44 protein-coding genes are annotated in these 48,734 nt (G+C 68.6%); 24 read left to right on the top strand and 20 right to left on the bottom strand.

All coding sequences use genetic code 11. From position 1 onward, the window contains the following. The 3 genes from AC07OQ_RS21660 to AC07OQ_RS21650 all read right to left on the bottom strand — a co-directional run. Nucleotides 1-664, bottom strand: a 664-nt coding sequence (locus AC07OQ_RS21660; RefSeq protein ID WP_495055209.1) for a hypothetical protein, incomplete at its 3' end; no start/stop codon positions are given. Nucleotides 665-784: 120 nt separating this feature from the next. Continuing rightward, nucleotides 785-1,792, bottom strand: coding sequence for an HpcH/HpaI aldolase/citrate lyase family protein (locus tag AC07OQ_RS21655; RefSeq protein WP_495055208.1), 1,008 nt, complete (start codon nucleotides 1,790-1,792; stop codon nucleotides 785-787). A 74-nt stretch (nucleotides 1,793-1,866) separates the two neighbouring features. After that, a complete protein-coding gene (locus tag AC07OQ_RS21650; protein WP_495055207.1) occupies nucleotides 1,867-2,856 on the bottom strand; it encodes a malate dehydrogenase in 990 nt (329 codons plus the stop codon). A 263-nt stretch (nucleotides 2,857-3,119) separates the two neighbouring features. On the opposite strand from AC07OQ_RS21650, the gene AC07OQ_RS21645 reads away from it, so the two are divergent. The 11 genes from AC07OQ_RS21645 to AC07OQ_RS21595 all read left to right on the top strand — a co-directional run bounded on the left by AC07OQ_RS21645 (nucleotide 3,120) and on the right by AC07OQ_RS21595 (nucleotide 13,572). Beyond that, entirely contained in the window at nucleotides 3,120-3,881 is a 762-nt protein-coding gene (locus AC07OQ_RS21645; protein WP_495055206.1) for a GntR family transcriptional regulator, read from the top strand. A gap of 106 nt (nucleotides 3,882-3,987) precedes the next feature. Further along, a complete protein-coding gene (gene sdhC / locus AC07OQ_RS21640) occupies nucleotides 3,988-4,431 on the top strand; it encodes a succinate dehydrogenase, cytochrome b556 subunit (RefSeq protein ID WP_495055205.1) in 444 nt (147 codons plus the stop codon). Nucleotides 4,432-4,459: 28 nt separating this feature from the next. Continuing rightward, a complete protein-coding gene (sdhD, locus tag AC07OQ_RS21635) occupies nucleotides 4,460-4,819 on the top strand; it encodes a succinate dehydrogenase, hydrophobic membrane anchor protein (protein WP_495055204.1) in 360 nt (119 codons plus the stop codon). 2 nt (nucleotides 4,820-4,821) lie between these two features. Further along, complete coding sequence (gene sdhA, locus AC07OQ_RS21630) at nucleotides 4,822-6,597, top strand: succinate dehydrogenase flavoprotein subunit (protein ID WP_495055203.1); 1,776 nt, start codon at nucleotides 4,822-4,824, stop codon at nucleotides 6,595-6,597. A gap of 21 nt (nucleotides 6,598-6,618) precedes the next feature. After that, nucleotides 6,619-7,320, top strand: a complete 702-nt coding sequence (locus tag AC07OQ_RS21625) for a succinate dehydrogenase iron-sulfur subunit (RefSeq protein ID WP_495055202.1) — start codon at nucleotides 6,619-6,621, stop codon at nucleotides 7,318-7,320. A gap of 24 nt (nucleotides 7,321-7,344) precedes the next feature. Further along, nucleotides 7,345-7,623: an FAD assembly factor SdhE gene (locus tag AC07OQ_RS21620; RefSeq protein ID WP_495055201.1), complete on the top strand. Its 279-nt coding sequence runs from the start codon at nucleotides 7,345-7,347 to the stop codon at nucleotides 7,621-7,623. A 33-nt stretch (nucleotides 7,624-7,656) separates the two neighbouring features. Beyond that, nucleotides 7,657-8,967, top strand: coding sequence for a citrate synthase (gene gltA / locus AC07OQ_RS21615; RefSeq protein WP_495055200.1), 1,311 nt, complete (start codon nucleotides 7,657-7,659; stop codon nucleotides 8,965-8,967). A gap of 291 nt (nucleotides 8,968-9,258) precedes the next feature. Further along, nucleotides 9,259-10,263: a LacI family DNA-binding transcriptional regulator gene (locus AC07OQ_RS21610; RefSeq protein ID WP_495055199.1), complete on the top strand. Its 1,005-nt coding sequence runs from the start codon at nucleotides 9,259-9,261 to the stop codon at nucleotides 10,261-10,263. Nucleotides 10,264-10,277: 14 nt separating this feature from the next. After that, nucleotides 10,278-11,264 (top strand): ribokinase, encoded by a 987-nt coding sequence (gene rbsK / locus AC07OQ_RS21605; protein ID WP_495055198.1) that lies wholly within the window; start codon nucleotides 10,278-10,280, stop codon nucleotides 11,262-11,264. Continuing rightward, the gene (locus tag AC07OQ_RS21600) at nucleotides 11,261-12,253 is read left to right on the top strand and encodes a nucleoside hydrolase (protein ID WP_495055197.1); all 993 of its coding nucleotides are present in this window, start codon (nucleotides 11,261-11,263) and stop codon (nucleotides 12,251-12,253) included. The genes rbsK and AC07OQ_RS21600 overlap by 4 nt, the downstream gene beginning before the upstream one ends. Beyond that, nucleotides 12,250-13,572 carry a TRZ/ATZ family hydrolase gene (locus AC07OQ_RS21595; RefSeq protein WP_495055196.1) on the top strand — a complete coding sequence of 441 codons (1,323 nt, stop codon included), beginning with the start codon at nucleotides 12,250-12,252 and terminating at the stop codon, nucleotides 13,570-13,572. The genes AC07OQ_RS21600 and AC07OQ_RS21595 overlap by 4 nt, the downstream gene beginning before the upstream one ends. Nucleotides 13,573-13,658: 86 nt before the next feature. On the opposite strand, the gene AC07OQ_RS21590 is transcribed toward AC07OQ_RS21595, so the two are convergent. Then, nucleotides 13,659-14,276, bottom strand: coding sequence for a class I SAM-dependent methyltransferase (locus AC07OQ_RS21590; protein ID WP_495055195.1), 618 nt, complete (start codon nucleotides 14,274-14,276; stop codon nucleotides 13,659-13,661). 142 nt (nucleotides 14,277-14,418) lie between these two features. Between AC07OQ_RS21590 and purL the strand changes: the two genes are divergently transcribed. Beyond that, a complete protein-coding gene (gene purL, locus AC07OQ_RS21585) occupies nucleotides 14,419-18,438 on the top strand; it encodes a phosphoribosylformylglycinamidine synthase (RefSeq protein WP_495055194.1) in 4,020 nt (1,339 codons plus the stop codon). Nucleotides 18,439-18,580: 142 nt separating this feature from the next. On the opposite strand, the gene AC07OQ_RS21580 is transcribed toward purL, so the two are convergent. The 3 genes from AC07OQ_RS21580 to AC07OQ_RS21570 form a co-directional block, all read right to left on the bottom strand. Further along, a complete protein-coding gene (locus AC07OQ_RS21580; RefSeq protein WP_495055193.1) occupies nucleotides 18,581-18,877 on the bottom strand; it encodes a hypothetical protein in 297 nt (98 codons plus the stop codon). Nucleotides 18,878-19,019: 142 nt separating this feature from the next. Beyond that, entirely contained in the window at nucleotides 19,020-20,273 is a 1,254-nt protein-coding gene (locus tag AC07OQ_RS21575) for an MFS transporter (RefSeq protein WP_495055192.1), read from the bottom strand. A gap of 183 nt (nucleotides 20,274-20,456) precedes the next feature. Then, nucleotides 20,457-21,302 carry a phytanoyl-CoA dioxygenase family protein gene (locus AC07OQ_RS21570; RefSeq protein ID WP_495055191.1) on the bottom strand — a complete coding sequence of 282 codons (846 nt, stop codon included), beginning with the start codon at nucleotides 21,300-21,302 and terminating at the stop codon, nucleotides 20,457-20,459. A 96-nt stretch (nucleotides 21,303-21,398) separates the two neighbouring features. Here AC07OQ_RS21570 and AC07OQ_RS21565 point away from each other — a divergent pair, with 96 nt between their 5' ends. Further along, nucleotides 21,399-22,196, top strand: a complete 798-nt coding sequence (locus tag AC07OQ_RS21565; RefSeq protein WP_495055190.1) for an AraC family transcriptional regulator — start codon at nucleotides 21,399-21,401, stop codon at nucleotides 22,194-22,196. 67 nt (nucleotides 22,197-22,263) lie between these two features. Here AC07OQ_RS21565 and AC07OQ_RS21560 read toward each other — a convergent pair whose 3' ends face one another. From AC07OQ_RS21560 to AC07OQ_RS21550, 3 genes are all read right to left on the bottom strand, one after another. Continuing rightward, nucleotides 22,264-23,250 (bottom strand): LLM class flavin-dependent oxidoreductase, encoded by a 987-nt coding sequence (locus tag AC07OQ_RS21560; RefSeq protein ID WP_495055210.1) that lies wholly within the window; start codon nucleotides 23,248-23,250, stop codon nucleotides 22,264-22,266. Nucleotides 23,251-23,308: 58 nt separating this feature from the next. Beyond that, nucleotides 23,309-24,643, bottom strand: coding sequence for a hypothetical protein (locus AC07OQ_RS21555; protein WP_495055189.1), 1,335 nt, complete (start codon nucleotides 24,641-24,643; stop codon nucleotides 23,309-23,311). A gap of 166 nt (nucleotides 24,644-24,809) precedes the next feature. Further along, nucleotides 24,810-25,802 (bottom strand): S1C family serine protease, encoded by a 993-nt coding sequence (locus tag AC07OQ_RS21550; protein WP_495055188.1) that lies wholly within the window; start codon nucleotides 25,800-25,802, stop codon nucleotides 24,810-24,812. 125 nt (nucleotides 25,803-25,927) lie between these two features. Here AC07OQ_RS21550 and AC07OQ_RS21545 point away from each other — a divergent pair, with 125 nt between their 5' ends. Continuing rightward, nucleotides 25,928-26,650: a heparan-alpha-glucosaminide N-acetyltransferase gene (locus AC07OQ_RS21545; protein WP_495055187.1), complete on the top strand. Its 723-nt coding sequence runs from the start codon at nucleotides 25,928-25,930 to the stop codon at nucleotides 26,648-26,650. Then, a complete protein-coding gene (gene rlmB, locus AC07OQ_RS21540) occupies nucleotides 26,647-27,381 on the top strand; it encodes a 23S rRNA (guanosine(2251)-2'-O)-methyltransferase RlmB (protein ID WP_495055186.1) in 735 nt (244 codons plus the stop codon). The genes AC07OQ_RS21545 and rlmB overlap by 4 nt, the downstream gene beginning before the upstream one ends. A gap of 14 nt (nucleotides 27,382-27,395) precedes the next feature. Here the strand turns inward: rlmB and AC07OQ_RS21535 are convergent, their stop codons facing one another. Next, complete coding sequence (locus AC07OQ_RS21535; protein ID WP_495055185.1) at nucleotides 27,396-28,817, bottom strand: GGDEF domain-containing protein; 1,422 nt, start codon at nucleotides 28,815-28,817, stop codon at nucleotides 27,396-27,398. 149 nt (nucleotides 28,818-28,966) lie between these two features. Here AC07OQ_RS21535 and upp point away from each other — a divergent pair, with 149 nt between their 5' ends. Next, a complete protein-coding gene (gene upp, locus AC07OQ_RS21530; protein ID WP_495055184.1) occupies nucleotides 28,967-29,596 on the top strand; it encodes a uracil phosphoribosyltransferase in 630 nt (209 codons plus the stop codon). 205 nt (nucleotides 29,597-29,801) lie between these two features. Here the strand turns inward: upp and AC07OQ_RS21525 are convergent, their stop codons facing one another. From AC07OQ_RS21525 to AC07OQ_RS21515, 3 genes are read right to left on the bottom strand one after another with little or no spacing between them, the layout of a single operon-like run. Then, complete coding sequence (locus AC07OQ_RS21525; RefSeq protein ID WP_495055183.1) at nucleotides 29,802-30,350, bottom strand: chromate transporter; 549 nt, start codon at nucleotides 30,348-30,350, stop codon at nucleotides 29,802-29,804. Continuing rightward, nucleotides 30,347-30,940, bottom strand: a complete 594-nt coding sequence (locus AC07OQ_RS21520) for a chromate transporter (RefSeq protein ID WP_495055182.1) — start codon at nucleotides 30,938-30,940, stop codon at nucleotides 30,347-30,349. The genes AC07OQ_RS21525 and AC07OQ_RS21520 overlap by 4 nt, the downstream gene beginning before the upstream one ends. Continuing rightward, nucleotides 30,937-31,944, bottom strand: coding sequence for a D-2-hydroxyacid dehydrogenase family protein (locus AC07OQ_RS21515; protein ID WP_495055181.1), 1,008 nt, complete (start codon nucleotides 31,942-31,944; stop codon nucleotides 30,937-30,939). The genes AC07OQ_RS21520 and AC07OQ_RS21515 overlap by 4 nt, the downstream gene beginning before the upstream one ends. Before the next feature lie 115 nt (nucleotides 31,945-32,059). On the opposite strand from AC07OQ_RS21515, the gene AC07OQ_RS21510 reads away from it, so the two are divergent. Further along, a complete protein-coding gene (locus AC07OQ_RS21510) occupies nucleotides 32,060-32,569 on the top strand; it encodes a DUF1993 domain-containing protein (RefSeq protein ID WP_495055180.1) in 510 nt (169 codons plus the stop codon). On the opposite strand, the gene AC07OQ_RS21505 is transcribed toward AC07OQ_RS21510, so the two are convergent. Both AC07OQ_RS21505 and AC07OQ_RS21500 read right to left on the bottom strand, forming a co-directional pair. Then, nucleotides 32,551-32,889: a hypothetical protein gene (locus AC07OQ_RS21505; protein ID WP_495055179.1), complete on the bottom strand. Its 339-nt coding sequence runs from the start codon at nucleotides 32,887-32,889 to the stop codon at nucleotides 32,551-32,553. The genes AC07OQ_RS21510 and AC07OQ_RS21505 overlap by 19 nt on opposite strands. Then, the gene (locus AC07OQ_RS21500; RefSeq protein WP_495055178.1) at nucleotides 32,880-33,323 is read right to left on the bottom strand and encodes a hypothetical protein; all 444 of its coding nucleotides are present in this window, start codon (nucleotides 33,321-33,323) and stop codon (nucleotides 32,880-32,882) included. The genes AC07OQ_RS21505 and AC07OQ_RS21500 overlap by 10 nt, the downstream gene beginning before the upstream one ends. Before the next feature lie 255 nt (nucleotides 33,324-33,578). Between AC07OQ_RS21500 and AC07OQ_RS21495 the strand changes: the two genes are divergently transcribed. From AC07OQ_RS21495 to AC07OQ_RS21475, 5 genes are all read left to right on the top strand, one after another. Further along, complete coding sequence (locus AC07OQ_RS21495) at nucleotides 33,579-35,432, top strand: O-linked N-acetylglucosamine transferase, SPINDLY family protein (RefSeq protein ID WP_495055177.1); 1,854 nt, start codon at nucleotides 33,579-33,581, stop codon at nucleotides 35,430-35,432. Between the two features lie 31 nt (nucleotides 35,433-35,463). Next, complete coding sequence (locus AC07OQ_RS21490; protein ID WP_495055176.1) at nucleotides 35,464-37,812, top strand: type I secretion system permease/ATPase; 2,349 nt, start codon at nucleotides 35,464-35,466, stop codon at nucleotides 37,810-37,812. A 15-nt stretch (nucleotides 37,813-37,827) separates the two neighbouring features. Next, entirely contained in the window at nucleotides 37,828-39,030 is a 1,203-nt protein-coding gene (locus tag AC07OQ_RS21485; RefSeq protein WP_495055175.1) for an HlyD family type I secretion periplasmic adaptor subunit, read from the top strand. A gap of 96 nt (nucleotides 39,031-39,126) precedes the next feature. Next, nucleotides 39,127-40,581: a TolC family protein gene (locus tag AC07OQ_RS21480; RefSeq protein ID WP_495055174.1), complete on the top strand. Its 1,455-nt coding sequence runs from the start codon at nucleotides 39,127-39,129 to the stop codon at nucleotides 40,579-40,581. 69 nt (nucleotides 40,582-40,650) lie between these two features. Then, the gene (locus AC07OQ_RS21475) at nucleotides 40,651-41,373 is read left to right on the top strand and encodes a class I SAM-dependent methyltransferase (protein WP_495055173.1); all 723 of its coding nucleotides are present in this window, start codon (nucleotides 40,651-40,653) and stop codon (nucleotides 41,371-41,373) included. A 69-nt stretch (nucleotides 41,374-41,442) separates the two neighbouring features. Here the strand turns inward: AC07OQ_RS21475 and AC07OQ_RS21470 are convergent, their stop codons facing one another. The 3 genes from AC07OQ_RS21470 to AC07OQ_RS21460 all read right to left on the bottom strand — a co-directional run bounded on the left by AC07OQ_RS21470 (nucleotide 41,443) and on the right by AC07OQ_RS21460 (nucleotide 44,129). Further along, nucleotides 41,443-42,309 (bottom strand): glycosyltransferase family 92 protein, encoded by an 867-nt coding sequence (locus AC07OQ_RS21470; protein ID WP_495055172.1) that lies wholly within the window; start codon nucleotides 42,307-42,309, stop codon nucleotides 41,443-41,445. After that, a complete protein-coding gene (locus tag AC07OQ_RS21465; RefSeq protein WP_495055171.1) occupies nucleotides 42,306-43,133 on the bottom strand; it encodes a hypothetical protein in 828 nt (275 codons plus the stop codon). The genes AC07OQ_RS21470 and AC07OQ_RS21465 overlap by 4 nt, the downstream gene beginning before the upstream one ends. 102 nt (nucleotides 43,134-43,235) lie before the next feature. Continuing rightward, a complete protein-coding gene (locus tag AC07OQ_RS21460; protein ID WP_495055170.1) occupies nucleotides 43,236-44,129 on the bottom strand; it encodes a LysR family transcriptional regulator in 894 nt (297 codons plus the stop codon). Nucleotides 44,130-44,241: 112 nt separating this feature from the next. On the opposite strand from AC07OQ_RS21460, the gene AC07OQ_RS21455 reads away from it, so the two are divergent. Continuing rightward, nucleotides 44,242-45,312: an alkene reductase gene (locus tag AC07OQ_RS21455; RefSeq protein WP_495055169.1), complete on the top strand. Its 1,071-nt coding sequence runs from the start codon at nucleotides 44,242-44,244 to the stop codon at nucleotides 45,310-45,312. A gap of 71 nt (nucleotides 45,313-45,383) precedes the next feature. After that, nucleotides 45,384-45,971, top strand: coding sequence for an isochorismatase family protein (locus tag AC07OQ_RS21450; RefSeq protein WP_495055168.1), 588 nt, complete (start codon nucleotides 45,384-45,386; stop codon nucleotides 45,969-45,971). A gap of 109 nt (nucleotides 45,972-46,080) precedes the next feature. Here AC07OQ_RS21450 and AC07OQ_RS21445 read toward each other — a convergent pair. Continuing rightward, nucleotides 46,081-48,734 (bottom strand): SPM autocatalytic domain-containing protein (locus tag AC07OQ_RS21445; protein ID WP_495055167.1); only part of this gene is annotated, 2,654 nt, incomplete at its 5' end.

The raw sequence follows: 48,734 nt of genomic DNA, 5'->3' as shown, positions 1-48,734 counted from the left end.
GTGCGGTATCGGCCACCGCGGCCGCTGCTGCTAGCGCGGCGGATGCCGCCTGCGCGGCGGCAGCGGCGGCCTGCTTGGCCGCCACGACCGCCGCGGTGGCGGCGGCCGACTTGGGTTCGATGCCCAGGCCGGCGGCCGGGGCGATGCCGGCGGCCTCCTCGGCGGCGCGCGCGGCCTTGGCCGCCTCGATCGCGGCCCGCTGCGCCGGGTGGATGCATTCATCCACCAGGCGCTGGCCGATATGGGTGTCCATCAGCATCGACTTGTTGCCGATCTGGATCATCAGCGTGCGGCCCGCCACGTCTTCCAGGCGCAGCGCGCCGGTGCTGGACAGCACCGGCTTCATCGTGAACCTGAACTTCTGCCAGTTCACGTCGATGTAGCCGGCCTTGGCGGCGTGCGGCTCGATCGTGATGCTCTGCTTGAACTCGCACTCGTACGGGCCCAGATGGGCGCGTCCGGCGGCCGTCAGTTGCTCCTCCGAGGCATCGGGCAGCGGCGGCGGAGACGGCGGCACGGGCTTGGCCGGCGCGCGGCCGCGCGGCGGCTTGCCGGCGGCGGGTTTGGCGGTGGCCGGCTTGGTCGGCTGCTGGGCCAGCGCGCTGGTGGCGAGGGCGGCGCTGATCAGAAGGGTCAGAACGTTCGGAAGGGGGGCGAATTTCATGAGGAGCTTATGACTGAGGCGCGCGGATGGGCGCGCTGCAATGTAGCGCCGGCCGACGGGAGGCTGGCAAAGATCGGGTGACGGATTGTCACGGCCGCGCGGCCGTCTGCCGCCCCTGCTTTACCCGAGGTCGGGGCTCGCGAAATAGGCTTGCTCGATCTCCACCGGCAGCGGCTGGCCGGTGCGGTAGGCGCGCTCCAGCAGCTGCCAGAAATAGCGGTAGCTGGCGCGGTCGTGCAGGGTGTCGCGGTGCTGGATCGGCGCCCATTGGGCGGCCTGGGCGGCGTGGATGATGTCGATGGCCTCGTCGATCTCGGCGGCGCTGGGCGCGAAGGCGTCGATGATGGGCTGGATCTGGCTCGGGTGGATGCTCCACATGCGCGTGTAGCCGAACTCGCGCGCCGCGCGCGTGGCGGCGCTCTCGATCGCGCTCTTGTGCTTGAACTCGGTGACCACGCAGTGCGAGGGCGTCTTGCCGTAGGCATGGGCGGCGGCGGCGATCTCCAGCTTGGCGCGCACCACCAGCGGATGGGTGAACTGGCCCTGCAGGCTCATGCCGGCGCGCGGGATGGCGCCGCGGTGGGCCGAGACGAAGTCCATCAGGCCGAAGGAGATCGACTCGATGCGCGGCTGGGCGGCGATCTGCCAGACCTCATGCAGCGCTCCATGGGTCTCGACCAGGGTGTGGATCGGCAGGGGCTTGCCGATGCCGTGGCGCTGCAGGCTGGCGTCGATGAAGGCGACGGCTTGCTCGACCTCGGCCGCGCTCTGCGGCTTGGGTAGCATCAGATAGGCCAGCTTTTCGCCGGACCCGGCCAGCAGGCCATCGACATCGGCCTCGAAGGCGGCATGGCCGAGCGGATGCACGCGGGCGCCGATGCGGCCGAAGCGGTTGTCGGGGCTGTTCAGCAATTCGTTGAGCAGGGCCACATGCTCGGCCTCGCCGCCGATCGGGGCGCCGTCCTCGCAGTCCAGCGTGATGTCGAACACCGGACCCATCTCGGCCTGCAGCTCCATGCTCTTGCGCATGCGCGCCTCGACGCCGCAGTAGTGATCCACCACGGGCAGGATCGTGGCGACGTCGCCCTCTTCGAACAGGGCCAGCTTGGGGTGCAACGCGTTGCTCATGGACTTCCAGGGCAAGAAAAAGGGCCAGCAATGCTGACCCTTGCAGTGTCGCTCAAACGAGCGCGCGACAGGTGTTACAGCAGGTGCTTGACGCCGTTCTGCTCTTCCAGCAGTTCGTTCAGCGTCTTGTTGATGCATTCCTGCGAGAAGGCATCGATCTCCAGGCCTTCGACGATCTTGTACTCGCCGCCTTCGCAGGTGACGGGGTAGCCGAACATCACCTCGGCGGGAATGCCGTATTCGCCCTTGGACGGAATGCCCATCGTGACCCACTTGCCCTGGGTGCCCAGGGCCCAGTCGCGCATATGGTCGATGGCGGCATTGGCGGCCGAGGCGGCCGAGGACAGGCCGCGGGCGGCGATGATGGCGGCGCCGCGCTTGCCCACCGTCGGCAGGAAGGTGTTGCGGTTCCACTCTTCGTCATTGATCATGGCCTTGACCGACTGGCCGCCGATGGTGGCGAAACGGTAGTCGGCGTACATCGTGGGCGAGTGGTTGCCCCACACGGCCAGCTTCTCGATGTCGGCCACGGCCTTGCCGGTCTTGGCGGCGATCTGCGAGGCGGCGCGGTTGTGGTCCAGGCGCAGCATGGCGGTGAAGTTCTTGGCCGGCAGGTCCGGGGCCGATTTCATCGCGATGTAGGCGTTGGTGTTGGCGGGATTGCCCACCACCAGCACCTTGACATTGCGCGAGGCGACGGCGTTCAGGGCCTTGCCCTGGGCGGTGAAGATGGCGCCGTTGATGGCCAGCAGCTCCGAGCGCTCCATGCCGGGGCCGCGCGGACGCGAGCCGACCAGCAGGGCGTAGTCGGTGTCCTTGAAGGCGTTCATCGGGTCGCTGTGGGCCTCGATGCCGACCAGCAGCGGGAAGGCGCAGTCTTCCAGCTCCATGATCACGCCCTTCAGCGCGTTCTGGGCCTTCTCGTCGGGGATCTCCAGCAGTTGCAGGATCACGGGCTGGTCCTTGCCCAGCATCTCGCCGGAGGCGATGCGGAACAGCAGGGCATAGCCGATCTGACCAGCGGCGCCGGTGACGGCAACGCGAACGGGTTTCTTTGCGCTCATGTGGAAGCTCCGAGAGGAAGTGAGAAATTCGGATTCGGTTCGAGCCCGCCGCGGCGGGGCACTGCTTGCAGTGCCGGGCCGGCGGGTGCGTCTGCGAGTGTAGGGCAGTCCCAGGGCTTTCCCGAGGTGTCCCGTTGCGGAGCAGGGCTGCGACGCGCGATTATGCGCCTGCTCGGCAAATTTTTCTTTTCTCTTATGTCTTATAGAAGACGTTAGTCAACTTTGATGGACGAGCGGGGCCGGGCTGTGTTGCAATCCGGGTCATGTCGACCGTCCCCCTGTCTGCCCCCGAACTGCCGCGTGCGGATGGCGGACCGTCCTTCAGCCCGCTGTATCGCCAGATCAAGGGTCTGATCATCGCCGGCCTGCAGGGCGGCGAGTGGCGGGCGGGCGAGGCCATTCCCAGCGAACTGGAACTGGCGGCGCGCTTCGGCGTGAGCCAGGGCACGGTGCGCAAGGCGATCGATGAGCTGGCCGCCGAGAGCGTGCTGGTGCGCCGCCAGGGCAAGGGCACTTTTGTCGCGACGCATGCCGAACAGAAGATCCAGTACCGTTTCCTGCGCCTGATGCCCGACGAGGGCACGGAGTCGCTGGGGCGGCAATTGCTGGACTGCAAGCGCCAGCGCGCGCCGGCCTGGATCGCCCGGCAACTGCAGATGCGCGCCGGCGACGCCATGGTCGAGGTGCGCCGCCTGTTGCACAGCAAGGGGGCTCCGGTGGTGCTGGACGACATCTGGTTGCCCGGTGCGCTGTTCAAGGGATTGACGGCCGAGCGCCTGGAACAGCATCGTGGTCCGTTCTATGGCTTGTTCGAGGCCGAGTTCGGCGTACACATGATCCGGGCCCAGGAAAAAATCCGTGCCGTGGTGGCCGATGAGGAGAGCGCCGCGCTGCTGAAAGTGGCTGTCGGTACGCCGCTGCTGAGCGTCGAGCGGCTGTCTTTCACCTATGGCGACAAGCCGGTCGAGCTGCGGCGCGGCCTCTATAACACCGCTTCCCATTTCTATCGCAATGAGCTGAACTAATCCTTGCGCCTGTCTCGCAATGTGTGCAAGCCGCACGTCAAGCGTAGAGTGCCTGTTGCATTGCAATAAAATCCTTCGGTTTCACGTTGATTACATAAGGTCGGACATGACAAACGCCACCCAAAGCGCTACCAAAAATCGACCGGTCTATCGGAACATCAACCTCTTCACCGATGTCCGAACCTACCGCCTTCCGGCCGCCGGCTTCGTCTCCATCCTGCACCGGGTCAGCGGTATTCTGATGTTCCTGCTGCTGCCCTTCATCCTCTGGATGTTCGACAACAGCCTGACTTCGGAGATCTCCTACGAGAGCTTCACCAACGCCTTCGTCGCCGGCATCGGCTTCGTGCCGGCCTGGTTCGTGAAGCTGGTGGTGCTGGCGCTGGCCTGGTCCTATTTCCATCACTTCATCGCCGGCGTGCGCCATCTGTGGATGGACGTGACGCATAGCGTCAGCAAGCAGCAGGGCAAGTCGTCCGCCGTGTTCACGCTGGCCCTGAGCCTGCTGCTGACGGCCCTGACCGCCGCCAAGCTGTTCGGCGTCTACTGATAAATCAAACAACGAGAGGTCTACCCAAATGAGTACCTTCGGCTCCAAGCGCCTGGTTGTCGGCGCGCACTACGGCCTGCGCGACTGGTTGGCCCAGCGCATCACGGCCGTGCTGATGGCCCTGTTCACCGTCGTGCTGCTGGTGCAGTTCCTGATGCCCGGCCCGCTGGGCTATGACCACTGGGCGGCGATCTTCGCGTCGCAATGGATGAAGGTGCTGACCTTCGTGGTGATCATCTCGCTGGCCTACCACGCGTGGGTGGGCATGCGCGATATCTGGATGGACTATGTGCAGCCGGTGGGCATCCGCCTGGCGCTGCAGGTGTTCACGCTGGTGTGGTTGGTGGGTTGCGCCGGCTGGGCGATCCAGGTGCTGTGGAGAATTTGAAAATGCAAATTGGATCGACGCTCGCAAAGCGCAAGTTCGATGTGGTGATCGTGGGTGCCGGTGGTTCCGGCATGCGCGCCTCGCTGCAACTCTCGCTGGCCGGCCTGAACGTGGCTGTGCTGTCCAAGGTCTTCCCGACCCGCTCGCATACCGTGGCCGCCCAGGGCGGCATCGGTGCCTCGCTGGGCAATATGTCGGAAGACAACTGGCATTACCACTTCTTCGACACCGTCAAGGGTTCGGACTGGCTGGGTGACCAGGACGCGATCGAGTTCATGTGCCGCGAAGCGCCCAAGGTCGTCTACGAGCTTGAGCATTTCGGCATGCCCTTCGACCGCAATGCCGACGGCACGATCTACCAGCGCCCCTTCGGCGGCCACACGGCCAACTACGGCGAGAAGCCGGTGCAGCGCGCCTGCGCTGCGGCCGACCGCACCGGCCACGCGCTCTTGCACACGCTCTACCAGCAGAACGTCAAGGCGCGCACGCAGTTCTTCGTGGAATGGATGGCGCTGGACATCATCCGTGATGAAGAAGGCGACGCCGTCGGCGTGACCGCGCTGGAAATGGAAACTGGCGAGGTCCATATCCTCGAGGCCAAGACCGTGCTGCTGGCCACCGGCGGCGCGGGGCGCATCTTCGCGGCCTCCACCAATGCCTTCATCAACACCGGCGACGGCCTGGGCATGGCGGCGCGCGCCGGCATCCCGCTGGAAGACATGGAGTTCTGGCAGTTCCACCCGACCGGCGTGGCCGGCGCCGGCGTGCTGCTGACCGAAGGCTGCCGCGGCGAGGGCGCGATCCTGCGTAACGCCAACGGCGAGCGCTTCATGGAGCGCTATGCGCCCACCTTGAAGGATCTGGCGCCGCGCGACTTCGTGTCGCGCTCGATGGACCAGGAGATCAAGGAAGGTCGCGGCTGCGGTCCCAACAAGGACTATGTGCTGCTGGACATGACCCACCTGGGCGCCGAGACCATCGCCAAGCGCCTGCCCTCGGTGCTGGAGATCGGCCATAACTTCGCCAACGTCGACATCACCAAGGAGCCTATTCCCGTGGTGCCGACGATCCATTACCAGATGGGCGGCATCCCGACCAATGTCCATGGTCAGGTCGTGATCCCGAAGAACGGACGCCACAACGACATCGTCAACGGCCTCTATGCCGTCGGCGAATGCTCCTGCGTCAGCGTGCACGGCGCCAACCGCCTGGGCACCAACTCGCTGCTGGATCTGGTGGTGTTCGGCCGTGCGGCCGGCAACCACATCGTCGACTTCAATCTGAAGACCAAGTCGCACAAGCCCCTGCCCAAGGACGCGGCCGACAAGACCCTGGCCCGCCTGGCGCGCCTGGACTCGGCAACCGACGGCGAGTACGCCCAGGACGTGGCCAACGACATCCGCGCCACCATGCAAAAGCATGCCGGCGTGTTCCGCACCCAGGCCAGCATGGACGAGGGTGTCAGCAAGATCATGGAAGTGTCGGCTCGCGTCGGCTCCATCGGCCTGAAGGACAAGTCCAAGGTCTTCAACACCGCCCGCGTCGAGGCGCTGGAGGTCGAGAACCTGATCGAGGCCGCCAAGGCCACGATGACCTCGGCCGCGGCCCGCCCGGAATCGCGCGGCGCCCATGCGCACAACGATTATCCGAACCGCGACGACGCGAACTGGATGAAGCACACGCTGTGGTACTCCGAAGGCAACCGCCTGGACTACAAGCCGGTGAACCTGCAGCCCCTGACCGTCGAGTCGGTGCCCCCGAAGGTCCGTACCTTCTAAGCAGCAAGGATTGAGAACGATATGAAGCGCACTTTCCAGATCTACCGCTATGACCCGGACAAGGATGCCAAGCCCTATATGCAGACCATCGAGGTCGAGCTGGACGGGCACGAGCGCATGCTGCTGGACGCCCTAGTCAAGCTCAAGGCCGTCGATCCCACCTTGAGCTTCCGCCGCAGCTGCCGCGAAGGTGTCTGCGGCTCGGACGCGATGAACATCAACGGCAAGAACGGTCTGGCTTGCCTGACCAATATGCTCACCTTGCCGGGCACCATCGTGCTGAAGCCGCTGCCGGGTCTGCCCGTCGTGCGCGACCTGATCGTCGACATGACGCAGTTCTTCAAGCAGTACAACTCGATCAGGCCCTACCTGGTCAACGACAACCCGCCGCCCGAGAAGGAGCGTCTGCAGTCGCCGGTGGAGCGCGAGGAGCTGGACGGCCTGTACGAGTGCATCCTGTGCGCCAGCTGTTCGACCAGTTGCCCCAGCTTCTGGTGGAACCCCGACAAGTTCGTCGGCCCCGCCGGCCTGCTGCAGGCCTACCGCTTCATCGCCGACAGCCGCGACGAGGCCACCGCCGAGCGCCTGGACAATCTGGAAGACCCCTACCGCCTGTTCCGTTGCCATTCCATCATGAACTGCGTCGACGTCTGTCCCAAGGGGCTGAACCCGACCAAGGCCATCGGCAAGATCAAGGAACTGATGGTGCGTCGCGCCGTCTGATCCAGCCCGCTTGAGGACCCGGACATGACTGCTGTCAATACCCTCGTCGATGAACGCTCTCTTTCCAAATTGAAGTGGCGCTGCCGCCGCGGCCTGCTGGAGAATGATCTCTTCATCGAGCGCTTCTTCAAGAAGCACGAGAGCAGTCTGACCGAGTTCCAGGCCGAGGGCCTGCGCCAGCTGATGGACCTGTCGGACAACGATCTGATGGATCTGCTGCTGCGCCGCAAGGAGCCCGTTGGTGAACTGATCCGAGCCGATGTGCAAGAGGTTCTGGGCCTGCTCAGAGCCACCACCGCTTAAAGACATATCCCAAGAAGTCATAAGGAAGAGCCCATGACACCCTCTGACGTCAAAGCCACCCTGTCGTTCTCCGATGGCAGCCCGCAAATGGACCTGCCCATTTACAAGGGCACGGTCGGCCCGGATGTGATCGACATCCGCAAGCTGTACGCGCAGACGGGCAAGTTCACCTATGACCCGGGCTTCCTGTCGACCGCCTCCTGCAACTCGACCATCACCTATATCGATGGCGACAAGGGCGAGTTGCTGTACCGGGGCTACCCGATCGAGCAGTTGGCCGTCAACTGCGACTACCTTGAAACCTGCTACCTGCTGCTGTACGGGGAGCTGCCGAACGAAGCGCAGAAGGCCAGCTTCGAGGACCGTGTGATGCACCACACCATGGTCAACGAGCAGATGCAGTTCTTCCTGCGCGGCTTCCGTCGCGACGCCCACCCGATGGCCGTGATGACCGGCCTGGTCGGCGCGATGTCGTCCTTCTATCACGACAGCACCGACATCAATAACCCCGAGCATCGCGAGATCGCGGCGATCCGCCTGATCGCCAAGATGCCGACGATGGTGGCGATGGCCTACAAGTACACCATCGGCCAACCCTATATCTATCCGAAGAACGATCTCTCGTACGCCGGCAACTTCATGCGCATGATGTTCGCCACGCCCTGCGAGGACTACAAGCCCAACGACGTGCTGGTGCGTGCGATGGACCGCATCTTCACCTTGCACGCCGACCACGAGCAGAACGCCAGCACCTCGACCGTGCGCCTGTGCGGCTCGTCGGGCACCAACCCCTTCGCGGCCATCGCCGCCGGCGTGGCCTGCCTGTGGGGTCCGGCGCACGGCGGTGCCAACGAGGCGGCGCTGAACATGCTGGGCGACATCCAGAAGCAGGGCGGCGTGGCCAAGATCGGCGAATTCATCAAGCAGGTCAAGGACAAGAACAGCAGCGTCAAGCTGATGGGCTTCGGCCACCGGGTCTACAAGAACTACGATCCGCGCGCCAAGCTGATGCGCGAGACCTGCCACGAGGTGCTGAACGAACTGGGCCTGCACAACGACCCGCTGTTCAAGCTGGCCATGGAGCTCGAGAAGATCGCGCTGGAAGACGAATACTTCGTCGCCCGCAAGCTCTACCCGAACGTGGACTTCTACTCCGGCATCGTGCAGCGCGCCATCGGCATTCCGGTGCCGCTGTTCACCGCGATCTTCGCGCTGGCCCGCACGGTCGGCTGGATCGCCCAGCTGAACGAGATGATCGGCGATCCCGAATACAAGATCGGCCGTCCGCGCCAGCTCTTCGTCGGCGCGACCGCCCGCGACGTCAAGCCGATCGGCCAGCGCTGATCCCGCGCATTGCCGGCGGCCCGCTGCGGCCGCCATGGCAATGCCAGCCCCGCCAGCCTCCCGGCTCGCGGGGCTTTGTTTTGGCCGCGTCGCCGCCACCGAGAGGGCTTGCCGCGGCGGATCAGGGCTTTCACGTAGCTGCTATTTGCGCAAATCCGCCGTCCGGCACCTGGTGTTTGCGGGGATTTCGGCTATGCTTCTTGATGGCAAACGTTTGCCATTGCGAATTCCGGCAGGTCTTGCGCCTTGGCAGCCCTGTCGCGAACCGGAACGAACCAGCCCGAGTCCTCTGTGAGCACGATCAAAGATGTTGCGGCCCTGGCGGGGGTGTCTTTCACCACCGTTTCCCATGTTCTGAACGACACCCGCCCGGTCAGCGCCGATGCGCGCCGGCGCGTGCTGGCCGCGGTCGATGAGATCGGTTACCTGCCCAGCGCGGTGGCCCGCTCGCTGCGCAAGAGCGAGACCAAGATCGTCGGCGTGCTGGTGCCCACCGTGAACAACCCCTACTTTGCCGAACTGGTGGTGGGCGTGGAGGAATGCTGCCGTCAGGCCGGTTACTCGGTGTTCCTGTGCAATTCCGACAACGACCCGAAACGCCAGCAGCAATACATGCGCACCCTGCTGGAGAAGCGCGCCGATGGCCTGCTGCTGTGCTCGGCCGGTGATGCCGAGACGCTGGCGCGCATCTTCAGGCAGTCCACCGTGCCCGCGGTGACGGTCGACCGGGCGGTGCCCGGCGCCCGCTCCGACCGGGTCGGCGTCAACAACCAGGACGGCGCCTACAAGGCGGTGCGGCATCTGCTTGACCTCGGCCATCGCCGCATCGCCTGCATCAGCGGCCCCGGCGAGTTCGAGGTTGCCGGCGCCCGCGTCGAGGGCTGGCGCCGCGCCCTGCTGGAATTCGGCCAGCAGCCCGACGAAGCCCTGCTGGCGGAGAGCGACTTCAGCAGCGCCGGCGGCCATGACGCGACGCGCCAACTGCTGCGCGCCTGCCCCGACCTCACCGCGGTGTTTGCCAGCAACGACATGATGGCGCTGGGTGCGCTGCGCGCCGCGGCCGAACTGGGTCTGCGCGTGCCGCAGCAGTTCTCGGTGGTGGGTTTCGACGACGTCGAGCTGAGCGGTTTCGTCTATCCGGCGCTGACCACGGTGGGTTGCTCGATCAAGGAACTGGGCCGCGAGGCGGCCCGCGTGCTGATCGACCGCATCGACAATCCCGGCGCGCCGCTGAAAGACGTGCAGCTGACGCCGCGCCTGGTGGTGCGCGAAAGCACGGCCGCTCCCGGCCGCTGAACCACGACAAGAACATGAGCAAGAAACAGGGAGAGAACCCGATGACGGATCCGCGCGCTGCCGCAGCATCCGCCGCCCAGGTGGTGGTGGTCGGCAGCATCAATATGGACATGGTGTCCCACTCGCGGCGCCTGCCGGCGCCCGGCGAGACCCTGATGGGCGAGGCCTTCGTGATGGCCCCGGGCGGCAAGGGCGCCAACCAGGCGGTGGCGGCCGCGCGCCTGGGCGCCCGCGTGGCCTTCGTGTCGCGCGTCGGCACGCGCGCGCATGGCCCGGAGCTGCTGGCCGCGCTGGCCGAGGAGGGCATCGCCACCACGGGCGTGGCGACCGATGCGCAGGCGCTGCCGGGCATCGCGGTCATCATGGTCGCCAGCGAGGGCGGCGAGAACTCCATCGTCTACGTGCCGGGCAGCAATGCCCAGCTGAGCGCGGCCGACGTGCAGGCCGGCGCCGCGCTGCTGCGCTCGGCCCGGGTGGTCGTGGCCCAGCTGGAAGTGCCGGTGCCGGCCATCGAGAAGGCCTTCGAGCTGGCCCGCGCGGCCGGTGTCGCCACCATCCTGAATGCCGCACCGGCGCTGCCGACGGGCGGCGCCCTGCTGCCCCTGAGCGACTGGCTGGTCGTCAACGAGACCGAGGCCGCGCAACTCGCTGGTTTGCCGGCCGGCGGGGTCGAGGAGGCGATCCAAGCGGCCAAGGCGCTGCTGCAGCGCGGCCCGCGCCAGGTCGTCGTGACCCTGGGCGCCCAGGGCGTGCTGCTGTGCACCGCCGCGGGCATCGAGCACCTGCCGGCCCGGGCGGTCAATGCCGTGGACACGGTGGGCGCCGGCGACACCTTCGTCGGCGGCCTGGCCACCGGTCTGGCCGAGGGCATGGCCGCAGCCGACGCGGTGCGGCTGGGGCAGGCGGCGGCGGCGATTGCGGTCAGCCGCAGCGGGGTGCAATCGGCGATGCCCTACCGGTCGGAGCTGGGCGCGGAGCAGGGTGCGGAGGCAGCGCGATGAAGAAGAGCATCCCCGTCATCTTCGACACCGACCCGGGCATCGACGATGCGATGGCCCTGTACCTGCTGGCTCGCCATCCGTCCATCGAGCTGCGCGCGATCACCACGATCTTCGGCAATGCCTCGGTTGAAACCACGACGCGCAATGCGCTCGCGCTGGCGCATCTCTATGGCCTGGACATCCCGGTCGCGCCCGGCGCGGCCGCCGCGCTGCATGCGCCGGCCGACAAGGAATTCCCGGCCCATGTCCATGGCGACGACGGCCTGGGCGGCATGTTCGACCAGTTGCCCGCCAGCACGGCAAGACCCGACCCCCGCGCGGCGCACGAACTGATCTGCGAGATGGTCAACGAGCGGCCCGGCGAGATCGTGCTGCTGGCGGTCGGCCCGATGACCAATCTGGCCCTGGCGCTGCGCCACGATCCCTCGATCACGAAGAAGGTGAAGCAGGTGGTCGTGATGGGCGGCGCCTTCGGCACCTATGGCCATGGCGGCAACGTCACGCCGGTGGCCGAGGCCAACATCATCAACGATCCCGAGGCCGCGGACCTCGTGTTCACCGCCGACTGGCCGGTGGTGCTGGTCGGCCTGGACGTGACCCAGGAGGTGGTGATGACCGAAGACTTCCTCGCCGCGCTGCGGGGCAAGGGCCAAGGTCAGGGATCCTGCGTCGGCGACTTCCTCTGGCAGGCCACGCGCCACTACCAGGACTTCTATCACGAGCGCGACGGCATCGGCGGCATCTATTCGCATGACACCAGCGCCATTGCCTATGTGATCGACCCCTCGCTGTTCACGCTGCGCGCCGGCCCGGTGCGCGTCGTCACCGAGGGCATCGCGCGCGGCCAGACCATCCAGGACTGTTCCAAACCCACCGGCGCTCAGACGCCCTGGAGCGCCTGCCCGCCGCAGCAGGCCTGCATCGAGGTCGACGAGGCCGGTGTGCTAGAACTCTTTGCCCAGGCATTCAATACCAAGGATCAAGCATGACGACGACTTCGACCACCCTTCTGAAGGCCCAATGGGTGCTGACCATGGCGCCGGGCAGCGAGGTGCTGACCCGGCATGCCGTCGTGATCGAGGGCGAGCGCATCGCCGCGGTGCTGCCCTGGGCCGATGCCGAGGCCAAGTATCCGAACGCCGCGCGCATCGAGCTGGGCCGGCATGTGCTGATCCCCGGCCTGATCAACGGCCATACCCATTCGGCGATGTCGCTGCTGCGCGGCGTGGCCGACGACGTGCCGCTGATGGACTGGCTGAACAACCATATCTGGCCGCTGGAGAAGAAGTGGGTGGATGAGGACTGGACCTACCAGGGCTCGCTGCTGTCGGCCGCCGAGGCGCTGCGCGGCGGCGTGACCTACCTGAACGACATGTACTTCTTCCCGACCGCGATGGCGCGCGCCGCCGTCGATTCGGGCATCCGCGCCGGCGTCTCGATCAATGTGATCGACTTCCCGACCGGCTATGCCTCCGGCCCGGACGACTACATCGCCAAGGGTCTGGCCGCCTTCGAGCAGTTCAGGGGCGAGAAACTACTGGACTGGACCAGCGCGCCGCATGCGCCCTACACGGTGTCGGACGAGACCTTCGTCAAGCTGCGCCAGCTGGCCGAACAGCATGGGCTGCAGATGCACTGCCATATCCACGAGACCCTGGACGAGGTCGAGGGCAGCCTGAAGCAGTACGGCATGCGGCCGCTGGAGCGCCTGAACAAGCTGGGCCTCTTGAACGAGAAGATGATGGCCGTGCACATGGTGCATCTGACCGAGGACGAGATCGCGATGCTGGCCGGCCAGAAGGTGCATCTGGTCCACAACCCGAACTCCAATCTGAAGCTGGCCTCGGGCGTGCAGCCGCTGACCGCGCTGGAGGCGGCCGGCGTCAACACCATCCTCGGCACCGACGGCGCTGCCTCGAACAACCGCCAGGACATGTTCGGCGAGATCCGCGCCGCGGCCCTGCTGGCCAAGGGCACGAGCCTGAATCCGACCACCGTGTCCGCGCGCACCGCGCTGGAGATGGCCACGATCCGCGCCGCCAAGGCCATGGGCCGCGGCGACGATCTGGGTTCGCTGGAGGCGGGCAAGCTGGCCGATGTGGTGGCCGTCTCGCTGGATGCCCTGGAGTGCCGCCCGGTCTACAACCCCGAGGCGCAGCTGGTCTACGTGGCCGGCCGCGAGCATGTGTCCGACGTCTGGGTCGGCGGCAAGCAGGTGCTGAAGGGCCGTGCGCTGACGACCATCGACGTGCCGGCCCTGCTGGACCGCACCGAGGCGATCGTCGAGCGGATGAAGACCGAGAAGTGAGCCCCTCGCCCGCGGGTACGCGGGCGGCCCCCCGAGGGGGCCAAGTCGTTCTTGGGAACGGCCCGGCGAACGACTTGAAAGCGTTCTCAGAGACGGCGCGCCGCGAGCTCCCACAGGGACTTCGGCGCGCCGTAGCGCAGGGTGCTGCGCTTGTTCAGGCTCTCGACCTCGAACAGGCCTGCTCCCAGCGCCTCGTGCAGCTTGGCCTCGCTGAAGAACTGCTTGTGCACGCCCTCCACCAGGACCAGACCCCAGCCGCCGGCATCGGCCGGTGCGCCGTAGTTGAGGTCGTCGTCGGCATTGACGCAGGCCAGCAGCAGGCCGCCGGGCTTCAGCACCCGGGCCAGCTCGGCAAAGGCCGCGAGCGTTCCCGCCCGGTCGAAATAATGCAGCGACAGATGGGCGACCGCCAGATCGAAACCGGCGTCCGCCAGCTCCGGCATGGCGCGCGCATCGGCCAGCAGATGCCGCGCCGCGGGCGTGCGATTGCGCGAGCGCGCCAGCGCCTGCTCGGCGATGTCGGTGGCCGTGACCTGCAGGCCCCAGGCCGTCAGGCGCGCGGTCTCGAAGCCGTCGCCGCAGCCCAGGTCCAGCGCCGTCCACATCGGCCGCAGCCGCGCGTGCCAGGGCTGCAGCCAGTCGTCCTGCTGCACCAGTTCCTGCCTGGCATAGCGCTGATTCCAGATCGTGCTTGGTGGCGTCATATGTTCGAGTATCGCCCCGCCGGAATTTTGACCAGGCGGTGAAACTTGGGCCCACGCCCGGAGAGGATGCGCGCTGCTCGGTAGAATCCCGCACTTCACCGAAGGCCAGGCCGCCCCGGCTTGGCGCGCATCGCGGAACTCCATGGCTTCCACCAAGCACCTGACTCACTTCGAGGGCGGCAACGCCCTTTCTGCTTTCCGGGCCCAGGCCCTGCTGCCCAAGCTGCAGGCCGTCAACGAGCGCATCAACGGCGTCACGGCCCGCCATGTGCACTGGGTCTGGAGCGACGTGGCGCTCGGCGAGGAAGACAAGGCCAAGCTGGCCGCGCTGCTGAACTATGGCGATGCCTATGCAGGCGATGCCGGCGAGGGCGGCGGCCTGGTGGTCGTTGCGCCGCGCCTGGGCACCGTCAGCCCCTGGGCCTCCAAGGCCACCGACATCGCGCACAACTGCGGCCTGCAGCAGATCCACCGGGTGGAACGCGTCACCGAATACCGCATCACCTTGAAGTCCGGTCTGCTGGGAGGCGTCAAGACCCTCGGCAAGGACGATCTGCTCGCCTGCGCCGAGTTGCTGCACGACCGCATGACCGAGAGCGTGCTGCTGGCCCGCGAGGACGCCGCCCATCTGTTCGACGAAAAGACCGCCCAGCCCCTGGCCCATGTGGACGTGCTGGGCCGGGGCCGTGCGGCGCTGGAAGGCGCCAACAAGGAATTCGGCCTGGCGCTGTCCGACGACGAGATCGATTACTTGGTCACCGCCTTCACCGGCCTGCAGCGCAACCCCAGCGATGTCGAGCTGATGATGTTCGCGCAGGCGAACTCCGAGCATTGCCGCCACAAGATCTTCAACGCCAAGTTCACGGTGGACGGCGAGGAGCAGCCGCTGAGCCTGTTCGGCATGATCCGCAACACCGAGAAGCTGCATCCTCAGCACACGGTGATCGCCTATTCGGACAATGCCGCGGTGATGGAGGGCCATGCGATCGAGCGCTGGATGCAGGCCGGTCCGACCTTGACGGACTTCCGCGCGCCCAAGTACGAGGCGCGCAGCGAGCTGGCCCATGTCTTGATGAAGGTCGAGACCCACAACCATCCGACCGCGATCTCCCCGCATCCGGGCGCCTCCACCGGCGCCGGCGGCGAAATCCGCGACGAGGGCGCCACCGGCCGCGGCGCCAAGCCCAAGGCCGGCCTGAGCGGCTTCTCGGTCTCGAACCTGCGCCTGCCGGGACTCGACGAGCCCTGGGAGCAGGCCCATATCGGCAAGCCCTCGCACATCGCCGGCGCCTTGCAGATCATGATCGAGGGCCCGCTGGGCGGCGCGGCCTTCAACAACGAATTCGGCCGGCCCAATCTGGGCGGCTATTTCCGCGTCTTCGAGCAGGCCGTGGACGGCGTGCAGCGCGGCTATCACAAGCCCATCATGATCGCCGGGGGCATCGGCGCGATCCGCGCCGATCTGACCAAGAAGATCGAGTTCCCGGCCGGCAGCCTGCTGGTGCAGCTGGGTGGCCCGGGCATGAGGATCGGCATGGGCGGCAGCGCCGCCAGCTCGATGGCGGCCGGCACCAACACGGCCGACCTGGACTTCGACTCGGTGCAGCGCGGCAACCCGGAGATCGAGCGCCGCGTGCAGGAGGTCATCAACCATTGCTGGGGCCTGGCCGAGAAGAACCCGATCCTGGCGATCCACGACGTCGGCGCCGGCGGCATCTCGAACGCCTTCCCCGAACTGGTCAACGATGCCGGCCGCGGCGCGCGCTTCGACCTGCGCAAGGTGCCGCTGGAGGAGAGCGGCCTGGCGCCCAAGGAAATCTGGTGCAACGAGAGCCAGGAGCGCTATGTGCTGGCGATCGCGCCGGGCAGCCTGGAGCTCTTCGGGTCCATGTGCGAGCGCGAGCGCTGCCCCTTTGCGGTGGTGGGCGTGACGACCGAGCAGCGCGAACTGGTGCTGGAAGACGGCGAGGGTGGCGAGCGCGCGATCGACATGCCGATGGAGGTGCTGCTGGGCAAGCCGCCCAAGATGCACCGCGACGTGACGCGCGTGGCCCGCGACGGCGGCAGGCTGGACCTGACCGGCGTGGACCTCTCGAAGGTCGCGCTGGACGTGCTGCGCCACCCGACCGTGGCGTCCAAGCGTTTCCTGATCGCTATCGGCGACCGCACCGTCGGCGGCCTGAGCCACCGCGACCAGATGGTCGGTCCCTGGCAGGTGCCGGTGGCCGATTGCGCCGTGACCCTGGCCGACTTCAAGGGTTTCGCCGGCGAGGCGATGAGCATGGGCGAGCGCACGCCGCTGGCCGCGGTGAACGCTCCTGCCTCGGGCCGCATGGCCGTGGGCGAGGCGATCACCAATCTGCTGGCCGCGCCGATCGAGCTGGCGCGCGTCAAGCTCAGCGCCAACTGGATGGCCGCCTGCGGCGAGCCGGGTGAGGACGCCGCGCTGTTCGACACCGTCAAGGCGGTGGGCATGGAGCTGTGCCCGCAGCTGGGCATCTCGATTCCGGTGGGCAAGGATTCGCTGTCGATGCGCACCCGCTGGCCTGATGGCGATGTCAGCAAGCAGGTCACCGCGCCGGTTTCGCTGATCATCAGCGCCTTTGCGTCGGTGGCCGATGTGCGCGGCACCCTGACGCCCGAGCTGCAGGCCGGCCCGGAGATCGGGGACAGCAGCCTGATCCTGGTCGACCTCGGCCAGGGCAGGGCCCGCATGGGCGGCTCGATCCTGGCGCAGACCCTGAACCAGTTCGGCGCCGAGGTGCCGGACCTGGACGATGCGGCGCTGCTGAAGAGCCTGGTCGCGGCCGTCAACGAGCTGCGGGCGGCGGGCAGGCTCTTGGCCTACCACGACCGCGGCGACGGCGGCCTCTGGGCCACCGCCTGCGAGATGGCTTTCGCCGGCCATGTGGGCGTGAGCCTGAACATCGACATGCTGGTCACCGAGAGCGACGGCGTCAACGACAGCCGTGCCGATTTCGGCGACTCGAAGAACTGGGCCTCCCAGGTCAGCGGCCGGCGCGAGGAGCTGACGCTCAAGGCCCTGTTCAACGAGGAGCTGGGCGCGCTCCTGCAGGTCAAGACCGAGGACCGCGATGCCGCGATGCAGGTGCTGCGCAAGCATGGCCTGTCCAAGCACAGTCATGTGGTGGGCAAACCCAATGCCAGCGGCAAGGTGGAGGTCTGGCGCGACGCCAAGACCGTGTTCAGCGCGCCGCTGGAAAGCTTGCACAAGGAATGGGATCAGGTCAGCCACCACATCGCCCAGCTGCGCGACAACCCGGCCTGCGCCGACAGCGAGCATCAGCAGGCCGGCCGCGCCGACGATCCGGGCCGCCATGTGCGCCTGAGTTTCGACCCTGCAGAGGATGTTGCGGCACCGTTCATCAACGTCGGCGCTCGCCCGAAGCTGGCGATCCTGCGCGAGCAGGGCGTCAACTCGCACATCGAGATGAGCTATGCGATGGCGCTGGCCGGCTTCGACAGCTATGACGTGCACATGAGCGATCTGCAGTCCGGCGCGGCCTCGCTGCGCGACTTCAAGGGGTTCGTGGCCTGCGGCGGCTTCAGCTACGGCGACACCCTGGGCGCCGGCGAGGGCTGGGCGCGTTCGGTGATGTTCAATCCGGTGCTGGCCGAGGATTTCCAGGCCTTCTTCGCCCGCCAGGACGGCTTCGCTTTGGGCATCTGCAACGGCTGCCAGATGCTGGCCGCGCTCTCGCCCATCATCCCGGGCGCGCAGGACTGGCCCAAGTTCGTGCGCAACAAGAGCGAGCAGTTCGAGGCGCGCCTGGCCATGGTCGAGGTGCTGGATTCGCCCAGCCTGTTCTTCCAGGGCATGGCCGGCAGCCGTCTGCCGATCGCGGTGGCCCATGGCGAGGGCTATGCGGACTTCTCGCAGCGCGGCGACATCGCCAAGGTGGCGCGCGCGCTGCGCTATGTGGACAACGGCGGCGCGCCCACCGAGGTCTACCCGCTGAACCCGAACGGCAGCCCCGGCGGCTTGACCGGCGTGACCACGGCGGACGGCCGCTTCACCGCCCTGATGCCGCACCCCGAGCGCGTGTTCCGCAACATCCAGATGAGCTGGGCCAGCGGCGACAAGAGCGCGCTGAGCCCCTGGATGCGCATGTTCCGCAACGCGCGCAAGGCCCTGGGCTGAGGATGAAAAAAAGCCCGGCAACCCTGGGAAGGGCTGCTGGGCCAATGCGCGGGCATCAAGGAGATCGAGAGAAGCCCGGCAACTGCAAAGCTGCGGCAGCCACCCGCGGGCGGCTGCCGACTTTCATCTGGCCATCGGGTGCTCAGTGCATCGGTGCGGCGCGGTACTTGGGCGCGAAGTCCTCGGCGTCGTCGTAGTCGGCCGGGCTGTCGAGGGTCGGCGCGAGCGAGCCGCCGGCGGAGCAGGGTGCCGCGGCCAAGGCGCCGGCCAGCACCTGGCTGAGGCGCGGATCGCTGCGGATATGCTGCCGGGCCTGCTGGATGGCGCTGCGGAATTGCGGCGTCAGCTGGTCGAGTGCGTCGAGATAGCCCCAGTGGCGTTCGGGAAACTCGCACCACCACGCCACGATGCTGTCGGGATCCTGAAGATTGAGATGCATGACGCTGCTGCCTCGTGCTGGTTGATGCTCAATGTGCTGTATGAATATACAGTATTTTGAGGCGCTGTGCAGCGCAAGCCGCCGACTCGGTTTTGATCGGCAGCGTGCCGCGCGACAAGCCGACCGGCCGCGCCGAGCGCGCTCAAGGCTTGCGGGCCGCCTCGGCGTGCATGGGCGGGAAGCGGTCCATGGAGCGCAGGGTCGGGAACAGGCGCATCCACAGCAGGCCGATGCCGATGGTGAGCGCGCCGCCGACCATGATCGAGGGCCGCAGACCCAGCCAGGCCGCGGCCGCGCCGGACTCGAACTCGCCCAGCTCGTTGGAGGCGCCGATGAAGACCGAGCTCACCGCGCTGACGCGGCCGCGGATTTCGTCCGGCGTCTGCGACTGCACGAGGATATGGCGGATGTAGACGCTGACCATGTCGCCCGCGCCCATCAGCAGCAGGGCCGCGAGCGACAACCACAGCCAGCCCGATAGGCCGAACACCACGGTGGCCGTGCCGAACAGCGCCACGCCGCCGAACATCCAGCGCCCGACATGCCGCCGGATCGGCCGTGCTGCCAGCACGGCCGTGGTCAGCGCCGCGCCCACCGCCGGCGCGCTGCGCAGCAGGCCCAGGCCGGTGGCATCCGCCTGCAGCACATCGCGCGCCACCGCCGGCAGCATGGCCACCGAACCGCCGAACAGCACCGCGAACAGGTCCAGCGAGATCGCGCCCAGCATGATGGGCCGCGAGAACACGAAGCGCAGACCCTCCAGCACCGAGCGCAGCGAGGCCGGCTCCTTGCTGGCGGACTTTTTCTCGCTGCGCGGGATCATCAGCATCAGCGCCACGGAGACGGCCAGCAGCAGGGTCACGCAGCCGTACACAAGCTGGGCCCCGGCCAGATAGAGCAGGCCGCCGAGCACCGGGCCGGCGATCACCGCGACATGGAAGGTCGAGGAGTTGATCGCCACCGCCTGGGCGAAATGCTGGGCGGGCACCAGATTGATCAGCACGGCCTGGCTGGCCGGCATGCTGAAGGCGCGCGCCGAGCCGAACAGCGTCAGCACCGCCAGCACCGGCCAGACGCTGGACAGACCCGCATGCGTCAGCCCCCACAGCAGCAGCGCGCACAGCAGGTTGATCGCGAAGCAGGCCGTGATGATGCGGCGCCGGTCCAGTCGGTCCGCGGCCTGGCCGGCCGGCAGGATCAGCAGCAGGAAGGGCAGGAACTGCGCCAGCCCCACCAGGCCGAGGTCCAGCACCCGGCCCGAGAAGGCATAGACCTGCCAGCCGATCGCCACGCTCTGCATCTGCACCGCGAAGGCGCCGAGCAGGCGCGCGGCCAGGTAGAGGACGAAATTGCGTTCGCGCAGGACCACGAGGCCGGCAGGCAGGGAGAAGGGCATGGTGGCCGCGATTGTCGGCGAGCGGGCCGGATGAGGCCTGCGTTCAGCGGAGCGGGCCTCTGGCCGCCGAGCGTCGGTCAATGCCGAAAGCGCATTGCCTGGCCTTTCTTGCAGGGGAGGCGTCGATGGAGGGCGATGGCAGCTTGACGCAGTGGTGTGCCCGGCAAGCTGGGTGCGTCTGCTCTATCGAGGCCACAGCAAGGGGAACCAGGGGTGGTCCAGCGGGGCACCTGCCGGCAGCTGATCGCTCAGTCCCGGGAATTCCGGGGAGGTCTTCCAGCGGCGCGGCGCATGCCGCATGTCATCGCCCAGCATGCGCACCGAGAACGCGCGCCGCCTTCTGCCGGGCTCAAGCCCCGCCGAGGCGTGCAGCGTCAGCATATTGAAGGCCAGGGCATCGCCGGGCTCCATCGCCCAGCCCCGGATATCGTAGGCCGCGCGATCGGCCTCGATATCGGGCAGATCGGCGAGACTGCCTTCGGGAAACCACTTGGCCTCGTTGCTCATAAAGGTTCTGGGCATCAGCCATGGCCCCTTGTGCGACCCCGCCACAAATTCCAGGGTGGCCGGACGCGACACCGGATCCACGGGAATCCAGAAGCTGACGTTCTGGCGGCCCTCGACGTTGTAGTAGGGCTGGTCCTGGTGCCATGGGGTGCGCTGCTGCGTGCCGGCCTCCTTGGTGAGCATATGGTCGTGATAGAGCCGTATCGTCGTGCTGCCGGTCAGCTGCGCCGCCACGGCCGCCAGCGCCGACTGGGTGATGACGTCCCGATAGGCCGCGTTCTCCTGCCAGTTGCAGAAGTCCTCGATGAAAAAGCCAGGGTCGTCGGGCCGGCTCGCCACCTTGGCGCGCGGGCTGGGCGAGGCGAGGTTGGCGTCGATCCCTTCGCGCAGGCGCTCGACCTCGGCGGGGCTCAGTACACCGCGCAGGCAAACGACCCCGTGGCGTTCGTACTCTTCCCTCAGATCGGGCGACGCGGCCAGCCCGGCCCGTTCGGCCCCTTGATCGCTTGTCGTTGAATGCATGGTTCAGGTCTCCTGGAAGGGCCGCAAGGCCGAGATGACGGAACCAGTCTAGATTGGCGGTCTGTATTCAAATACGCTTTATCGGACAATCTATAGATGAGGCCGGACAACATGACGCCGCACCGTTCCCTCCGGCCCGAGGCCGCGGAGGGCTCGCCCCCCCTGCGATTCAAGGCCGTGCATCTGAAGGCCGGTGGTGCAGATCCTCCCGATCGCCACGACGCGGGCCAGTTCGTGCACGCCATCTCGGGGGTGATCGAGGTCGGCATGGACGGTCGCTTCTTTCTGGCGCCGCCGCAGTACGGCGTGTGGATTCCACCGGGCATCGAGCATGTGTCCAGCAATCGCCACGAGGCGAGCTATGTCACGCTCTATGTGGCCGAGTCCTTGTGCGCAGCACTGCCGCGACGCGCCTGCACCATGGCCATCAACCCGCTGATCCTGGCCCTGCTCGACCTGTTGCGCCGAGGGGGTGTCGAGTTTCCGAGCACGCCGCCGGAGCAGCGGCTGTTTCAGGTGCTGCTTGACCAGTTGTCCAGCACGCCCAGCCACGACAGCTACCTGCCCCTGTCGAAGGATCCTCTGCTCGGGCAGGTGCTCGATGCGCTGCAGGCCAGCCCCTGGGATTCGCGGACGCTGGCCGACTGGGCCGCGCTGGTGCACACGACCGAACGCACGCTGGCGCGCCGTTGTCAGCGCGATCTCGACATGTCGTTCAACGAATGGCGGCAACGCCTGAAGGTGGTACGCGGCATCGCGCTGCTGGAGGGCGGCCGCGCCGTCAAGGACGTTGCCCTGGAGCTGGGCTACAGCGCGCCCTCCGCCTTTATCGCGATGTTCCAGCGGCAGATCGGGATGACGCCGCAGGCCTATCTGCGACAGAAGTCGGAATGAGGCCGCGGCGAGATGCCTCCGCATGCACAAGAAGGTCTGCTCGCGGCGCGCATGCTGCGCAGCGCGTTCAGCGCGCCAACTGGGCCAGCAACTCGTAGGAGCGCAGCCGCGCCGCGTGGTCGTGCACCGCGCAGGCGACGATGAACTCGTCCGCACCGGTGCGCTCCAGCGTCGCGCGCAGGCCGGCGCGCACCGTGACCGGCGAGCCGACGATGGACTCGGCCAGCATGCGCTGCACGCCGGCCTTCTCGCTCGCGCTCCAGCGCGACTCCATATCGTCCACCGGCCTGGGCAGCGGCCCGCGCTGGCCGCGCTGCATGCCCAGGAAGCGCTGCTGCAGCGAGGTGAAGAGGTGCTGGGCCTCGGCGTCGCTGTCGGCCACCACCACGTTCAGCCCCACCATCGCATATGGTTCGGGGTGCTTGGCGCTGGGGCGGTACTGGGCGCGGTAGATCTCGAGTGCCTGCATCAGCAGGTCGGGTGCGAAATGCGAGGCGAAGGCGAAGGGCAGGCCCAGATAGGCGGCCAGCTGCGCGCTATAGAGACTCGATCCCAGCAGCCAGAGCGGCACCTCGGTGCCCTGGCCCGGAATGGCGCGCACGACCTGACCCTCCTTGGCCGGGCCCAGATAGGCCTGCAGCTCCAGCACGTCCTCCGGGAAGCGGTCCTCCGCGGCCGTGCTGAGATGACGGCGCAGCGCGCGCATCGTCGGCCCGTCGGTGCCGGGCGCGCGCCCGAGACCCAGGTCGATGCGGCCGGGGAACAGGGTCGCCAGGGTGCCGAACTGTTCGGCGATGGTCAGCGGCGCATGGTTGGGCAGCATGATGCCGCCGGAACCGACCCGGATGGTCTGGGTCGCCTGGGCGAGCTGGCCGATCAGCACCGCGGTGGCCGAGCTGGCCACGCCGTCCATATTGTGGTGCTCGGCCACCCAGAAGCGGCGGTAGCCCAGGGCTTCGGCATGGCGCGCCAGGGCCACGCTGTGGCGCAGCGCGGTGGCGGCGTCGCTGCCTTCTACGATGGGAGCGAGGTCGAGGATGGAAAGCGGAATCAGCATGCCCCGGAGTCTAGGGCGCCGCCGTGTGGCAGGCCCGGCAGCAGGGCCTTCGTCTCTATGCTAGGCGCCGCACCTTGTGCCGTCCGAGCGCCACCCAGAGCAGGGTCAGGCCGGCCATGGCCAGCAGCGGCGTCGGCAGCTCGGGCACCGTGGCCACCAGCGGTGTCATGCTGCCGCTGAACCGGCCGTCCGACACGAAGCCCAACCCGGTGATGAAGCCGTCGGGATGGTAGGGGTCCAGGGCCACGCCTTCTTCGATGCCGGTGATGCGAAAGCGATCGACGCCGCCGGCCGCGAAGGCGAAGGCCTGGCCGCCGACCAGGTCGGTGCCGCTGTCGACCCAGCTCGCGCCATTCCAGAGCCAGAGGCGGAAGTGATCGTCGCCGAAGCCTTGCGGCATCAGGACGGAGGCGAAGTTCGGATCGCCGGCGGCGGTGTGGTAGTCGAAGCCGAGCGCCACCACCGGGTCGATGAAGATGGTCTGGCCGGCCGCCACCGGGATGCCGGAGAAGCGATAGACCGGCACCTCGCCCGACAGATCGCTGAAGGGCAGGAAGACCGGTGCCGCCGGTCCGCCGTCGCTGATATTGAAGTCGATGAAGGAGCGCGACTGGCTCAGCAGGTTGACGAAGCCGCCCTGGGCCAGGTCGTTGCGCGTGTCCTGCAGCTGGATCTCCAGCGTGTACTGCTTGCCGGGCAGCAGGCTGTTGCCGGCGAGGAAATGCGGGTCATTGGCGGCGATGCTCAGCGAGCTCGTGCTCGGGAGCAGGCCGGCATGGCGATAGATGAGGGTGGCGATGCCGTTGCCGCCCACGCCGTTGCTGCCCCGGAAGTCCGACACGTCGCGGATGTTGATGCTGATGGAGTCGATGCTGGAGCCGGGGGCCGACGTCGGCAGGCTCCAGCTGAAGCCGGGCGTCGACCCGTTCTGCGTGATGCTGGTCGCCTGCGTGAAGCCGAGCGGGCCCGCACCGCTGCCCAGCGAGGGCGTCGTGGCGCTGGCCTGGTCCGCGCCATTGCCGAACAGCAGGGTCCAGGAGCCGTCCGGGATCAGCTCGGGCGCCCGCGCGATCGACCAGTGGTTGCTGGACAGGTCGGAAGCCACGAAGTTCAGCGCCAGCGTGGCGTTGCCCTGGGTGGCGGAGCCGCTGGTGCCGACGGCATTCGCCAGGTTCTGCGGCGTGCAGGGGTTGCCGGCCAGGACGACGCAGGTGCTGCCCAGCTGCTGCCGCAGCCCGGTGCCCAGGCCGATCGAATTCGGCGAGACGTTGTCCAGGAACTGGTAGCCGTTCGTGACGCTGAGCGGGTTGGCCGTCGCGCCGCCCGTTGTCATCGCGGCGATCAGCAGCAGGCGTGCGAGCAGGCCGGCGGTCGACTGGTTCATCAACATGAGCACCTCCTGGAGCGGCTTGGCCTGACCGGTCGATACCGACCGATGCGCTCGTCCGGCCGGCTTTGCCCAAGCCAAATCATGCGGGCGCTTGTCGGTGCTGTCGATCAGGGGTCCCGGGTTTCGGGTACAGGCCTTGCGCCGGAGGCGGGAGCGGCGCGGGCCCTCAGTCGGCGGCGCTGCCCAGCTGGGCACTCACCTGACGGCTCTTGCCGCCGCTCCAGACCGTCAGCACGACCCGCTCGCCGATCTGGCGGGTTTCCAGCAGGGTCAGCATATCGTCCAGATCGGCCACGGCCTGGCCGTCCACCGCGGTGATCACGTCGCCGGCCAGCACGCGGCCGCTGCGGTCGCGCCGGAAGGGCTTGAGCCCGGCACGGTCGGCCGGGCCGCCCTCGGTCACGCCCACCAGCACCACGCCCTTGGGCAGACGCAGGGCCTGCTGCAGCTGGGCCGAGCCGGCCGCCACGCCCAGGGCCGGGCGGATGAAGCGGCCGTCCTTGATCAGGCGCGGGACGACGCGGTTGACCTCGTCGGCGGGGATCGCGAAGCCGATGCCGGCGCTGGCGCCGCTGGGGCTGAAGATCGAGGTGTTGACGCCGACCAGGCGGCCGGCCGAATCGAGCAACGGGCCGCCGGAGTTGCCGGGGTTGATGGCCGCGTCGGTCTGGATCGCGCCGCGGATGCTGCGCCGGTTCATCGATTCGATCTCGCGGTTCAGCGCCGAGACGATGCCGGTGGTGAGGGTCTGGTCCAGGCCGAAGGGGTTGCCGATCGCATAGACCTGCTGGCCCACCTGCAGATCGCGGCTGGCGCCCATCGGGATGGGCTGGAGCTTTTCGCGCGGCGCCTTGATGCGCAGCACGGCCAGATCGCGGTCCTCGAAGGCCCCCACCAGTTCGGCGTCGAACGTGCTCTGGTCGGCCAGGGTCACGCGGGCGCCGTTGGCGCCCTGGATCACATGGAAATTGGTGACGATGTGGCCCGCCTCGTCCCAGATGAAGCCGCTGCCGGTGCCGCGCGGCAGCTCGGACACGTTCATCGAGAAGAAGTCGCGCTGGTAGGCCAGGGTGGTGATGTGCACGACCGAGGGCGAGACCTTCTTGAAGACGCGGATGTTGTTCTGTTCGGCGGCCTCCAGCGGGCCGCGCGGCTGCACAGGGCGGGGCTGCTGGGCCTGAGCCGTGCCGAAAGTGGCGAGCGCGGCAAGAACAGCAAGAACGGCGGGGAGGGCAAGGGCGAGGAGGCGGCGCATGATCGGCGGGTCGTTAGACTGCGACGCTGATGATAAGACCCGACCCTGCCACCCGACACGAGCGCCTGGACGCGCTGCGTGGGGCCGCCATCGTCTGGATGGCGGTATTCCATTTCTGCTTCGACCTGGCCTATTTCCGCCTGGCCGGCTGGGACTTTTACCGCGACCCCTTCTGGCTGCAGCAGCGCACGGCCATCGTCAGCCTGTTCCTGCTGTGCGCCGGCATGGGCCAGGCGGTCGCCATCACCCAGGGCCAGCCATGGGGGCGCTTCTGGCGCCGCTGGGCCCAGGTGGCGGGCTGCGCGCTGCTGGTGAGCCTGGGCTCCTGGTGGATGTTTCCCCGCAGCTTCATCAGCTTCGGCGTGCTGCACGGCATGGCGGTGATGCTGCTGCTGCTGCGCGCTGTTGCGCCGCGGCTGCCGCTGGCGAGCCTGGCGCCGCTGGGCCTGGCGCTGCTGCTGCTGCCGCAGTGGGTCCAGCATCCCTTCTTCGACGCGCGCTGGAGCAACTGGCTGGGCCTGGTGACGCGCAAGCCGCAGACCGAGGACTTCGTGCCCCTGCTGCCCTGGCTGGGCGTGATGCTGTGGGGCTACGGCCTGGCGCGCTGGCGGCCGCGGCTGCTGGAGGGGGCGCTGCCGGCGCCGCTCGGGCCGCTGGCCGTGCTGGGGCGGTGGTCGCTGAGCTTCTACATGCTGCACCAGCCGCTGCTGATCGGGGCCCTGCTTCTGCTGCAGGCGACAATAGGGCCATGAGCGCCAACAAGATCCTCTTCGGCTTCCATGCCGTCACCGTGCGGCTGAAGACCGCGCCCCAGTCGATCACCGAGATCCTCGTCGATGCCACGCGCCGCGACCAGCGCATGCGCGGCTTCGTCGAACGCGCCAAGGAGGCCGGCGTCAAGCTGGTGGACAGCGACGACGAGCGCCTGAAGGCCCTGTGCGGCACGCACCGCCACCAGGGCGTGGTGGCGCGCGTGACGGCGCTGGCCCTGCACCATTCGCTGGACGATGTGCTGGACGCCGCGGAGGGTGCGCCGCTGGTGCTGGTGCTGGACGGCGTGACCGACCCGCACAACCTGGGCGCCTGTCTGCGCGTGGCCGACGGCGCCGGGGCGCATGCGGTGGTCGCGCCCAAGGACCATGCGGTGGGGCTGAACGCCACGGTGGCCAAGGTGGCCAGCGGGGCGGCCGAGACCGTGCCCTATCTGATGGTGACCAATCTGGCGCGCACCCTCAAGGAGCTGAAGGAGCGCGATATCTGGGTGATCGGCACCTCGGACCAGGCCGAGAAGTCGATCTACGAGATCGACCTGAAGCGCCCGGTGGCCCTGGTGCTGGGCGCCGAGGGCGAGGGCATGCGCGCGCTGACCGCCAAGACCTGCGACGAACTGGTGCGCATCCCGATGAGGGGCGCGGTCGAGAGCCTGAACGTGTCGGTGGCCTCGGGGGTCTGCCTCTACGAGGCGCTGCGCCAGCGCCGCTGAGGGCGGCAGCGGGCTCAGGCCGCCAGCCGGTTGCGGCCCGCGGTCTTGGCCCGGTACAGGGCCTGGTCGGCCTGCATCAGCAGGGGCTCCAGCGGCCCCTGCGCCGGCGCGCCGACGGCGATGCCGATGCTGACCGTGGCCGACACCCGGCGGCCTTCGCCGATGTCGATCCGGGCCGTCGCCAGGGCCGCGCGCACTCGCTCGGCTACCGCCCGCGCGGCCTCGAGGGAGCAGCCGGGCAGCAGGATCGCGAACTCCTCGCCGCCCAGGCGGCCCATCAGGTCGACCTCGCGCAGGCAGCCGCCGGCCAGCCGCGCGAAGGCCCGCAGCACCTCGTCGCCGGCGGCATGGCCATGGGCGTCGTTGATCTGCTTGAAGTGATCGAGGTCCAGCATCAGCAGGGCCGCGGCGTGGCGCCCGGCCGCCAATTGCCGCAGCCGCTCGCCGGCCTGTTCATGGAAGCTGTGGCGGTTCAGCAGACCGCTGAGCGGGTCGTGGCTGGCCAGGTGCTGCAGGCGCAGCAGCAGCTTGTTGCGTGCCGCCATCACGCAGGCCACGGTGATCGGGGCCACCGCGATCAGCGAGATGCCCAGGCGGATCGACAGCAGGGTGCTGGCCGACTGCAGGGCGGCGCCTTCCACGGGCAGCAGGCCCTGGGCGATGCTGACCAGGGCCCAGGTCCCGAACAGCAGGGTCAGCAGGGCCGTGCCGAACACGCCGTAGCTGAGTGCGCACCACAGCAGGGCCGGCACCGGAAAGGCCACCGCGCCGGGGCCCGGCACGGCCAGGCTCAGCGCACAGGAGGCGACCAAGGCCAGCACCGGCAGCATCGGCTGCAGGGTGGACCAGGGCCCGACCGGCAGCACCGCCGGCTCGCGGCGGCGCTCCAGGCCCCGCCACGGGGAGTCCGGCAGCGTCAGCACGGCGGGCAGGAAGGCGATGTAGTTGGCCAGTTCGCTGACGAAGCAATAGACCCAGCCGCCGAAGGGGCTGGTGCCCAGCAGGCGCGGACCGATCGCGAAACCCACCAGGCCGGCCGTGGCGGCCGCGGCCGCGATCACCAGCAGCAGCCGGGGCACGGCCAGCGGGCCCTGCAGGCGCCGGTCCTCCAGCGGCTGGCGCGACAGCAGTTGCTGGCCGACCAGCGCGCCGGCCAGATTGCCGCCGCTGAGGAGCAGGCTGGTCGCCGGGTCGCTGCCGGTGAGCCAGTCGGCCAGCAGGTAGCCGATGGCGGCGCCGGCCCAGCCGAAGACGCCGGCGCGGGCGGGCGAGCGCACCATCAGGCCCAGCAGCAGGGCATTGACCGGCCACAGCGAAGCCAGCTGCCCCATCGGCCGGCTCACGATGCCCAGCAGGGCCGCTGCCAGCACCAGGGCGCACAGCATGCCCGCCGTCTTGGCCCCATCGATCCAGAAGCCTGCCGTCCCAACCCTCATTCACCGCGCTCCTCGTCCAACTTCCCGGACAGGCTAGCGCATCGCCCGGCCGTCTGACAGCGTGGAAACCGCGCCCCGGGTAGCTGCCGGTGGGCGGGTGGGGCCCCAGCGTCGATAATGCCGCCGACCCTCAGTCCCACACCACCATCATGGCCGTCATCGAAGTCAACCATCCCCTCGTCAAACACAAGATCGGCCTGATGCGCGAGGCCGACACCTCCACCAAGAAGTTCCGCGAGCTGACCGGGGAGGTGGCGCGCCTGCTGGCCTACGAGGCCACGGCCGACTTCCCGCTGGAGAAGACCACGATCGAGGGCTGGTGCGGCCCGGTCGAGATCGACCAGATCGCGGGCCGCAAGGTCACCGTGGTGCCCATCCTGCGCGCGGGCCTCGGGATGCTGGACGGCGTGCTGGACATGATGCCCAACGCCAAGGTCAGCGTCGTGGGCCTGGCGCGCGACCACGAGACCCTGAAGCCGGTCAACTACTTCGACAAGTTCGTCGGCCAGCTGAGCGAGCGCACCGCGCTGATCATCGACCCGATGCTGGCCACGGCCGGCTCCATGATCGCCACCGTCGAGCTGCTGAAGCAGCGCGGCTGCCGCGACATCCGCGCCCTGGTGCTGGTGGCGGCGCCGGAGGGGGTGGCGGCGCTGAACGCGGCGCATCCGGACGTGCGCTGCTGGACCGCCGCGATCGACAGCCACCTGAACGAGAACGGCTACATCATCCCGGGCCTGGGCGACGCGGGCGACAAGATCTTCGGCACAAAGGAGTAGGCCCACCCCCTACGCGCTGCGCGCGCCCCCTCGAGGGGGCCGAGGCCGGACTCAAACAGTCCTGAGGACTGTTTGTGCCTGCCGAAGGCCAAGGCCTCTGGCCTTGGCGAGCCCGAGCGCCCTGCAGAGCCGGATCTCCGGGCTCCGCTGGATGGGTCGCGCCTCGCCGGCGCTCCGAGCTGCCGCGAAGGGATCTGCCCCGTCCTCAGACGATCCCCAGCGCGCCCAGCACGCCGCCGCCCAGCACCAGCCACACCAGGCCGATGCGGGTCTTCAAGGTCAGCAGCACCGTGACGGCCATCAGGGCCAGGGTCGCGAGGCGGTGGGCCGGGTCGCGCACATAGGGCACGGCCAGCAGCCAGCCGGTGGCGATCAGCAGGCCCAGGGTCAGCGGCGCCATGCCCGCGGTGAAGGAGCGCACGCCCAAGGTGTGCTTATGCTCGCGCGCCCAGCGGGTGGCGGCCAGCACCAGGGTGGTGGAGGGCAGCATGATGCCCAGCATCGTGACCAGCGCGCCCAGCGGCCCGGCCGCGTTCCAGCCCAGCACCGCGACGAACAGGATGTTGGGCCCCGGCGCGGCCTGGGCCAGGGCGATCGAGCTGGTGAACTGGGTGTCGCTCAGCCAGCCCTGCTGGCCCACCAGATAGCGGTGCATCTCGGGCGCGGCCGTGATCGCGCCGCCCACCGAGAGCAGGGACAGCATCAGGAAATGCAGGAACAGGTCGCCGTACTGGGCCAGGCTCAGCGCGTTCAAGGCCGGCCGCTCCGGCTCAGATGCCAGCGGGCCAGCGCCATGCCGCAAGCGCCCAGGCCCAGCACCACCCAGACCAGCGGTGCCCGCGCCAGCGCGATCGCGCCGAAGGCCGCCACGGCCAGCAGCAGGGCCCAGGCACGGCCGACCGGGTTGGTCTTCAGCGAGGGCAGCAGCTTCAGCCCGGTGGCCAGGATCAATCCGGCCGCCACCGCACCCATGCCGCGCAGCGCACCGGCCATGCGCCCATGCTCCAGCAGCGCGCCCGACAGCGAGGTCAGGGACAGCACGATCACGCAGGGGATGGCGAGCATGCCGGCCAGCGCCGTCAGCGCGCCGCGCAGGCCGAAGAAGCGGTCGCCGATCATCAGCGAGAGATTGACGATATTGGGGCCCGGCAGCACCTGGCCGATCGCCAGCATCTCCAGGAACTCCTCGCGCGTCAGCCAGCCGAGGCGTTCGACCAGCTCGCGCTGCGCCACCGCCAGCACGCCGCCGAAGCCCTGCAGGGCCAGGCGGTTGAAGGCCCAGAACAGCACCGACAGCGAGGCCGGCCGGACGCGCTCCTGCGTCAGCACCGCGCGCTCGCTCACCGCAGGACTTTCAGCGCTTCGGGGTTGACGATATTGCTGGGCTCGTTCCTGATGAAGTTCAGCACATTGTCGAAGGCGGCATCGAAGTACATCTCGTAGCTGTCCTGCTCGACATAGCCGATATGCGGCGTGCAGACCGCATTTTCCAGGCGCAGCAGCGGGTGGCCCTGCAGGATGGGTTCGCTCTCGAACACGTCGATCGCGGCCATGCCGGGACGGCCGCGGTTCAGGGCCGAGACCAGGGCGCCGTCGGCCAGCAGCTCGGCGCGCGAGGTGTTGACGAACAGCGCGGTCGGTTTCATGCGGGCCAGGTCCTCGGGCGTCACCAGGCCGCGCGTGGCGTCGGACAGGCGCAGGTGCAGACTCAGCACATCGCTGCTCTCGAAGAAGGCCTCGCGGCTTTCGGCCACCAGGCAGCCGTCGCGCTGGGCGGCCAGGCGCGAGCTCTCGCTGCCCCAGACCTGCACCTGCATGCCGAAGGCGCGGCCGTAGCCGGCCAGCAGCTTGCCGATCTTGCCGTAGCCCCAGATGCCCAGGGTCTTGCCGCGCAGCACCAGCCCCAAGCCGAAGTTGGGTGGCATCGACTGGGCCTTGAGCCCGGACTGCTGCCAGGCGCCATGCTTGAGGTTGCCGATGTACTGCGGCAGGCGGCGCATCGAGGCCATGATCAGCGCCCAGGTCAGCTCCGCCGGTGCGATCGGCGAACCGACGCCCTCGGCCACCGCGATCCCGAGGCGGGTGCAGGCCTCCACGTCGATGTGGTTGCCGATCCGGCCGGTCTGGGCGATCAGCTTGAGCTTGGGCAGCTTTTCCAGCAGCTGGCGCGGGAACTGCGTGCGCTCGCGGATCAGCACCAGCACCTCGGCGTCGCGCAGCCGTACCGAGAGCTGACCTATGCCCTTGACGGTGTTGGTGAAGACCTTGGCATTGAGGGCGTCCAGCTTGGCGGCACAGCGCAGCTTGCGTACCGCGTCCTGATAGTCGTCGAGGATGATGATGTTCATGGCGTGCTGATGAACATTCTGCCTTGCGTTTGGGTCTCTCTGGGGCGGCTTGTGCAGCGGATGCCACAAATCGTTAGGATGCCGCCCACCCCTGATTTCCCTGAGGAGACTCTCGATGAGCATCTCGATGCATTCCGCCAGCGCCCCCGTGTTCGCCCGCATGCTGGGCAATATGCTGAACTGGCTGGAGGCCGCCCGTGCCCACGCCGAGGCCAAGAAGTTCGATACCGCCGTCTACCTGGACCTGCGCCTGGCGCCCGACATGCTGCCGCTGGCGCGCCAGATCCAGATCGCCAGCGACGCGGCCAAGGGCTGCATGGCCCGCCTGGCCGGCCAGGCTGTGCCCAGCTGGGAGGACAAGGAGGCCAGCCTGGACGAACTGGCCGAGCGCATCCGCCGCACCATCGATTTTGTGAACTCGGTGCCTGCGGCCGAGGTGGAGGGCAGCGAGGAGCGCGTGATCGAGGTGCCGCGTCGCGTCGGCGAGCCGCTGAAGTTTCGCGGCGAGGACTTCCTGCGCCATTTCGCGCTGGCGAACTTCTACTTCCATGTCACCACCACCTATGCGCTGCTGCGCCATGCGGGGGTGAACCTGGGCAAGATGGACTATCTGGGCGGCCGCTGAGCGGCCGGGCCCTCCAGCGAGCGTGCCAGCGCCCGGCTCAGCTCGCCGGCCTGGGTCTCGGCCGCTTCCATGGGCAGGGCCTCCAGCAGCGGGCCGCGCAGCAGCCACAGCTCCAGCGGCTCGCAAGCCTGGCGCACCTGGCACTGCAGCGCCAGGCCCAGTTCGCCCGGCACCGCGACGGCCGCACGGGTGAAGCTGAGCTTGAGCTCGACCAGCGCGCGGCGCGCGGCCAGACGGCCGCGGCGTTCCTCCGGCCGGCCGGGGGGCGCGAAGGACCAGGGCGGCGGAAAGTGCGGAATCTCGCGCAGGGTCAGTTCCATGGTGCTTGCGGTCTGTCTACTGGTTGCGGGCCGGGCATGAAAAAGCCGTCCAGCGGGCCGGCGAAATGCGGGTTCAGGCGTGCCAGCCTGGCTTCGGCCTCGGCCTGGCTGTGGGCCCGCGCGACGGCGGTGTAGAGCCAGCCGCGCAGATGCCAGAAGTCGTCCACGCGCCGGGCGCGCTGGATGCTGCACTGCAACTCCTCGCTCACCGGCACACCGCTCAGGCAATGTTCGAACTCGGCGCGCAGCAGCGGCAGCCGCTCCTGCTCGCTGGCACGGGCCTGCCAGGGATCGGCCTCGCCGGGGAGCAGGCGGCGCAGGTTCTGCAGCAGCGAATCGGGCGCACGCTGGCCCGTGGGCTGGAGGCTGGCCGGCCTAGTGGCCAGCGTGTCCGCACGGGTGCGTTTCCAACGGGACAGGATGTGGTTCAGCATGGCTGGGCGGGTGAGGGTCCGGCGCCTGCGGCGTTCCCGGGCGGAGCTGCGGCGCTGAGTGAAATTTTCCACAGACCGAGCGCGATCTAAGCCCCGAAAAGCGCCACGAGCCGGCCGTTGATCCGCATCCAGGCGCCGCCAGGCCTCGATTTGGGGCCGGATTGCCGGGCTTATTGCCGGCCTCGGCGGGGCCCCGGCCTCTAACATCGCGGCAAACCCCGAGCCGCGTCTGCGCGCGGCCGACACGCCATGGACATGTCATCCCCCAGCGCCCAGCAACTCGCCGTTTCCGCCACGACCCCCGAGCGGACGGGCCGGATCGATCTGGCCGAGCTGATGGCCGAGGCCGGCCGGCTGCAGGCCGCAGGGCAGGGCGCCGCCGCCGCCGCGCTCTACCAGCAATGGATCGCCGCCGACAGCTCGCCGCTGCGCATGGTGGCCTGCTACAACTGGGGCACGGTGCTGGGCGCGATCGGTCGGCATGCCGAATCCGAGGCCGCCTACCGCCAGGCCCTGGCGCTGAAGCCGGATTTCATCCAGGCGCGCCTGAACCTGGGCCATCAGCTGGAACATCTGGGCCGCAAGGAGGAGGCGCTGAGCGAGTGGCGCGCCATCGCCGAGCTGGCGCAGCCGGTCGATGCCTTCGGCGGCGAGCCGCTGGCGCTGCGCCTGCATGCGCTCAACAATATGGCGCGCCTGCTGGAGAGCGAGCGGCGCTATGCCGAGTCCGAGGCGCTGATGCGCCGCAGCCTGGCACTCCAGCCCGAGCAGGGCGATGTGCTGCAGCATTACGTGCACATCCGCCAGAAGCAATGCGAATGGCCGGTCTACCAGCCGGTGGGCGAGGTCACGGCCAACCAACTGCTGACCAGCACCTCGCTGCTGGCGATGCTGGGCCTGTCCGACGACCCGGCGCTGCAGCTGCTGGCCTCGCAGCGCTTCGTGACGGAGAAGGTCGTCAAGTACAAGGACAAACCCTTCCACCAGCGCTTCGGCCCGGCCCGGCGCGAGGGCCGGGTGAAGATCGGCTACCTGTCGGGCGACCTCTGCATGCATGCGGTGGGCCTGCTGACGCCCGAGCTGTTCGAGCTGCACGACCGCAGCAAGGTCGAGGTGCATGCCTTCTGCTGGAGCCGCGAGGACGGCACGGCGCAGCGCGCCCGCATCCTGCGCGCGATGGACAAGGTGACCCTGATCGGCAAGGCCGACGACGAGAGCGCGGCGCGCGCCATCGCCGAGGCGGGCATCGACGTGCTGATCGACCTGCAGGGCCTGACCAACGGCGCCCGCCCCAACATCCTGGCCTACCGTCCCGCGCCGGTGCAGATCAGCTATCTGGGCCTGCCGGCCACCTCGGCCATCCCGGGCGTCGACTGGATCATCGCCGACCGCTTCGTGATGCAGCCCGAGTACCTGCCCTACTGCACCGAGAAGCCGATCTACCTGGAGCATTGCTACCAGATCAGCGACCGCCGGCGCGAGGTCGGCCCGACGCCGACGCGCGCCCAGTACCAGCTGCCCGAGGATGCCTTCGTCTTCTGCAGCTTCAACAACAACCACAAGTTCACCGAGGAGGTGTTCGACAGCTGGATGCGCGTGCTGGGCCAGGTGCCGGGCAGCGTGCTGTGGCTGCTGGCGGACAACGAGTGGTGCAAGGCCAATATGCTGGCGCGCGCCGCCCGCCACGGCATCGCCACCGAGCGCCTGATCTTCGCGCCGCGCGTCGCGCCGGCCGAGTACCTGGCGCGCTTCGCGCTCGCCGACCTGGTGCTGGACACCTTTCCCTTCAATGCCGGCACCACCGCCAGCGACTGCCTGTGGATGGGCACGCCGATCCTGACCCGCTCGGGCCGCAGCCATATCTCGCGCATGGCCGGCAGCCTCTTGACCCATGTGGGCCTGCCCGACCTGGTGACCGAGACGCCGGCCGAATATGAGCAGCGGGCGGTGCAAATTGGCCGGAATCCGGCCCGTGCCGCGTCCTACAAGCGCTTTTTGCGCGACCATGGGCGCAGTTCGGCCCTGTTCGACATCCCCGGTTTCGTGCGCGAGCTGGAAGACAAGCTGACGACCCTGGCGCTGGAGCGCCGCGGCCGCGCGGCCGCCTGACCGGGCCCGCACCTTCCAGGATCCAGACGCGGTGACGCAGCGACACGACCCCTTCTTCGACGGCGACAACAAGCCGGCCGCTCCGCGCAGCCTCTATCTGGCCGCGGAGGGCTCGGGCACGCCGCCGCCGCGTCCCGCGCGCGAGGACGGGGGCGAGGAGATCGGCGATCCGCTGCTGCAGGCCCTGGTCTGGTTGACCCGGCACCATGGTCGCGCCCGCTCGGCCGAGTCGCTGCGCGCCGGCCAGCCGACCGACGGACCGCTGGCACCCGACCAGGCGCTGCGGCTGATGCGCGAGGCCGGCTACAACGCCGGCCTGGTGCGCAAGAAGATCGACGAGGTCAATCCCCTGCTGCTGCCGGCCGTGCTGCTGCTCAAGGGCGGCGACGCCTGCGTGCTGGTGCGCCGCCTGGAGGCCGGCGAGGGGGAGCGACCGCGCTACGAGGTGGTGTTCCCGGGCGCCGAGGCCAATCTTTGCACCGCCGCCGCCGAGGAACTGGAGTCCGAGTTCAGCGGCTTCGTGCTGCTGGCCACGCTGCAGGAGACGCCGTCGGCCCAGAGCCGCGCCGAGCCGCTGCTGCGCGCCGAGGGCAGCCACTGGCTGTGGGGCACGCTCAGGCGCTTCATCCCCTACTACCGCGCCGCGATGGTGGCGGCCCTGCTCAGCAATGTGCTGATGCTGGTGTCCGGCCTGGTGACCATGGTGATCTACGACAAGGTGATCCCCAACCAGAGCTTCGTGACGCTCTGGACCCTGGCCGTGGGCGCCGCGCTGGCCCTGGTGTTCGACCTGTTCGCGCGCCAGCTGCGGGCGCACCTGATCGACCTGGCCGGGCGCAAGGCCGACCTGATCATCGGCTCCAAGCTGTTCCGCCAGACCCTGGGCGTGCGCATGGAGCACAAACCCGGTTCGGCCGGCTCCTACGCCCACACCTTGGCGCAGATCGAGGTGGTGCGCGACTTCTTCACCTCGGCCAGCATGTCGGTGGTGTCGGACCTGCCCTTCATCATCGTCTTCGTCGCGATGAGCTTCATCGTCGGCGGGCCGCTGGGCTGGGTGCTGGTGCTGGCGATTCCGCTGATCCTCGGCCTGACCTGGGCCATCCAGGGCAGCATGCGCCGCGCGGTGCGCGAGAACATGGCCGAGATGGCCGATCTGCAGGGCACCCTGGTCGAGGCGATCGAGGGCCTGGAAGACCTGAAGACCTCGGGCGCCGAGGGCCGCTTCCTGCGCGCCTACGAGACCAGCACCGCGATCGCCGCCGAATCGGCGATGCGCACCCGCGCGATGCACAGCTGGAGCAACAATCTCTCGGCCACCCTGCAGCAGGCCATCACCCTGGTGATGCTGGTCTGGGGGGTCTACCTGATCGAGGCCGGCGCGGTCAGCGCCGGTGCGCTGATCGGCGCCGTGATGTTCGCCGGCCGCGCCATCGCCCCGCTGGGCAGCGTGGTCAGCCTGGCGGCGCGCTACCAGGGCGCACGCGCCGCGATGATCGCGCTGGACCAGCTGATGGCCCGGCCCACCGAGCGTGCCGCCGACCGCAACTATGTGCCGCTGAACCAGATCAGCGGCAGCATGGGCCTGCAGGACGTGGGCTTCGCCTACCCGATGGCCGGGGAGGGCGCGCCGCCCAAGGTGCTGAAGGGCGTGACCCTGAAGCTGCGCGCGGGCGAGCGTATCGCCGTGCTGGGCCGCATCGGCAGTGGCAAATCCACCGTGCTGCGCCTGCTGGCGGGCCTGTACCAGCCGACCGAGGGCATGGTCGACGTCGACGGCATCGACCTGCGCCAGGTCGATCCGGCCGAGTTCCGCGCCCGCGTGGGTTTCGTGTCGCAGGAGCCGCGGCTGTTCCACGGCAGCCTGCGCGACAACGTGCTGATGGGCCGCGCCCATATCGACGCGGCGCGCCTCGTGGAGGTGGCGCGCCTGACCGGGCTGGACCGCGTGGTGGCCGGCCATCCGCTGGGCTGGGACCTGCCGGTCGGCGAGATGGGCGGCCTGCTGTCCGGCGGCCAGCGCCAGTTGGTGGCTCTGGCGCGCAGCCTGGTGACCAAGCCGAAGATCCTGCTGATGGACGAGCCGACCAGCTCGATGGACGCGCAGTCCGAGGTGGCCTTCCTGCGCCAGCTGCGCGACGCGGCGCTGGACTGCACCCTGGTGGTGGTGACGCACCGCCCGGCGGTGCTGGAGCTGGTGTCGCGCATCGCCGTGATGGATGCCGGCCGCCTGGTGATGGACGGTCCGCGCGACCAGGTGCTGGCGGCGCTGTCGGGCGTGCGCCCGACGCCGCAGGCCGCGCCGGCCGAGGCGCAGGCCCAGTCCAATCTGCATCTGCACCCGACCGCTCAGCCGGTGCAGCGTTCGGCCTCGGTCTGACGGAGCGCGGACAGCATGAGCGTGGCGCGCGACGAAGGTCTCTTTCTCAGTTCGGTGGCGGCGGCCCAGGTGGACGAGCCCCTGCCGCGCATCACCTGGGTGCTGTACCTGCTGCTGGCGGCGCTGGCGGTGGCTCTGGGCTGGTCCGCGCTGGCCCAGATCGACCAGGTGACGCGCAGCGACGGCCGCATCGTGCCGGACGGGCGCGAGCAGGTGATCGCCAGCATGGAGATCGGCCTGCTGCGTGAGCTGATGGTGCGCGAGGGCCAGCAGGTGGAGCAGGGCCAGGAGCTGGCCAAGCTGGACCCGACCCGCGTCGAGTCGCAACAGAACGAGGGTCAGGTCAAGCGCCTGGCGCTGAAGGCCACGGCGGCGCGGCTCTCGGCCGAGGCCGCGGCCCGGCCGCTGCAGTTTCCGCCCGAGCTGAAGGGCCAGGCCGGCCTGGTGAGCGCCGAGACCGAGGCCTTCGAGGCGCGCCGGCGCGTGCTGGACGAGGCCGTCGCCGCGCTCAATCGCAGCGCCGGCCTGGTGGGGCGCGAGCTGCGCATCGCGCAGGACATGGCGGCCCGCGGCCTGATGTCGGACGTCGAGGTGATGCGCCTGAATCGCCAGATCAACGATCTGCAGCAGCAACGCAACGAGCGCGTCAGCCGCTTCCGCCAGGAGGCCAGCGGCGAGCTGGTCAAGGTGCAGAACGAGCTGGCCCTGCTGGACGAGCAGATGGTGGTGCGCCAGGACGCGCTGGTGCGCACGGTGCTGAAGTCGCCGGTCAAGGGCCTGGTCAAGAACATCCGCGCCAACACGGTGGGCGGCGTGATCACGGCCGGCGCGCCCATCATGGAGATCGTGCCGCTGGGCGAGCGCGTGCTGATCGAGGCGCGCATCAAGCCTTCCGAGGTGGGCTTCATCCGCGTCGGCCAGCGCGCCACGATCAAACTCTCGGGCTATGACTACAACCTGTTCGGCGGCCTGCAGGGCAAGGTGGAATACATCAGCCCCGACGCGCTGACCGACACCGAGGGCCGGCCCTCGGGCGACGGGCGTTACTACCGCGCTTTGGTGCGTGCCGAGACCAACACCCTGCGCTACAAGGGCGAGGCCCTGCCGGTGATTGCCGGCATGACGGCCGCGGTGGAGATCAAGACCGGCGAGCGTTCGGTACTCAGCTATGTGCTGCGGCCGCTGCTGAAGTCGCAGGAAGCGCTGCGCGAGCGCTGAGCGGGCCGGCGCCGGCCCGCCCAAGACTCGATTTGAGGCCGTGGCGCCGGGCTGTTCGGCCCTTCGCGCCGACGCCGCTGTGTTGAAGTAGCGGCTATGTTCCGAGACCGCCGCAACCCTCTCCTTGGCCCCCGCGCCGCCGCCCTGCTGAGCGCCCTGTTGCTGCTCGCCGGCGCCAGCCTGGCCCAGGGCCGCAAGGCCGACAAGCCGCGGCCCGAGGCGGCCGCGCCCCTGGCCGCGCCGGCCAAGAACGGCGGCACGCGCTGCGGCGAGGACGAGGCGCCGGCCGGCGCCGCCAATGGTGCGACCAGCGCGACCAGCGCCGCCATGGCCGCCGCGCTGCAGACCAGCAATGCCGACCCGCGCACCCAGCTGCAGGAGCTGGTGGCGCTGGCGCAAGCGCGCAGCCAGTCGCTCGGTGCCATCACCCTGCTGGCCCAGGCGGCCCGCGACGACTGGGAAGAGGCGCGTGCCGCGCGCCTGCCCCAGGTCAATCTGGGCGGCGCGCTGTCGCATGTCGGCGCCAAGACCGAGGGTCTGCCGCTTGAGAGCGGCATGCAGGGGCGCGTCGGCCTGAACGTCAGCGCGCCGCTGTACGACGCCGGCCGCATCGAGCAGCTGGCCGCCTGGCGCAGCCAGCTGGCCGAATCGGCCCGCCAGGGCCTGATCAATGCCGAGCAGCAAATGGCGCTGCAGACGGTGTCGCTGGCGATGGACCGCAGCCGCTACCAGCTGCAGGTGCTGGTCTATGGCCAGTATGTGCGCAAGATGAGCTGCCTGGTGGAGGCGCTGGAGACCATCGTCGCGGCCGACCGCGGCCGCGCCAGCGAACTGACCCAGGCGCACAAGAACCGCCAGCAGGCCGAGCTGGCCGTCGAGCAGACCCTGACCGCCCTGCGCCAGACCGAGATCCGGCTGCGCCGCTTCGTCGGCGACCAGCTGCCGGCCAGCGCCAGCTACTCGGCCCTGCTGACCCAGGTGCCCGAGCTGGGCGAGATGCAGGCCGACGTACTGCAAGCCGCCGAGGTGGCCCAGCTGGAGGCCCAGGCCAAGGCCCAGTCGCGCTATGCCGATTCCGTGGTGGCCAGCCACAAGCCCCAGCTCAGCTGGCAGCTCGGCACGACCGCGATCACCGGCCCCAACCGTGGCGGCGACTGGGTGGCCGGCGTCAGCATCAATATCCCGATCTACAACCCGGGCGCCGACGCCAGCATCTCGGCCGCGCGACGGCGCGCCGAGGCGGCGCGCCTGCAGCGCGAGGACGCGATCGAGTCGCGCCGCTACCGCGTCGCCGACATGCACGAGGCGGCCGTCTCCTCCTTCGACCGCGCGCGCCGCATCGTCGACATCCTGCGCAACAGCGACCGCGTGCGCGCCGCCACCCTGCAGCAATGGCAGCAGCTGGGCCGCCGTTCGCTGTTCGACGTGATGGGTTCCGAGGCCGACTACTACTCGCTGCGCGTGGCCCATGTGAACGCATTGTTCGACGGCCAGCAGGCCGTGGCCCTGCTGTGGTCCCTGGGGCGCGGCGTGCTGACGCCGCTGCGCTGAGGCGCCCCGGCCCGGGCTCCGCGCATCCCTTCTCCGCATCCCCTACAAAACAATCATCCTGGAGCCGTCGTGATCAGGCAAATCGTCAAGGACTACGAAATCGTCGCCGACATCGAGCGTGGCGACCACAGCTTCAGCGGCGATTCCTCGTCCGAGAAGCGCATGATCTTCCATGTGCTGAAGGACAAGACCGTGCCGGCCAAGGTGCTGGACATCGGCTTCGGCACCGGCACGCTGGGCAGCCTGGTCAAGATGAACCCCGAGACCAGCCATTGGGAGGTGGACGGGGTCGACGGTTTCGATATCAGCTGCAAGAACCTCGAGTTGTTCGGCAAGAAGCATTACCGCAACATCTGGCACGGCTATGCCCAGGAGCTGGGCGCCGAGCAGCTCAAGCAGTACGACATCATCTGCCTGCTGGACGTGATCGAGCATCTGGACGTGCCGATGGCGCGCCAGCTGATGCGCAATCTGCTGGAGTCGCTGCGCGAGGACGCCTATCTGTTCATCAGCACGCCGCTGTGGTTCTATCCCCAGGACAGCCAGCGCGAGGGCGATCTGGAGGAGCATCTGATCGGCATCCCGGCCTCGTCGATGATGGCGCTGCAGCCGCTGATGTACACGGTGGGGCCGGCCCTGGTGGGCTGCTTCGTCTACAGCCGGCGCAGCCTGGACTATGCCGACCTGTTCCAGCCGACCACCGACCGCGGCTTCTCGATCGAGCGCGGCATGCGCGTGGCCGCCGCCGTGGGCATGAAGATGGACCGCGGCGTGGTCTACTACCTGAGCTGAGGCCGAGGCGCGCCAAAGCCGACGGCCGCTCGAAGCGGCCGTTTTCGATGGGCGGTCGCTTGGCCCCGCTCAGCCGGGCGCGCGCCAGCGCGGCATGCCGCCGATATGGTGGCGGCTCAGGCCGGTGGCGGCGCAGATGCCGTCGACCAGGGCCGCCAGCGGGGCGGCGAAGGGCTGCATCGAGGTGTCGTGCACATCGTTGCGGTCATGCTTGGCCCACCATTCCTGCGAGCGCAGGGCCTTGGGGCCGGCATCGGCCGCGCCGGAGGCCTGCTTGACCTTCTCGAAATACTCGCGGCTCTGCGTCACGTAGTGATTGATGCGCAGGTGGTCCCAACTGGGGCGACGGCTCATGTCGAAGGGCGCGGTCACCGGGTGCAGGTGTTCGTCGAAGCTGCCCTTTTCGGTGAGGAAATAATGCGAGTTGTTGGTCACCCTGGGCTTGGCGCCGCCGCGGATGATGGACTTGACGTGGTGGTTGGCCTCGAAATCCGGCGCGCTGGCGCGCTGGTAGTTCTGCGTGATCAGGCCCTGCGGTTCGCTGACATGGCCGCCACTGCCGAAGCAGCGCCAGTAGGGCGCCAGCGCCGAGATCTCCAGGCTCTGGTAGCGTGCCAGCGTCTGCTGCAGGCTGCGTTCGCGGGTGGGGAAGAGGAATTCGTCGCCGTCCAGGAAGGCCATCCAGTCGAAGCGGTCGACGAACTCCTGGCAGGCATGGGCATAGCAGCGCAGCTGGGGCGCGAAGTCGATGTCGTTGAGCGCGAAGGCGCGGATGCGGAACAGCTTCTGCAGCGCGGCCACCACCGCGTGGGTGTCGTCGGTGCATTCATGCATATAGAGCACGAAATCGGTGACGCCCACCAGGTGGTGGAAGGCCACCCATTCGACCAGCCAGGGGCCGCGGTTCTTCTGGATGCTGCAGACGGCGATGTTCATGGCTGCGGGCCGGCGGCCGGCTTGGGGTTGACGAAGCGCTCGCGGATGCTGGCGAAGGCCTGCAGGTACTCGGTGGCGCCCTGTTCCCGGTAGGCCAGTTTCAGCGCGTCGCTGATGACGGCCTCCACCGGATGCTCGCGCAGCCTTGTCGCCGACCAGGCGAAGTGCCAGGGCGGGTGCGCCTTGGCCCGCCATTGCGCTTCGGTGGCCAGCATCAGCGAGGCGATGCGCTCGGACAGGAACACCTTGCGCTGGGCCGAGCCGGGGTAGCTGGTGGGCTTCACCAGGGCATCGCGCAGCGGGCCCGGCTGCCCCTCGGCGGCGGCGAAGAACTGCTCCGCCAGCGCCAGCCAGGCGCGCCAGAAGCTCGGTCGGGCGACGAAGTAGTTGGAGAAAACGATCTGGCGCGTGTCCATCACTAGGGGCGCCAGGGCCAGCGGCCGGCCGATCGCGCGCAGAAAGGCCTCGAAGGCCTCGATCAGGCCGACATCGAAGGTCTCGCCCTGCTCGAACACGTTCAGGAAGAAGGCGCCCATGTCGGGCTGGGGCGAGAACAGCATCAGGTCGTGCTCGGCCGCATGGGTGCGCACGAAGTCGCATACCTGCTCATGCCGGAGCCCGGTCTTGTAGCCGAACTTGGGCGAGAAGAAACCGTAGAAGGCCGCGTCGTCCAGCGCCTCGTTCAGCAGGAAGTTGCGTATCGGCCAGTACTCGTACCAGTCGGGGCGCTCGTTGGCCAGGTTGTCCAGCACCAGATAGCCGGGTTCGATCGCGGCGAGGGTCTTGTCCGAATAGGCGATCTGGTAGAGATGGACGGCGGTCATGGCTGCAAAAAGTGCCCGGGCCCGCCAGTCTAGACAGTGAGGCCGGGGCAGGGGGGCGGAACAGGGGCACGAAGACCGCCCAAATGGTGCCGGCCCATATGCTCACGCCTGCCGCGCTCCGGTCTGCCGGCCCAAGCGCTCCTGCAAGAACTCGATAAAGCGCTGTGTCTTCGCCGGCAGCAAACGGGTTTCTGTCAGCGCATAGACGGGCGTCGACCGGCCCTGCCAGTCGGGCAATATCCGGCGCAGACGACCGGCCGCCAGGTCCTCCGCGGCGATCTCCTCGGACAGCAGAATCACGCCCAGGTCCAGCGTCGCCAGGCGTCGGAACATGCCGACGCTGTTGACCTGAAACCGCCCCCCGACTTCGACCTCGACGGTTTCTGCTTCACGCCGCAGCGTCCACTTCCCTGCCTTTGGAAAGCCCAGGCACTCGTGTTGCGCCAGCTCGGTGGGATGTGCCGGCTCGCCGGAAAGCTCCAGGTAGCGCGGCGAGGCATAGAGCTGCACCGGCAGGCGAGCGAGCAGGCGGGCGATCAGGTTCGAGTCCGTGAGCTCGCCCATGCGGATGGCCACATCGAAGGGCTCGGTGACCAGATTCACCCGCCGCGGCGTGAGGTCGAAATCAAAGCCGATGCCCGGGTAGCGACGCGCGAACTCCGCGATCAGCGGGGCCATATAGATGGTGGCGAAATCGACCGGCAGCGACGCGCGCAGCACGCCGCTGGGCTGGGCCAGCATCTCTCCCAACTGCTCGTGGGCGATCCGCGCTTCCTCGACGATGCGCCGGCAGCGCTCGTAATAGATCTGCCCGGCCTCGGTCAGCTCGACCTTGCGCGTCGTGCGATGCAGCAGCCGCAGACCGATCGCCTTTTCCAAGGCGCCGATCCGCCTGGACAGCGTCGAGTTCGGCACGCCCGTGGCATCGGCCGCACGTCGAAAGCTGCGCGTCTGGGCGACCTCGACAAACAAGGCCATGTCGTTCAGCAGCTCCATCCTGATTGCGCCATTTTTGGATCAATGAATGCCACTTTACCGTCTTTATCTCTTCGGTAGATTAATAAAAGATGCGTCCATCGCATTTGCACACAGACCCCGGAAACCCACCATGAGCCAACTGTTCACCCCCGTTCGCGTCGGCCGCACCCTGGCGCCGAACCGCCTCGTCATGGCCCCGATGACCCGATCCCGTGCCGACAAGGACGGTGTTCCCGGCGACATGACGGCCACCTACTACGCCCAGCGCGCCAGTGCCGGCCTGATCGTTTCCGAAGGCGTGTTTCCGTCCGCCATGGGCAAGGGCTATGTGCACACGCCCGGCATCGAAACCGAAGCCCAGGTCGCGGCCTGGAAGCAGGTGACCGAGGCCGTGCATGCCCGCGGCGGCCGCATCTTCATGCAGCTGATGCATTGCGGCCGGGTCTCGCATCCCTCGCTGCTCGGTGGCGCGACACCGGTGGCGCCCTCGGCCGTCAAGCCCGAGGGTCAGGCATGGACCCCGGCCGGCCAGGTCGACTTTGTCACGCCGCGCGTGCTGAGCCAGGCCGAGATCGTCGGCGTCATTGACGACTACGCCCAAGCCACCCGTCGTGCCATCGACGCCGGCTTCGACGGCGTGGAACTGCATGCGGCCTCCGGCTATCTGCCCGAGCAGTTCCTCTCGTCGGGCAGCAACCAGCGCCAGGACCAGTATGGCGGCTCGGTCGAGGGGCGCGCCCGCTTCGTGCTGGAAGTGCTGGCCGCGATGGTGGCCGAGGCCGGTGCCGACCGGGTCGGCATCAAGATCTCGCCGGAGATGAACTACAACAGCATCACCGATGCCGCGCCGCAGCAGACCTACACCTACCTCGTCGATCGGTTGCGCGGCCTGGGCCTGGCCTATCTGCATGTCGCGCTGTTCGGGGCGAATGTCGATTACCACGCCCTGCTGCGCTCGCGCTTCGACGGCGCCTATCTGATCGGCGGCGGCCTGACCCGGGACAGCGCCGAGGCCGTGCTGGCCGAGGGCAAGGCCGACGCCGTGGTGTTCGGCAGCGCCTTTCTTGCGAATCCCGACCTGCCGGAGCGCTTCCGCGTGGGCGCTGCCCTTAACGCCGCCGACCGCAACACCTTCTTCGCGCCGCCGACCGCCAAGGGCTATATCGACTATCCGGCGCTGGCGGTGGCCGAACCCGCCTGAGGACTTTGGCATGCCTTGACGGGCCGCACATATCCGGGGCACCTGCCCCGACCCCAACCTGGGAGCAGATCATGAAGTTTGAACGATTCACACCCGACACCGCCGCCTTGCTGCTGATCGACCATCAGGTGGGCACGATGAACTGGGTGAAGTCCATCCCCTTCGAGGAGATGAAGCGCAACGCCCTGATGCTGGCCAAGACCGCCCGAATCCTGAAGGTCCCCATGGTCATGACGTCCAGCATGGAGGAGTACGCCCAGGGGCCGCTGCTCAGCGAGTTAGCGGACATCTTCCCGGCCGAGTTCGCCGCGCGCATCAAGCGCCTTGGCGTGGTCAACGCGATGGACGATGCGCACTTCGCCGCGGCGGTGCGGGCGACCGGACGCCGCAAGTTCGTCATCGCCGGCGTGACCAATGACGTGTGCACGGTCTACCCGGCGCTGAGCCTGGCGTCGCAGGGCTATCAGGTGCAGGTGGTGGCGGATGCCGGCGGCTCGCCGAGCAAGATTGCCGATGACATGGCCTTGCGCCGTATGGAAAAGAACGGCGTCACCTTGACCAGCACCAACCAGCTGATTGCCGAACTGGCGGGCAGCTGGGCCACGCCCGAAGGCGGTCGCATCGTGCAGGAGGTGCTGATGGAAGCGCTGCAGGGCTGATCGGGAGCACTTGCAAGCGGCGGCGGACGGCTGGCCGGCCGTGGCGCTGCCAAGAAAAACGCCCCGCCGGGCTGCTACCGGGCGGGGCGTTGCGCCGCTGAACCGGGGTTCAGATCAGCGGGTTGGACAGGCCGTTGTGCTCCTCGTCGGGCAGCTTGGGCAGGACCACGACCGCGGCCATGGCCTGGGTCGTTGCCGCCGCCGTGCCCGCCTCGGCACCCGGCAGGGTTTGCGCGGCCGGCGCGGCCAGCAGGTCGCCGAGCTGAACCGACGCAGGCTGTGCGCTGCTGCCTTCCGGCGCCACGTCCTTGGCGAACCAGACGTCGGCCATGGCGTGGCTGCTGCCGTCGGCCTTGGTATAGCCGGACACCAGGCCCACCAGATTGCCGTTGTCGACCGCCGCGCTGGACTGGGCGTTCAGGTCCAGCGAGACGATGCCCAGTTCGGCCAGGCCCTTCAGCTCGCCGGCATCGGTCTTGCCGTCGTGGTTGGCGTCCACCCAGACGCGCAGGTCCTTGAAGCTGCCGTCCAACTGGTTCAGCACGCCGTCCTTGTTGCCGTCCTCCTGCTGCATCGCGACATAGCCGTTCGCGGCATGCTGGCCGTTGGCCAGGCTGGTGCCGTTGCCGAACAGCTCGGCGCCGCTGTTGATCTGGCCGTCACCGTTGCGATCCATCACCAGCAGGCCGTCTGCACCGCCCACCCAGCCGTACTTCTGGCTGTTGCCGGTGGCGTTCAGGTCGAAGTTCACGCCGTTGGCGGCAGACAGGGTCTGGATGCCGTTGCCATCCAGATCCAGCACGATCGGCGAGGTCAGGATCAGCGCGTCGAGCTGCTCGCCGCTCATCACGCTCATCGCATCGGTATTGGCCAGCAGGGCGTTGGCCTGCGTCATGTTCATCTTGGCGATGTCGGCCGCCTCGAAGCCCATCATCTGGTCGCTGCTCATCACCGACAGCTGAGCCGTGCTGAGGCCGGCCACCTGGGCCGTGGTCAGCGCGGTGATGTCGGACGAATCCAGCTGCAGGAAGGCGTCGGTGCTCAGCGCGCCGATCTGGGCGGACCCGAGCGTCGCGACCTGGGCCGAGCTCAGGGCCGCGATGTCCTCGGACTGCAGCACGCTGATCTGGGCCGTGGTCAGCGCGCTCAGCTGCTGGCTGCTCAGCGCTGCGAACTGATCGCTGGACAGGGCCTGGACCTGGTCGGTCGTCAGGGCGCGCAGCGCGCCGGTGCTGAGGGCACGGAAGTCCTCGGTGCCGATGGCTCCAAAATCGGCGGTCGAGATGCCGACGATCTGCGCGCTGCTGAGCATGCCGAACTGGGCGCTGGTCAGGGCACCGATCTGGTCGGAGTCCATCGCCTGCAGGGCTGCCGAGCCGAAGGCGCGGATGCCGCCGGTGCCGATGGCCGCCAGATCCTCGCTGCTGATGGCCGCGACCTGGGCCGTGCCGAGCGCACCCAGCTGGGCGCTGCTCAGGGCCGCGAACTGGCCGCTCGTCAACGCCTGCACATCCTCGGTCTGCAGACCGGCGACCTGAGCCGTGCTGAGCGACTGCAGCTGCAGGTTCGTCAGCGTCGGCATCTGGTCGGTGGTCAGCGCGGCCAACTGGGCCGTGCTCAGGGCCCGCATGCTGAAGACGCTCAGGGCGCGCAGGTCATCGGTTTCCAGGGCCCCGATCTGATCGCTGCTCAGGCCCACGACCTGGGTCGAGGTCATCGCGGCGAAGGCGGCGGTGCCCAGCGCATTCAGCTCGGCCGTGTCCAGCGCGGCGATCTGGTGCGAGCCGAGCGCGGCGACCTGGCCGGCCGTCAGCTGGCTGATCTGCTCGGAGTCCAGCGCGGCGAACTGGGCGCTGCTCAGCGAACGCAGGGCCGCGGTGCCCAGGGCGCCGATGTCCGCGCTTTCCAGCTTGGCGATCTGGTCGCTGCCGAAGCCGGCCACCTGGGCCGAACTCAGCTGGGCGACCTGGGCGCTGGTCAGCGCCACCATATTGTCGGTGCTCAGCTGCGCCAGTTGGGCGGAACCGAAGGCGCGGATGCCGGTGGAGCCGATGGCCTGCAGGTCATCGGACTGCAGATTGGCCATCTGCGCCGTGGTCAGCGCGCCCAGTTGCAGGGTCGACAGGCCGGCGAACTGCGCGGTGGTCAGCGCGTTCAGCCCGTCGCTGGTCAGCCCGGCGATGTGCTGGGTGCCCAGGCCGGCGATCTGCGCGCTGGTCAGCGCCGCCATATGGTCGGAGCTCAGCGCCGCGAACTGGGCGGTGTTCAGGCCGCGCAGCGCGCTGCTGCTCAGGGCGCGCAGGTCGTCGGTTTCGAGTGCCGCGATCTGGTCGGTCTTCAGGCCGCCGATCTGGGCCGAGCTCAGCTGGGCGGCCTGGGCCGTGGTGATGGCCTGGATGTTCTCGGTGCTCAGCGCGCCGATCTGGGCGCTGCTCAGGCCGCGGATGCCGGCCGAGCCCAGGCCGGCGAGGTCCTCGCTGGTCAAGGTGGAGACCGCGGCGGTGCCGATCGCCGCGATCTGGGCCGTGCTCAGCACCGCGAACTGGGCGGTGGTCAGGGCATTCAGGTCATCGCTGCTCAGACCGGCGATCTGGCCCGTCGTCAGCGAGGCAACCTGGGCGGTGCCCAAGGCGCCGATCTGGTCGGAGTCCAGCGCGGCCAGCTGGGCGGTGCTGAGCGCGCGGACCGCGGCGGTGGACAAGGCCTTCAGATCATCGGATTCCAGCTTGGCAACCTGGTCGGTCTTGAGGCCCGCGATCTGGG

This window comes from Roseateles sp. GW821-FHT09B06, from assembly GCF_059418245.1.
This window is presented reverse-complemented; position numbering and strand designations above follow the sequence as displayed.

Coding starts and splice junctions, on each gene's coding strand:
- AC07OQ_RS21505 (WP_495055179.1), bottom strand. CDS start 32,889: ATGGAACTGACCCTGCGCGAGATTCCGCACTTTCCGCCGCCCTGGTCC.
- AC07OQ_RS21500 (WP_495055178.1), bottom strand. CDS start 33,323: ATGCTGAACCACATCCTGTCCCGTTGGAAACGCACCCGTGCGGACACG.
- AC07OQ_RS21620 (WP_495055201.1), top strand. CDS start 7,345: ATGACTGCTGTCAATACCCTCGTCGATGAACGCTCTCTTTCCAAATTG.
- AC07OQ_RS21625 (WP_495055202.1), top strand. CDS start 6,619: ATGAAGCGCACTTTCCAGATCTACCGCTATGACCCGGACAAGGATGCC.
- upp (WP_495055184.1), top strand. CDS start 28,967: ATGGCCGTCATCGAAGTCAACCATCCCCTCGTCAAACACAAGATCGGC.
- AC07OQ_RS21460 (WP_495055170.1), bottom strand. CDS start 44,129: ATGGAGCTGCTGAACGACATGGCCTTGTTTGTCGAGGTCGCCCAGACG.
- AC07OQ_RS21515 (WP_495055181.1), bottom strand. CDS start 31,944: ATGAACATCATCATCCTCGACGACTATCAGGACGCGGTACGCAAGCTG.
- AC07OQ_RS21480 (WP_495055174.1), top strand. CDS start 39,127: ATGTTCCGAGACCGCCGCAACCCTCTCCTTGGCCCCCGCGCCGCCGCC.
- gltA (WP_495055200.1), top strand. CDS start 7,657: ATGACACCCTCTGACGTCAAAGCCACCCTGTCGTTCTCCGATGGCAGC.
- AC07OQ_RS21470 (WP_495055172.1), bottom strand. CDS start 42,309: ATGAACATCGCCGTCTGCAGCATCCAGAAGAACCGCGGCCCCTGGCTG.
- AC07OQ_RS21465 (WP_495055171.1), bottom strand. CDS start 43,133: ATGACCGCCGTCCATCTCTACCAGATCGCCTATTCGGACAAGACCCTC.
- AC07OQ_RS21570 (WP_495055191.1), bottom strand. CDS start 21,302: ATGCATTCAACGACAAGCGATCAAGGGGCCGAACGGGCCGGGCTGGCC.
- AC07OQ_RS21565 (WP_495055190.1), top strand. CDS start 21,399: ATGAGGCCGGACAACATGACGCCGCACCGTTCCCTCCGGCCCGAGGCC.
- rbsK (WP_495055198.1), top strand. CDS start 10,278: ATGAGCAAGAAACAGGGAGAGAACCCGATGACGGATCCGCGCGCTGCC.
- rlmB (WP_495055186.1), top strand. CDS start 26,647: ATGAGCGCCAACAAGATCCTCTTCGGCTTCCATGCCGTCACCGTGCGG.
- AC07OQ_RS21510 (WP_495055180.1), top strand. CDS start 32,060: ATGAGCATCTCGATGCATTCCGCCAGCGCCCCCGTGTTCGCCCGCATG.
- AC07OQ_RS21535 (WP_495055185.1), bottom strand. CDS start 28,817: ATGAGGGTTGGGACGGCAGGCTTCTGGATCGATGGGGCCAAGACGGCG.
- sdhC (WP_495055205.1), top strand. CDS start 3,988: ATGACAAACGCCACCCAAAGCGCTACCAAAAATCGACCGGTCTATCGG.
- sdhA (WP_495055203.1), top strand. CDS start 4,822: ATGCAAATTGGATCGACGCTCGCAAAGCGCAAGTTCGATGTGGTGATC.
- AC07OQ_RS21455 (WP_495055169.1), top strand. CDS start 44,242: ATGAGCCAACTGTTCACCCCCGTTCGCGTCGGCCGCACCCTGGCGCCG.
- AC07OQ_RS21655 (WP_495055208.1), bottom strand. CDS start 1,792: ATGAGCAACGCGTTGCACCCCAAGCTGGCCCTGTTCGAAGAGGGCGAC.
- AC07OQ_RS21450 (WP_495055168.1), top strand. CDS start 45,384: ATGAAGTTTGAACGATTCACACCCGACACCGCCGCCTTGCTGCTGATC.
- sdhD (WP_495055204.1), top strand. CDS start 4,460: ATGAGTACCTTCGGCTCCAAGCGCCTGGTTGTCGGCGCGCACTACGGC.
- AC07OQ_RS21590 (WP_495055195.1), bottom strand. CDS start 14,276: ATGACGCCACCAAGCACGATCTGGAATCAGCGCTATGCCAGGCAGGAA.
- AC07OQ_RS21485 (WP_495055175.1), top strand. CDS start 37,828: ATGAGCGTGGCGCGCGACGAAGGTCTCTTTCTCAGTTCGGTGGCGGCG.
- AC07OQ_RS21580 (WP_495055193.1), bottom strand. CDS start 18,877: ATGCATCTCAATCTTCAGGATCCCGACAGCATCGTGGCGTGGTGGTGC.
- AC07OQ_RS21600 (WP_495055197.1), top strand. CDS start 11,261: ATGAAGAAGAGCATCCCCGTCATCTTCGACACCGACCCGGGCATCGAC.
- AC07OQ_RS21595 (WP_495055196.1), top strand. CDS start 12,250: ATGACGACGACTTCGACCACCCTTCTGAAGGCCCAATGGGTGCTGACC.
- AC07OQ_RS21575 (WP_495055192.1), bottom strand. CDS start 20,273: ATGCCCTTCTCCCTGCCTGCCGGCCTCGTGGTCCTGCGCGAACGCAAT.
- purL (WP_495055194.1), top strand. CDS start 14,419: ATGGCTTCCACCAAGCACCTGACTCACTTCGAGGGCGGCAACGCCCTT.
- AC07OQ_RS21555 (WP_495055189.1), bottom strand. CDS start 24,643: ATGTTGATGAACCAGTCGACCGCCGGCCTGCTCGCACGCCTGCTGCTG.
- AC07OQ_RS21495 (WP_495055177.1), top strand. CDS start 33,579: ATGTCATCCCCCAGCGCCCAGCAACTCGCCGTTTCCGCCACGACCCCC.
- AC07OQ_RS21645 (WP_495055206.1), top strand. CDS start 3,120: ATGTCGACCGTCCCCCTGTCTGCCCCCGAACTGCCGCGTGCGGATGGC.
- AC07OQ_RS21545 (WP_495055187.1), top strand. CDS start 25,928: ATGATAAGACCCGACCCTGCCACCCGACACGAGCGCCTGGACGCGCTG.
- AC07OQ_RS21650 (WP_495055207.1), bottom strand. CDS start 2,856: ATGAGCGCAAAGAAACCCGTTCGCGTTGCCGTCACCGGCGCCGCTGGT.